Genomic DNA, 55,545 nt, shown 5'->3' on the forward strand with positions numbered 1-55,545 from the left:
ACGCCATGAAGGCCGGGCCGAAGCGTCCCATCGGCAGCAGCACGGAGGCCGCGAGGTTGTCGTTCGGCAGCGGCCGGCCGTCGGGATAGGTCACGCCGAGCTGAGCCCATTTCGAGCGCGGCTCTCGCACCGTGAGGTCGGTCTGATCCCACGGCAGGTTCTGCGGCACCTTGATCTCCTCCAGCCAGGGCTCACCGCGCCGCCACTTCAGCCCGTTGGCGATGTAGTTCGCGGTCGAGCCGATCACGTCGTCCTCGCTGCGGAGGAGATCGCGTCGTCCGTCGCCGTCATAGTCGACGGCATAGTTGACGTAATGCACCGGCAGGAACTGGGTCTGTCCGAGCTCGCCGGCCCAGGAGCCGACCATCTCGTCAGGATGCAAATCGCCGCGGTCGATGATCTTCAGCGCGGCGATGGTCTCGTTCACGAACATCTCCGAGCGGCGGCAATCATAGGCCAGCGACACCAGCGATTTCAGCGTCGGCAGATTGCCCATGTTGACGCCGAAATCGCTCTCCAGTCCCCAGAACGCGGCGATCACCGCGGGCGGCACGCCGTATTCCTTTTCCGCGCGCGCGAACGCGGCCGCATGTTGCTTGATGTGCTGCTGGCCGTTCTGCATGCGATAGGGCGCGGCCATGCGGCCGGCAAATTCGGTGAAGAGCTGGCCGAACACGCGCTGGCCGCGGTCGCGATTGACGATGCCCTGGTCGTAGACGAGGTAAGGCGAGGCCGCCGCGATCGTCCGCTGCGACACGCCGGCGGCAACGGCCTGCTGTTTCACGTCGGCCAGGAAGCGATCGAAGTTCGCTCCGTTGTGACACGACGCCGCGCGCGGGGAGGGCGCGCTGGCCCTGGGGGCCGCCGGCTTTGCGGGTGGCGGAGCGAACTGGGCAGAAGCGGGAAGGGCGAGCGTGAGCAGGGCGGCGGCCGCGATCGCAAATCGGGTCTGGACCATGAGGTTTCCGCAAGGGGAGGAGACGCTTGGATTCTTGGCCAAGCTTAATGGAACGATTGACTTCAAACCAGTGCCGCGGCTCCGCGACGCACCCGGAAACCTTGCGGGCGGGCCGGGGTCATCCCTACCTCATGCTTGCCGGCCCGCAATCCCTCAAGCGGCCACGGCCGGCCTCGGGAGACGGCCATGAACTATCTTCGTACCGCAATGCTGCTTGCAGGCCTCACCGCCCTGTTCATGGGCGTCGGCTATCTGATCGGCGGTGCCGGCGGCGCCATGATTGCGCTCGTTATTGCCGCGGCGACCAATCTCTTCACCTACTGGAACTCCGACCGGATGGTGCTGTCCATGTATGGCGCCCATGAGGTCGACCGCAGCAGCGCGCCGGAGCTGGTCGGGCTCGTCGCCGAGCTTGCGGGCCGCGCCGGCTTGCCGATGCCGCGTGTGTTCCTGATGGACGAGCCGCAGCCCAACGCATTTGCCACCGGGCGCAATCCCGAAAATGCCGCGGTTGCGGTCACCACCGGGCTGATGCGCCAGCTCAGCCGCGAGGAGCTCGCCGGCGTGATCGCGCACGAGCTTGCCCATATCAAGCACCACGATACGCTGCTGATGACTGTGACCGCGACCATTGCGGGTGCGATCTCGATGCTGGCGCAGTTCGGCATGTTCTTCGGAGGCAACCGCGACAACAACGGTCCGGGCATCGTCGGTTCGATCCTGATGATGATCCTTGCCCCGATCGGCGCCATGCTGGTGCAGATGGCCATCAGTCGTACGCGTGAATACGCCGCGGACAATCTCGGCGCACGCATCGCCGGTCAGCCGATGTGGCTGGCATCGGCGCTGGTGAAGATCGAAGGTGCTGCGCATCAGGTCCCGAATGTCGAGGCGGAGCGAAATCCTGCCACTGCGCACATGTTCATCATCAATCCGCTGTCGGGCCACGGCGTAGACAATCTGTTCGCCACCCATCCTTCGACGCAGAATCGCATCGCGGCGCTTCAGCAGCTCGCAGCCGAGCTCGGTGCGCAGGCGTCTCCGTCGGTCGGCGCGAATGAGAACTATCCGCCCCGGAGCCCGTGGGGCCGCTCTTCTTCACGCGGGCCTTGGGGCTGACGCGGACGCGGCCCGAATTTGCTCGCTTTGTGACCTGTCGCACACAGAACGGTCCCGGCCGGTGTTAACACCCTGCCGTGACAGTTCCTGCGAAAGGGGATGCGTGGCCGGCCCTCTGCCTGCCACCGTCGAAGATGACCAAAGCTGCAGTACCATTGTTGATCGCCCTCGGCGTGCTGATCGGCCTGTCCACGCACACCGTCGTCAATTGCGGGGACGAGGACGAGCCCGACATCTGCTCGGCGGTGATCGGCTTCTCGCCGCTGCGCGGCTCGCTGATCGCTTTCGCCTATGAGGGGCGCGGACGGATCGCGCTGCGCCACGGCGACTGGCAGCGGGCGATCGCGGATTTCGACGAGGCCATCCACCTCAATCCCAACCGCGCCTCGCTCTATCGCGATCGGGCGCTGGCGCGCCGGCAGAACGGCGATCTCGAACTTGCGATCGAGGATTACGACGAGGCGATCGCGCACGATCCCAGGCACGCCGCGCCCTATCACCAGCGCGGTCTCGCGCTCGCGGCCGCCGGCGATCTCGATCGCGCGATCCTGAGCTACAACACCGCGATCCGCCTCGACCCCTCGGATGCGCAGCCTCGGCTCGACCGCGGCCTCGCTTTCCTGGCCCGTGGCCAGGCGAATGAAGCGCGCGCCGATTTCGAGGCCGCGCTGGCGCTGCCCGCCGGCAAGGATGCCCACACCCGCGATGCAGCGCGCGCAAAACTCGCCGAACTCGCGAGCGCCGAGCCGACCCGGCTCGCCGCGCCAGGAAGATAGAGATATCTAGAGCTGCGTGCGCCGCTGTAACCCTCTCCCCTTGTGGGAGAGGGTGGCTCGCCGCGAAGCGGCGAGACGGGTGAGGGGTATCTCTCCGCGCGTGAGCCTGCTGCAGTTGAATTCGCGGAAACAACCCCTCATCCGGCGGTTCGCGCCACCTTCTCCCACAAGGGGAGAAGGAAGAAGGTGAGCGCCTACTTCGCCTTCTTGGCTTTGGCTTTCTTGGCCTTCTTCACCGGCTTGTCCTTGGGCGCTTTCTTCTCCACCTTCACCGCGACCGGCGTGCTGGCGGCGATTCGCATCGACCGCGCGTAGCTGTCGGCGACGTTGTCGGCGGACATCTGCAGGCGCTTGGCGGCCGCAATGGCCTGCTCCATGGTGGCCTTGGCCATCATCTTGAAGCGGTCGCCGGTCTCCTTGCCCTTGGCCTTGGCCGCAAGGCCGTTGAATCGATCCCGCCGCTCCTTGGCGCGGGACATCAGGCCCGTATGCAGCTGTCTGGCCAGTTGCCGGATCACGACATCCAGGTCGGCGTCCGCCATGTTGTTCTATCCTCTTCGAAAACAATATCGATGCGGGCGGGACTATGCAGATCAGGCCCCACCTTGGCAATTCCCGGCCACGCGTCATCCGCAGCTTCCGGTGAGCAAAACAAAAGAGCCGCGCTGCGCGCGCGGCTCTCGGGCTTGGTTTGGCGCTTTCTGACTTACTTCAGCGAGGCGACCGGGCCGCTCGAGGCTGCCGGATCGGGGTCGAAGCCGAACACGCCGACCAGATATTTGTAATAGTCCGGCAACTTCTCCTTGAGCGCCTCGCGCGACTTCGGGTCGTGGAATTCGCTCTTCCCGGCCAGGAAGATGCTGGCGGTCACCGCGAAGAACTCCATGTGATTCTTCAGCGCATAGGATTCCTTGGGCAGGAGATCCTTGGACTTGGCGTAGGCGTAATAGCCGATCACGCCCTTGTTGGCGTAGCCGTCCGGCAACAGCCGCGCGTGGTAAGCGTGCAGCAGCTCGTGCAGCAGCACGGCTTCCTTTTCGTACCGCATCATGTCCGGCCGCAGCATGATCACGCCAAGGCCGGAATCGACCGCGAGGTCGACGGCGTTCGGATTGCTCCAGCGCTGCTTGTTGGGGTCCCAGACCGTCAGCGTGCGGGGAGCGGTGCGCTGGATGTCAGGCGTGACCCGGCCGTAGCAGGCGGTCGCGGCGCCTTCGTCGAGGCAGGCGAGCTCGCTGGCGATGATCGGGACCGTGCGGAAGAAGCGCAGCACGCGCGGCGAGAGGCCGGCAGCCTCGACCACGTCGATCTGGCTCTTCACATTCTCGGTGAGCTTGTCGACATCCTTGCGGTCGGAATTCTCCGACAGGTCGAACATGTAGCCGCGGTAGCTCTGGAAGCCCGGCGGTAACGCCTGCGCTGCGCCGGCGGACGCATCAAGCGGTCCGGCATGGGACGAATTGGCAAAGAGCGCGCCGACAATGGTCGCGGTCAGCAGCAACGCAATGCGCATGATGAACCCCCTGATGTCACTTCACGCGGCAGAATAAGCCGCCGTTGTTTGCGAAAAGTGAGTGGGGCGAGACTAAGGCAGCGATGTTGAGGCGTGCTTAATCGATCGTTGCGGATCGCGGAACTGAATTAGCGCCGGGTTAACCAAGCGTGGATTGCCCACGCGCTTCGGCGTAGCATGCGGTCCGGGCATCAGGCCCTCAAACCAGATAGCCGGAAGGGAGGATGCCATGTATGCCGCCATCCGTCAGGCCAAGGCGAAAAGCGGGAGCGCCGAAGAGTTGGCGCGCCGTATCAAGGAAGGCGCCGTTCCGATCATCAGCGACGTCGACGGCTTCCGCGCCTATTACGTCGTCTATGCCGGCGACGACACGGTCACGGCGATTTCGATCTTCGACAAGTTCGAGCAGGCGGAGGAGGCGAACAGGCGTGCGATCGCCTGGATCGAGAAGGATCTGGGCGCGCTGCTTGCAGGCGACGCCCGCGCCGCCGCGGGGCCGGTGATCGTGCATACGCTGGCGTAGGGATTGGGCGGATTGCTGCTTCCCCGATGTCGTCCTGGCGAAAGCCAGGACCCATTACCCCAGCGAGTCGTTGTGGCACGAGATCGTGGTTACGAATCTTCGCCAAACTCGCTTCCGGGGTAATGGGTCCTGGATCTGCGCTTCGCTTGTCCAGGACGACAGCGGAGTGAATGGCGTGCGCTTGCCACTCAGCGCGCAGCCGTCCCCTTACAACTCCCGTGCATTCGAGAACGCGAACGAGCTCACCCGCCGCGTCGTCTCGTCCAAAATCAGCGTGCGCGTGATCGGCGGCTCGGCGCGCTGGGCGCAGTTTTCCCGTTCGCAGAGACGGCAGTTGACGCCGATCGGCGTCCCCTCCGTTTTCTCCAGATCGATGCCGGCGGCGTAGACGAGGCGCGCGGCGTGACGGATCTCGCAGCCGAGGCCGATGGCGAAGCGCGGCTGCGGCAGCGGGTGCGGCGCGACGGGGCGGCGCACCATCTGCGCGATCGAGAAATAGCGCGTGCCGTCGGACAGCTCGATCACCTGCTTCAGCAGGCGATCAGGCGTGTCGAAGGTCGAGTGCACGTTCCACAACGGACATGTGCCGCCAAATTTCGAGAACGGGAACGTGCCCGATGAAAATCGCTTCGAGACGTTGCCGGCATTGTCGACACGAAGCAGGAAGAACGGGATGCCGCGCGCATTCGGCCGCTGCAGGGTGGTGAGCCGATGGCAGACCTGCTCGAAGCCGGAATTGAAGCGCTGCGCCAGCAGATGGATGTCGTAGTTCAATGCTTCCGCCGCAGCCAGGAAAGCCGGGTAGGGCATCATCACGGCGGCCGCAAAGTAATTGCCGAGCGTGATGCGGAACAGGCGGCGCGGTGTATCGTCCAGCGGGCCGGCGCGGGCGATGATGGTCTCCAGGGCTTGCGCACATTCCACCAGGCCGAGCTGAAAGGCGAGCTGGAACGCGCGGCCGGGCGGATCGACCAGCTCGGAGATCAGGAGCTGGCGGCGGTGGCGGTCGAACCGCCTCAGCGTCTCCCGCATCACGTCCACCGGCATGATGCGGGTCTGGATCGAATGCTTCTCACGCAGCCGCGCCGCGAGCGCCGCATAAAGCTCTTCGGCCGGCACGTTCAGCTCGTCTCGCAGAGTCTCCGTGGCCTGCTCGAGTTCCGGAAAGTAGTTGCGGTTGGCCTCGATCAGCTCGCGGACGCGCTCGACCGGATTGGCCTCATAGCGGGTGCCGACGTCGCGGTCGGCCATTTGTGCCGCGGCCAGCGTCTCGCCCTGCCGGGCCTCGGTATAGGCGGCATAGAGCCGTTGCAGCGCATGGGTGACGCCGGGGCAGAGCTCGGCGAGATCGCGCAGTTCCTGCTTGGGAACGTCGATCTGGCGGAACAGCGGGTCGGAGAAGATCTCGTTGAGCTCGGCGAAGAAGCGGTCCTCGTCGGCGGTCGCGAGGTCGCGCAGGTCGAGGTCGTAGGTTTCGGCCAGCCGCAGCAGGATCTGGGCGGTCACCGGACGCTGGTTGCGCTCGATCAGATTGACATAGCTCGGCGAGATCCCGAGCCCCTCGGCGATCTGGGTCTGCGACAGCCCCAATTGCTGCCGGATCCGCCGGAAGCGCGGGCCGACGAAGAGCTTCTTGCTGGAACCGGCGGGCATTCTCAGGTCTCCGGAGGCGGTATCAAGGGCAGGCTTGCTGACCAATTTAATTTACAATATTTACAAAGTGACATCTATTACAAGTACCGATGTTACATGACATCACCATTCAAATACAAGCCCACTATACGAGCTGAGCTTTCTCGCGTTTAGCTTCTGACACGCATCTCGCAATGCATTGTCAAGAATGTCGATGGCTGGTGGCCATCGTCGGCGAAAAGGATCAGGCACATGAACTACCAACCCCGCGGCATCAGCACCCTCCAGGCCCCCGCCTCGTATCAGAGTGAAGTCGAGGCAGCCCGCTCGCTACTGGAGACCCAGCCGACCTGGAACGGGGTGTCGGCCGAGGCCGTCGCCCGCATGCGCCTGCAGAATCGCTTCAAGACCGGCCTCGACGTCGCCCGCTACACCGCGGCGCTGATGCGGGCGGACATGGCCGCCTATGACGGCGATCCCACCAAATACACGCAGTCGCTGGGCTGCTGGCACGGCTTCATCGCCCAGCAGAAGCTGATCTCGGTCAAGAAGCACTTTGGCAAGACCGATCGCACCTATTTGTACCTGTCCGGCTGGATGATTGCGGCGCTGCGCTCCGAGTTCGGCCCGCTGCCCGACCAGTCGATGCACGAGAAGACCTCGGTCCCGGCGCTGATCGAAGAGCTCTACACTTTCCTCCGTCAGGCCGACTCGCGCGAGCTGAACGATATCTTCCGCAACCTCGATAAGGCCCGCAAGGAAGGCGACAAGACCCGGGAGAAGGAGTTGATCGAGAAGATCGACAACTTCCAGACCCATGTCGTCCCCGTGATCGCCGACATCGACGCCGGCTTCGGCAATGCGGAGGCGACCTATCTGCTCGCCAAGAAGATGATCGAGGCGGGTGCCTGCGCGCTCCAGATCGAGAACCAGGTCTCGGACGAGAAGCAGTGCGGCCACCAGGACGGCAAGGTCACCGTGCCGCACGAGGTGTTCCTGGCCAAGATCCGGGCCTGCCGCCACGCCTTCCTCGAACTCGGCGTCGAAGACGGCATCGTCGTCACCCGCACCGACTCGCTCGGTGCCGGCCTGACCCAGCAGATCGCGGTCAGCCACAAGCCCGGTGACCTCGGCGACCAGTACAACAGCTTCCTGGATTGCGAGGAAGTGACGGCGGAGAACGCCCGCAACGGCGACGTCATCATCAACCGCAACGGCAAGATGATGCGTCCGAAGCGGCTGCCCTCCAACCTCTATCAGTTCCGCCCGGGCACCGGCGAAGACCGTTGCGTGCTCGACAGCATCACCTCGCTGCAGAACGGTGCGGACCTGCTCTGGATCGAGACCGAGAAGCCGCATATCGAGCAGATCGCCAAGATGGTCGACCGGATCCGCAAGGTGGTTCCGAACGCGAAGCTCGCCTACAATAATTCGCCCTCGTTCAACTGGACGCTCAACTTCCGCTGGCAGGTCTACGACGCGATGAAGGAAGCGGGCCAGGACGTCAGCAGGTACAATCGTGCCGAGCTGATGAAGGTGGAATACGACGACACGCCGCTGGCGAAGGAAGCCGACGAGCGCATCCGTACCTTCCAGGCGGATTCCGCCAAGCGAGCCGGCATCTTCCACCACCTGATCACGTTGCCGACCTACCACACGGCGGCGCTCTCGACCGACAATCTGGCGAAGGAATATTTCGGCGACCAGGGCATGCTCGGCTATGTCAAGAACGTCCAGCGCGCCGAGATCCGTCAGGGTATCGCCTGCGCCAAGCATCAGAACATGGCGGGCTCCGACATCGGCGACGACCACAAGGAATACTTCGCCGGCGAGGCTGCCCTGAAGGCGGGCGGCGCCCACAACACGATGAACCAGTTCGGCTAACGCATCACGCTAATCGACAGGAGACTGACAATGACCAACAGCAATTTCTGGGTGATCGGTGGCGAGTTCGGTTCGATGAACTTCCACAAGCTGGTGGAAGGCTCGGCCCAGGTCCAGGGTCCGTTTAAGACCCGCAAGGAGGCCGAGGACGCCTGGCGTTCGGTCTCGGAAGAGAACCGCCACAAGGCCGGCGTCCGCTTCTCGATCGTGGAAGAGCCGTCGCGGGTCTCGGCGTGACAATCTGAACTAACATGACAATCTGAATAAGAAGACGTCCAAGGACGGAGGGTCCCATCCGGCGCAAGCCGGGTGGGACCGTCTGTTTTTGGCACAGGTGAAAGATTTGTGGGCGCCGTAAGTCACTGGAATTGTAGGCCCTTTGCGGACACTTTGGTTGCTGATAGGTTAATCCCGCCAAGTGAGGACGAGGCCGCCAATGTCAGAGCCCGAGACCAGCGGGATCCATCCCAGCCAGCCGCGCCCGGTGCGGCTGCGCGATGCGCTGTTGCGGGCGCGGATCGAGGCCGCCGACCGGACCGGCGTCGTCGTCGATTTGCGCGATGCCGAGGTGGCGCGGCTCGAGATCCTCAACGATTCGCTCGATCCCCTGTTCGCGCAGGTGCCGGACAAGATCGACCTGTTCGACCGCGGCATCAGCCAGGGCGATACGCCCAGGCTCTGGATCGACGTCGTCGCGCACATCTTGATGGGGCGCGACAAGCGGATGTACCGCTTCGTGCAGGACACCCGCTTCGGCCGCATCGTGCTCGCCGAATCGCACGACACCGCTGTCATCGTCGAGGCCGTGACCGACTACGTCGCGCGCCGCATGATCGAGCGCGAGCATGCGATGGTGGTCCCGCCCGAGCCGAAGCCCGAGGTGGCGCAGCCACCGCGCCGCTCGCGCGTCTGGCCATTTGTGTTCGGATTTGTGCTCGGCGCCGCCGCGCTGTTCGGGGTTGCCGTGCTCGCGGCCCTACGGAGCTGGTGAACTTTCCTCCACCGTCATTCCGGGGCGCGCGAAGCGCGAGCCCGGAATCCATTCATCAGCACGTATTGCGGCCCGATGGATTCCGGGTTCATGCTTCGCATGCCCCGGAATGACAGTGGTCTAAATCAACTTCACATGCTTGATCTGCCCGATCTGAAATCCGACCCCCACGCTCCGCACCGTCTGCTCGCAACGCCAGCCGGTGTTATCCTTCTCGATCGTGAACAGATTGTAGGCCGCAGCCGGGGTGTGCCCGTGCGCGAGCGCGGAGGCCGACGGCACGCCGATCGAGGGGATGTTGCCGTTGGGGCCTTCGAACCACATCGTCGAATGAATGTGGTCGTGCCCGTGCAGGATCAGCTCGACGCCGTGGCGTTGCAAAAGCGTCAGCAATCCGGCGGAGTCAGTCATCCGCTTGTGGCGCGCGCCGGACTTCAGCGGATGATGCACCAGCAGCACGCGAAACACGTCCTCGGCTGCGAGCCGCTCGAGCACCTGTTCGAGGGACGCGAGCTGATCCCGTCCAAGCGTGCCTGTCGCCATCAAAGGCAAGGTCGGTACCGCCGTGGACAGGCTGATCAGCGCGAGCGGCCCGCGCCGGCGCAGGCTCGGAAAGCCGATACGGCCGTCGTCCCCCGCAAGATAGGGCGCGAAGGTTTCCCCGAAGCGATGAAAGGTGGCGCGGACATAGGCGTCGTGATTGCCGGGAATCGTGGTGACGCGATCGGGCGGACCGACGCCGTCGAGCCAGGCGCGCGCCGGCGCGAATTCCGCCTCCAGCGCCAGATTGACGAGATCGCCGGTGACCGCGATGTGGTCGGGACCTTGCGCCTTCACGTCGGCGACGAGTGCGTCGAGCACCTCGCGGCGCTGGTACTTGTGACGGTTGCGCGTCCAGTTGACATAGCCGAACGCGCGCTTGCCGGCGAGCTCGATCAACCGCGGCTTCGGCAGCGGCGGCAGATGCGGGTCGGACAGATGGGCGAGCGTGAAGGGGGCCATTGGGGGCGATTGCCTCGCTATTCGCCCGATGTAATGGCAAGGTCGCAGGCCAGGTGCAAGCGGGGCATCAAGGGAGCCCGATGGGAGAACGTCTGAACAGCGTCCGACGGAGATTCGAGCCGCTGCTGCGGCGAATCTTCCACGCCTATTTCCTGCTGGTCCGCGGCATGACCCTCGGCGTCCGCGCCGTGGTGCTGGATGCCGACACCAGAGTGTTCCTGGTCCGGCACAGCTACGTCACAGGCTGGTACCTGCCCGGCGGCGGCGTCGATCTCGGCGAGACCATGGAGCAGGCGTTGCGGCGCGAGCTCAAGGAGGAGGGGGATATCGATCTCACCGGCGACGCCGTGCTGCACGGCGTCTTCCTCAACAGCCACGTCTCCCGCCGCGACCATGTCGCGGTCTACGTCATCAGGCAGTTCAGGCAGGATCGCCTGCCCGCGCCCAACCGCGAGATCGCCGAGTGCGGGTTCTTCGCGGTTACCGCGCTGCCCGAGGGGACCACGCCCGGCACGCGGCTGCGGATCGCGGAAGTCCTTCACGACAGGCCGCGGATTGCGACGTGGCGATGATGGCGGCCTGTGCTAGTAAATCGCCGCGCCTGCGGTGTCGGCGCATGGACGAGGGATGAAGATTGTCTGAATCGACGAGGTCATGGCCATTTCGGGTCGCCGTGCTGGTGCCCTGCTACAATGAGGAAGCCGCCGTCGCGACGGTCGTCGCCGATTTCCGCAAGGCACTGCCTGCGGCCGAGGTCTACGTCTACGACAACAACTCGACCGATCGTACCGCGGCGGTCGCGCGCGAGGCCGGAGCGATCGTGCGCAGCGAACGGCGCCAGGGCAAAGGTCACGTCGTGCGCCGCATGTTCGCGGACATCGAGGCCGACATCTACGTGCTCGTCGATGGCGATGCGACCTACGACGCGCCGAGCGCCTCGCGCATGATCGACCAGCTCCTCGATGAGCATCTGGATATGGTTGTCGGTCTGCGTGTCGATCAATCGCAAGCGGCCTACCGGCGCGGTCATCGCATCGGCAATCGGCTCTTCACCGGCTTCCTGGCATCGACCTTCGGCCACGCCTTCAAGGACATCCTGTCCGGTTACCGCGTGTTCTCGCGCCGCTTCGTCAAATCCTTCCCGGTCCTGTCCGGCGGTTTCGAGATCGAAACCGAGTTTGCGGTCTATGCGCTGGAATTGTCGCTGCCGGTCGTCGAGGTCGAGACGCCCTATTACGCGCGTCCGGAAGGCTCCTTCTCCAAGCTCAATACTTGGCAGGACGGGTTGCGCATCTTCAACACGATGCTGAAGCTTAACCGGTCGGAGCGTCCGCTGCGCTTCTTTTCGGCGATCGGCATCGTCTTCGCGCTGCTGTCGATCGCTTTCGGGCTGCCCGTCGTGATCACCTTCCTCGAGACCGGCCTCGTACCGCGCCTGCCGACTGCCGTGCTCTCCATGGGCCTGATGATCATGGCGCTGCTTTCGGCTTCGTCGGGGCTCGTGCTCGACACCGTGACGCGCGGGCGGCGGGAAATGAAGATGCTCGCCTACCTGTCCCAACCGCCGCTCGGCCGGACCTGAAATTGCCTCCGGAGCCGGGCGCAATCGTATGGACCGCTGCCCTCCAAGGTGATATCCCGCCGACGCGATGAACGATCTCTCCCTCACCATCCGGTCGGAAGCCGCCGGCGATGCTCAGGCCATCGAGCGGCTGCACGAACGCACCTTCGGACCCGGCCGCTTCGTGCTCAGCGCGTACCGCATCCGCGAGCATGTGGATCATGTGCTCGATCTCTCCTTCACCGCCCGCGTCGGTACGTTGCTGATCGGATCCGTCCGACAATTGCCGATCTGCGTCGGCGACACGCCGGCACTGCTGCTGGGACCCCTGACGGTCGAGCCTCCGTTCCGCAGCCGCGGCGTCGGCCGGCTGTTGCTCGAGCGCGCGCTGAAGGATGCCAAGGCGCAGGGCCATCGCCTGGTGCTGCTGGTCGGCGATGAGCCCTATTACAGCCGCGTCGGCTTCAAGCAGGTCGCCAAGGGACGCGTCACCATGCCGGGCCCGGTCGATTACAGCCGGCTCCTCGTCATTGAACTCGTCGAAGGCGCGTTCGAAGGTGTGTCGGGGCCGGTCGGTCCCGACTGGAGCAAGACGCGCACCTGACGCGCCATCGCTTCGAAGCTCACATGAAGGTAGGGCAGTGCCGGTCGATCAGCAATACTACCGGGAAGTGGCGTCCGGGAGCACGGCGGAAAAGCTGCTGATCGCGGCGCGCGACCGCATCTTCCAGGATTTCATCGCCCAGATGCAGCCGTCCGCGGCGGACGAGATCCTGGATGTCGGCGTGTCCGACGTGATCAACGACGGCGCCAACGTGCTGGAACGAAGCTACCCGCATCAGCACAAGATCACGGCCTGCGGGCTCGGCGAAGGAATAGGATTCAAGGCGGCTTTTCCGCGTTGCCGTTACGTGCAGATCGAACCGAATACGCGGCTGCCGTTTGATGACAATGCGTTCGACCTCGCGACGTCCAATGCCGTGCTCGAACATGCCGGCAGCCACGGAAACCAGGTGCTCCTGGTCGAGGAGCTTTGCCGCGTCGCGCGGCGGGTGTTCATCACTGTGCCCAACAGGTTCTTTCCGGTCGAGCACCACACGGCCATTCCGCTGGCGCATTATCTCGACGGCACCTTCAGGATCGCCTGCAGGGTCGCCGGCAAGTCGGAATGGACCGACGAGCAGAACCTGATCCTGATGACGCGAAAACGACTGCTGGGGCTCGCCGCCAAGTCCTGCACCCCCAAGTCCGCGGCCGTGGGCTACACCGGTTTGTCGCTCGGCCCGCTATCGTCCAATCTCTATCTCGCATTCCGCTAAAGCAGCGCCGTCTCCCCGCAGCATGATCCCGATGAATAAAATCAACACCAGCAAAGCCGTCTTCGCCGTGTTGTTTCTCGCGGTGCTGGTCGGCCATTTCTGGACCATGATGCGATGGAGCGAGGCGCGCGGCGTCTATGACGACATCTGCTACCTCAGACAGGCGCATCTGTTCCAGAGGTTCGGGCTGGTGGAGGGCTTCGACACCAGCCTCAGCCGCGACGACGATGGCTACCAGAAAGCAAAGCTGAAGGAGATCGGCTACCCCGACTGGAACGATACGACCGCTGCGCCCTGTCACAATCTGATGCCGGCCACGGGGAAGGTCGTCATTCAATACCCGCCGGGTGTCGGCCTCGTGTTGGCGTTGTTTCCGCCGGGTCACCAGGTCGTGCCCATGTACATGCTGGCGACCATTGTCGTCCTCGGCCTTGCGCTGTTTGCGCTTTCTCTCGCGCGCAGCATGAGGTCGGTCCTGATGGCCGGGGCGTTCGGCTGTCTTGCGATCTACCTGATGGTCAATCCGGTCAAGGCGAGCTATTCGATGGCCCCGACCGTCGTCGTGTGCGCGCTCGCCGGATGTCTCACGGCGCGATGGCTGGCGACCCCGCGATCTCAACCGGGGATCTGGCTGCTGGCGCCCATCGGTTTCCTGCTCGGATTGACCGTCGATTTCCGGTTGGCCAATCTCTTCCTGGCGTCCGGTTATGGCGTGTTTCTCCTCGTCGCGTTCCTTGCAGAGCGGAAATTGTCCCGGTTCTTGCAGGGGGCCGTGTTCGGCGTCGCGTTGCTGGCCGGCGTGATCCCGACCATCGTCTTTCACGTCGTCAACGCCGGCAGTCCGTTCGCATCGACCTACGGCAACAACCCCGATGTCAGGCCGCTGGATTTCTCGTTCGCAGTGGTCCGGGATTACCTCGCCGACCCGCTCCAGACCTTGCTGATCGTCACCGGAATTGCAGGCTCGATCTGGCTGTTGCGGCAGGCGAACGGCATTCGCCGCGTTGCGCTGCTCACGTTGGCCAATCTGGTGCTCAACCTCGCCTTCTTCTTCACCTATCCGATCGCGACCCCATACTACACGATCCCGATTTCTCTCCTGACATTGTGGACCCTGCTGTTTGCCGTGCTGTTTCAGGAGGCGGCGGAGGACGCCCCTGAAGCAGCCGCTTTGGCCAACGCGCAATGAAGTCCGGCTAGCTATCGCGCTTTCAGAACTTGAAGTTCGCAAACGCCCGCACGCCGATGCCGGGCATCAACACCTCGTCCTTGGTGTAGGACACCGAGTTGCGGATGTTCTCGTTGAGGAGATTGTTGCCGACGATACCCGTCGTCATCTCGCGCGCGCCGAATGCATTCGGGTTGAGCTTGGTCTTATAGCTGACCTCGGCCTTCAGCAAATTGTAGCCTGCCGTCGGCGTCTCCGCGATCACCGCGACGTCGTTATGAGCGAAGGCGTGCAACAGATTGACCCGCATCAACCAGTTGTCGTCGCGCCAGAACACGCCGCCGCCCAGTCTCACCGGCGGAATGCGCGGCACGTTGGTGCCGTCGGTGAAGGTGGCGCGGACCACGTCGAACTGGTTCTCGATGCCCCAGATGCCGCCCTGCAACGCACCGACGTCGAGCTGCGACTGGAATTCGCCGCCGCGGAAGTTCGCGTCCCGCTGCGAATAGACCGCCTGGTTCACCTCGGCGCCCGGCGTGCCGCACGAGGCAAAATCTTCGTCGCACATCACGCCGGTGAGACGGCGATAGATGAAGTTGTTGAAGTGCGTGTAATAGACGGTCGCCTCGAACCGGAACGGTCCCGTCGCCTTGCGCAGGCCGACCTCGACGGATTTTGCGGTCTCGATGCCGAGGTTGGGATTGCCGATGTCGAAGGTCGCGGTCGCATCATGTGCGCCGCGCGAGAACAGCTCCGCCGCCTTCGGCGCGCGCTCGACATATTGCGCGGTGATGCTGCCGACCAGGCCGCCCGGCAGGTCCTGCAACAGGCCGATGCTGCCGCTCTTCGGCGTGAAGGACGGATTGCGGCCGATGCCCGCCTGCGGCGTGCCGTCGGGCAGGAAGTCCGCGGGAAAATCCGGCGTCGTGCCGTGCAGCTCGACATGCTCGATACGGCCGGCGATCTGCGCCCGCGTCGCGTCCGTGAACTTGAACTCGTTGAAGGCGTAACCGGCAACGCGCGTGCTGTTGTTGGGGTCCCACAGGCCGTTGAACAGCGTGCCCGGATTGTCCGGGCTCGGCGCGCTCAATTCCTGATGGCCGACCTGGAAGCCCAGCGCCGTCGTCACCTCGGCGAAGCGCGCGTTGAACGGCATCAGCTGCACCTCGGTGCGGATCTCCTGCTCCTTGTTGGTGAAAGTCTGTCGCACCCCGTCGGTATTGGGATCGGCGGGATCGGCAAGCCCGATCTCGTTGTGCCGATAGTCGGTCGCACCGGCCCAGAAGCGAACGACATCGATCGCGGTAGCGTCGGGATGGTACTCGCCCTTGACGTTGATCTTGGTCTGATGGCCGTCGATCCGTGTGTTGTGGTCGGCGCCGTCGATGCCGGGGATGTGGTAGAGCGCGTCGTTCTGCGTGATCGCCGCGCCAATATAGCCGCCTTGGAAAAAGTAGGAGCCGCCGATCGAGGCGCCGTCCGAGCGCGTCGCCGAGTTGGGCTGGCGTCCGTTGGCGACGGACCGGGTCTGGTCGGTGAGGTACGGGTAGCTCGGGATGCTATAGTCGGTGGTGTTGCGGCCGTAGACGTCGGCATGGAAGGCAAAATTGCCGCCGCCGGTGTCGAGCAGCACGCCGCTCTCGATGCCACGGTCGACCGAACTGAACGCGCTGCGCGTCTCGGCGCTGACGCAAGGCGAAGTCGCGGCGCTCGCGAGCGGCGCCTTGGCCGGCAGGCCGAAGCTCTGGAACGGCTGGGCACCGCAGTTCGGCAGCGCATCCGGAATCCGGTTGTTGGTGGCGCTGACGACGCCGCCGATCGAGGTCGAGCCGTAGCGCAGCGCGGCGGGTCCGCGCACCACCTCGACCTGGTTGGTCGCGAGCGGATCGATCGGGACGAAGTGATCCTCGCCGAGGTCGGAGGCGCCGCCGGAATTGGTGCCGTTCTCGACGATGCCGACGCGGTTGACGTCGAGCCCCCGGATGATTGGCCGGCTGGAGGCGCCGGGCGCGAAGCTCGAGCCGGTGATGCCGGGTTTCGAGAACAGGAGATCGCCGAGCTGGCCGCCGCCCTCGCGGCGGATCTCCTCGTTCGGCACCACCGTGACCGTCGCGAACTGGTTAGTCACGATCGGCAGCACGCCCTGCTGAGGGGCGGCCGGCGTGGAGGTTGCCGGCGTGGCGTCCGCCGTGCGTTCGTGGCTGCGTGCCCGCGCGGTTCGCGTGGGGCGGCCCGGGTTGCGGGTCGGCACCGCCGCCCTGCGGACGATGGGGCTCGGAGCCGTCACGGTGACGGCGGGGATCTCGGTCGATGATTTATCCTCGGCCAGCGCCGAGGTGGCGACGCCGAGCAGGAGCAGGCTTGCTCCACCAAGACGCTGTGCGCGCCGCAATTCAAATGACATGGTCCTGATTCCAGTCAGGCGCCGTCCGCATGTTGGTCTGCTGATGGGAGGCGGCCTGCCGTCGCTGCGCGACGGAATTCGACTTCAACTGCTCCCGGGCACGCGCCTGAAAGCGGCGAGCCCGGGCGTGATCAAGCTGGAGTCAGGACGCGGGAGGGGCGCGCGGCTGGAATGCCGTGCCGGCCGATTTCAAATGGACGAATTCGGCGTCGGTGGTGCGGTAGAGCAGCTCGATTGCCTGCGGCAGCAACAACACAGGCGGCGTCGCGAACATGACGGTGCCGGCCATCGCGACCAATGCGCAGATCGCGCAATTGTCCTCGCCCGGGTGCTCCCTGTCGGGAGCCAACGGCGATTGCCTCTCGACCGCGGCGCGGTCGATCGAAGCGGGAGCTTGGGCGCCGTCGGTCTGCTGCAGCGAGGGCTGGGCGAGGGGAGCGGCCTGGGCAAACCAATGGCTGTGGCCGAACGTCAACGCGAACTGCACCAGCATCGCGAAGATCGCGAGCCGGGCGCCGTGCCTGATATTCGACCGGAACCACTTCATCTGGAAACGCCACCCCACATCGCGAGGTATCATCCCCTGATCCCGCGATGTTATAATGTAACATCGCGCGATCCGTCAGCGAATGTCAACCGCAGCCACAATGATCCGTTCGGGCGATTGCCGGATGTGTCGTTCGCGCAACAGAGCGATCAGCGCCCCTCGCGAACCCACGTCGCAGCAAACGCGCCGAGCAGCAGCAGCAACCCGATCAAGCCGGCGAAGATCGGCAGCACGCCGACGCCCTTCACCACGCTGGCGTCGCGCATCCGCACGCCCATCCAGCCGTCACCATGGAAGACGCTCGCCGAGCGGACCGGCAGGATGCGCGGCAGCTCGACGCTGGCGCCGTCGACCACGCGCACGGCGTCACCGCCGGTCGCCTGGGTCAGCGGCTTCAACGTCTCGGTGGTGGAGGTGACTTCCGAAAACTCCTTCGGATTGGTCGGGCCGACATTGATCAGCGCCTTCAGCGTGCCGTCGGTGGCATGCCACAGGCCGAGCTCGCTCGCCGGCAGGCTGGCGCGCCATTCGCCGGGATCGCCGGCTGCAAGCGTCAGGTCGCGCGACACGCCGGACGGCGAGGTCACACTCACCGGCTGAACGCTGTCGGCCATGGTCTGGCGCACCACCACGAGATTCTTGCCCTGCACCTGCAGGCGCAACGCTTCCTCGTCCAGATCCGGCTGCTTCATCAGCCAGTGCGACATCCGCCGCAACAGATCGAGATGCGGACCACCGCCTTCATAGCCGCGCGCCCACAGCCAGATGTGGTCGGAGAGCAGAAGTGCGACGCGGCCCTCCCCGAAGCGCGACAGGAACAGCAGCGGCTTGCCATCGACGCCCGTCATGACCGGCGGGTTGACCGCATTGCGGGTATCGACGGTGCGGAAGAACCTGCTCCAGCGCGGCGGCTCGGAGGCCGAGCCCTCGAGGCCACGCGTGACGGGATGGCGTTTGCCGACGTCGGACAGATGCGCGTAGAACGGCTTTTCCGTCACGCCGACGGGCTCTGCCGGCAGCACCGAATCCAGCGGCGTGCGCCAGATGCTGGTGTTGGACGCGTAGTCGGGGCCGGCCGAGACCAGCACCGCGCCGCCGGAACGAACGTAGCGTGCGATGTTGTCGAAATAAGCGATCGGCAGCACGCCCTGGCGGGCATAGCGGTCGAAGATGATCAGCTGGAATTCGTTGATCTTCTGCTGGAACAGCTCGCGGGTCGGAAACGCGATCAGCGACAATTCGTTGATCGGCGTGCCGTCCTGCTTCTCCGGCGGCCGCAGAATGGTGAAGTGGACGAGATCGACGCTGGCATCGGACTTGAGCAGGTTGCGCCAGGTGCGCTCGCCGGAATGCGGCTCGCCGGAGACCAGCAGCACGCGCAGCTTGTCGCGCACACCATCGATGGCGACGACGGCGCGGTTGTTCACCGGCGTCAATTCCCGCTCGAGCGGCGAGGCTTCGATCTCGACGATGTTCGGCCCGGAATGCTTGATGTCGACCTCGACGCTTGCGGCCTGGCCGCTCGAAAGCGTGCGCTCGTTGATGACCTCGCCGTCCCTGCGGACCGTGACCTTGGCGCGCTCGCCGCTGACGCCCTGGTCGTCGAGGCGGTAGGTGATAGTCTGGGGCTGCCCGACGATGCCGAAGCGCGGCGCTGCGATGACCGCGATACGGCGGTCGCGCTCGTCTTTTTGCCCGGTGATCAGCGCGTGCACCGGCGCCTGGAAGCCGAGCCCGGCGGCGTTGGCCGGAATGTCGTGGACGCGGCCGTCGGTGATCAGGAAGGCGCCGGCGACGCGGTCGACAGGCACGTCCGACAAGGCCGAGGCCAACGCGCCGAACAGCTTGGTGCCGTCGGTCTCGCCGTCGGCCTGTCCGGCATCGACGACGCGGACCTCGAGCCCCTTGATCTTCTTCAGGCTGTCGACCAGCGCTTCCTGCGCCTGAGCGGCCTCCCGATTGCGATTGCCGAAATTCTGGCTCGGGCTCTTGTCGACGACGATCGCGGCGACAGAGGTGAGGGGATCGCGGTCCTCGCGGGTGAAGGAGGGATTGGCGAGCGCCAGCAGGAACAGCGCCAACGCGGCCACGCGCACGGCAGCGCCGCGCGCACGTGCCAGCAGCAGCACGAGCGCGATGACGACGATCGCGGCCAGCGCGAGCCACAGGACGATCGTGGGAACGAGCGGCGTGAATGCGATGCCGTAATTCATATCGATCCTACTGCCCCAGCCGTTCGATCAGGGCCGGCGCGTGCACCTGATCGGCCTTGTAGTTGCCGGTCAGCGTGTACATCACAATGTTGGCGCCGGCGCGGTAGGCGAATTCGCGCTGGCGGGGGTCGCCGCCGGTCACCGGCAGCATGGACTGACCGTCGGGCCGCACGGCCCATGCGCCGGCCAGGTCGTTCGAGGTGATGATGATCGGCGAGACGCCGTCGCCGCCGCGTGCCGGCCGCTGCGCGCTGTCCTCGTCGTCTTCGCGCGGCAAGGTCTCGACCCAGGTCTGGCCGGTTGTGAAGCGGCCGGGGAAGTCGCGCAGGAGAAAGAAGGTCTTGGTCAGCACGTGCTCGCGCGGCACCGGCTCCAGCTCAGGCACGTCGAGCGAGGACAGGATCTCGCGGAGCGTCTGCATGGCGGGGGTCTGTGCGGCGCCGTTTGCGCCAGGCGGCGCTTCGACCGCGTCGCGGGTGTCGAACAGCACGGTGCCGCCCTGCTTCATGTAGGCGTCGATCTTGTTGATGGCGTCCCGCGACGGCTTCGGCGCGCCCGGCACGATCGGCCAGTAGATCAGCGGGAAAAAGGCGAGTTCGTCACGCGCCGGATCGATGCCGACGGGATCGCCGGCCTCGAGCGCGGTGCGCTGCGCCAGGAACAGCGTCAGTCCTGACAGCCCGGCCCTGACGATGGAATCCACGTCGGCATTGCCGGTCACGACATAGGCGAGGCGGGTCTGCGACACCGCCTTCATCGCGAACTCGTCGGACGCGCTGTCCGCGTGCGACGGCGTCGGCACGAACGAGGCGAGGCCCGCGAGAGCCAACACGACGATCATCGCGGGCGCGGCGCGGCGGCGCAGCAGCGCGGCGAGGCCGCCACCGAGCACCGCGACAATGATGGCGTCGATCAGGAACAGCGCGAGCGCCGTCGACAGCAGCCAGCCGCGCAAATCCTGCGGCTCGGCGTTGGTGTAGGTGGCATGCCGGGCGCGCAGGCTCGCGGTGTTCAGGGCTGCGATACGGTCGGCGCTGGCAAGCGTGTTCACGGCGAGCGGTCCTTCTGCCGGACCATAAAAGCCCGGCGGATGATCGGGTGTGGCGCGGTCGCGATAATCCGCGGGCAGCGGCTTGGCGGCGGCCGGCGGCGGACCAAAAGCGCCAAAGCCGTCGAGGATGTGCAACGGCGCCACCGTCTCGGCGGTCCCCTCGGTGGCAACGCCTGCGCCTGGCTTGGCGGTATAGCCGGACATGTCGACGACGCGCCGCAGGATTTCGACGAAGGTGCCCGACATCGGCAGATCCGACCAGCGCATGTCGGCGCTGACGTGGAACAGGCTGACGACGCCCTTGCCGCGATGCTCGCCTGTTACCAGCGGCGTGCCGTCTTCCAGCGACGCCCAGCTCTTGGTGGCGAGCACGGCATCGGGCTCGGCCAGCACCTGGCGGCTTATCGTGACGTCCTTGGGGACCACGACGCCGGCAAACGGACCATCGGCGGCAAAGGAGGCCAGATGTTGCGGCTTTTCCCAGGTCAGGCTGCCGCCGAGCGTGCGGCCGCCCTTGCGCAGCTTGACCGGAACGAGATCGTCCTCGGCCTGCGCCAGCCGCGGACCGGCGAACCGCACCAGCACGCCGCCCTGGTCGATCCAGGCATTGAGACGCTCGCGGATTTCAGGGGCGATGGTGCCGACATCGGCGAGGATGATCATCGGCAGCTTCTGGTCGAGGAACTGCGTGATGCCCTGCTGCGGCGAGCCCTTGTCGGCGAGCCGCACGTCGGCGAACGGCGCCAGCGCGCGGGTGAGATAGAAGGTCGGCGCCAGCAGCGGCTGCGCGGTCTCGCTGGTGGAGCCCGAGACGATGCCGATGGCGCGGCGGCGCCAGCGCTTGTCGAGCAGCTGCACCGCGCCTGCGGAGCGCTCACCGGCAATTTCCAGCCGCGTGATGTCGTTGCGCAGCTCGACCGGCAGATCGAACGATGCTTCGGTTTCCTTGTCCTGCGGGCCGAACGAATAACGCGCTTCACCGATCGGCGAGGCCTTCTGGTCCAGTGCGCGCACGGTGCCGATGGCGATTCCGCCGTCGGTGCGCAGCACCTTCACCGTCATTTTGGCGGCGGCGTTCTCGGCCGCGACCAGGGCCAGGGCCGGGGAGGTGCCGCCTTCGAACACGGTCAGGCTGCGATCGCCGATGGTCTTGCCGAGGCCTGTCACGAATTCTTCGCCGCGACCGGTGTCGACGCTGTCGGAGAGCCAAGCGATCTCGCAGTCGCCGGTCGCTTTCAGGAAGCGATCGATTGCGGTCAGGGTCTCGACGCGCTCGATCGAATACGGCTTTGGCGTCAGCTGCCGCAGCGCGACGCGCGCGGCGCCCGCCGGCATCAGGGTGATATCGCGGTTCGGCTCGGACAGCGGCACCAGCGCAATCGCGCGGCGATCGTTCTCGGCACTGGCGATCAATTCGTCGGCGGCCCTGATCCGGATGTCCCAGTTCGAGGCCGCGCTCCAGCCGTCGTCGAACATGATCATCAGTGGCGCCTTGCTCGCGGCCGCGCCTGTTTGCGGATTCCAGATCGGGCCGGCGGCGGCGAAAATGACCAGCGCGGCAGCCAGTAGCCGCAATGCGGTCAGCCACCACGGCGTCCGCGACGGCGTCTCTTCGCGCGGTGCGATGTCGAACAGCAGGCGCGTCGGCGGAAACTCGATGCGGCGCGGCCGCGGCGGCATCACGCGCAACAGCCACCACAGCACCGGCAGGCTGACGAGGCCGATCAGGAGCAGCGGTTCGGTGAAGGCGAGCGGCAGTCCCATCATGCTGCCGGCCCCGCCTTGATCGTGGTGGTGCGGGCGCCCGATTTGCTCACCTGCATGCCGGCATGCAGGAACAGCAAGAGCTCGGCGGCCGAGCGGTCGGTCGCATGCGTCGTGAACAGCCAGTCGAGCTTGTTGGTCTCGGCGCGGATCTGGTCGCGGTGCAGCGCGAGCCGCGCGGTGTAATCCTGCGCCCAGCTCTCGGCGCGGCCGGCGGTGATCACGCCGAACCCTTCGGGCTCGACGAACTCGACGCGGCCGGAATACGGGAATGATTCCTCGGCGGGATCGACGATTTGCACCAGCGTGCCATGCGCACCGGAGCCGGACAGGCCGGCGAGCGTGGTCCTGATCTCGGAGATCGGCGACCAGAAGTCCGACAGCACGATCGTCTCGGCCAGCGCCGCGGGCACGAAGGATGGCGGCAGGCTCAAGCGGTCGGCATCGTCATGCAGCATCGCCTGTGCCATCTTGTCGATGACGCTGCGGCTCGCGGTCGGTGCCATCAGCCCGGGAATGCCGACGCGTTCGCCGCCGGAGACGAGCAGCTCGGCCAACGCGAAGGCGACGATCAGCGTCCGCTCGAGCTTGGATTCGCGCGCCTGCTTTGAAGCGAAGGCCATCGAAGGCGAGCGGTCGGGCCAGATCCAGACCGTGTGCGAGGCTTCCCATTCGAGCTCGCGGACATAGAGAAGATCGTCGCGCGCCGAGCGCCGCCAGTCGACGTTCTGCGACGGCTCGCCGGAGACGAAGCGGCGGTATTGCCAGAAGTTTTCGCCGGAGCCGGCGCGACGGCGGCCGTGCAAACCGTGAATGACGTTGGCGGCGATACGGCGGGCCTCGAGCACCAGGCGCGGCAGCGAAGCGGCGAGCGTGCGGCTTTCGCCATCGGCACGTCGGATCGCGATGATCTCCTTTGCTGCGTGCCCGTTCTCCGCCGCCATCAACCGATCCGTGTCTTGAGCTGCTTGATCACGTCCGGAATCGTGCGGCCTTCGGCGCGCGCCTGGAACGTCAACGCCATGCGGTGCTTCAGCACGGGCTCGGCGAGGTCGAGCACGTCGTCGATCGAGGGCGCGAGACGGCCGTCGATCAGCGCGCGTGCGCGCACCGCGAGCATCAGCGATTGGCTGGCGCGCGGGCCCGGGCCCCAGGCGATGAACTTGCTGGTGTCGCCGCCGTCCGGACCGGGACGGGCCGAGCGCACCAGCGACAGGATCGCCTCGACCACGGAATCGCCGACCGGCAGGCGCCGGATCAGTCGCTGCGCGGTGATGAGCGCGTCAGGGGTCATCGCGCCCTTCGCCAGCGTCTCGTCGGCGCCGGTGGTCTCGAACAGGATGCGGCGCTCAGCGTCGCGGTCGGGATAGTCGACGTCGATCTCCATCAGGAAACGGTCGAGCTGGGCCTCAGGCAGCGGATAGGTGCCTTCCTGCTCCAGCGGGTTTTGCGTGGCGAGCACGTGGAACGGCTTCGGCAGATCGTGACGCGCGCCGGCAACGGTGATGTGCTGCTCCTGCATCGCCTGCAGCAGCGCCGACTGCGTGCGCGGGCTGGCGCGGTTGATCTCGTCGGCCATCAGCAGTTGCGCGAACACGGGGCCGGAGATGAAGCGGAAGGCACGCTTGCCGCTAGTGCTCTCGTCGAGCACTTCGGCGCCGAGAATATCGGACGGCATCAGATCGGGCGTGAACTGGATGCGCTTGGCATCGAGGCCGAGGGTGATGCCGAGCGTCTCGACCAGCTTGGTCTTGGCGAGACCGGGGACGCCGATCAACAGCGCATGGCCGCCGGAGAGGATGGTGACCAGCGTGTTCTCGATCACGCGATCCTGACCGAAGATGACGGATGCGATCGCATCCTTTGCCGCGCGAATCTGGCTCGACACCTGCTCGGCCGAACGGACGACACCGTCTTCGAGCTTCTCGACACTCTCCGCCATCCGTTAGCTCCTTCAGCCTGCCATGCGGCTCGCTTGCGTCGTCATGTCATCACGTCCTCAACTCGAGACGTGGGCCCTATGCTAGACTTGCAGGAAGGCCATGTATTCGTTGAATTAACCTATCCCCACCTTATCGGCTTAGGGATATGTAGGGCATCACGAAGTGGCGACCTCCACACCGGACGAATGCGGGGTGGAACCGAGCACCCGGATACAACGTAAACCTGCACCAATCGTGCCAAATAACCGATCGTGCCAAGTGACAGAGTCAGGGCAAACCATGGCGAACCAAGGGCAGAGCGCCGATCGCGGTCTCGAGGGGCTGACTGCCGCTGCCAAAACTGCTGCCGATGCCGAAGGTGCCAAAAAGGGCCTGCCTCCGGTGCATTTGTGGAATCCGCCGTTCTGCGGCGATCTCGACATGCGAATCGCGTCGGATGGTACTTGGTTCTACTTGGGGACGCCAATCGGCCGTCATGCCTTGGTTCGCCTGTTCTCGACCATCCTCAAGCGTGAAGGCGACAAGCATTTCCTCGTCACGCCCGTGGAAAAGGTCGGCATTCGCGTCGACGACGCGCCGTTCATGGCGGTCGAGATGCAGAAGGACGGTGAGGACAACCACCGCGTGCTCCGCTTCCGCACCAATGTCGACGACTGGGTCACCTGCGATGCGGCGCACCGGCTGCGCTTCGTGCAGGCCAGAGACGGTGGGCTGACGCCCTATCTGCATGTCCGCGCCGAGCTCTGGGCCAAGGTCACCCGCGCGCTCTATTACGATCTGGTTGACATGGGTGAGGAGCGGATGGTCGATGGCCAGCCGATGTTCGGTGTCGAATCGGCCGGCGAATTCTTCGCCATGGCCGATGCGGAGCAGGTGAGGGCCGCGCTTTGAACAAGCCTATCTCCAGGAACGATCCCGCCGTGATCGGTGCGGCCGACTTCTTCGCCCGCTCTGCCGCGCGTCTCGGCTTCGACGTTCCGCCCGGACTCTACGATCCCAACATCATTCCGGCCTCGGGCGATCCCGGCACCGACAAGATGCTCGAGATCATCGCGCGCGAGCAGCCGGTGCGGCCGGCGGCGGTCCTGATCGCGGTGGTCGATCATCCCGAGCCGACCATCCTCCTGACGCAGCGCTCGGCGCATCTGAACGACCATGCCGGCCAGATCGCCTTTCCCGGCGGCAAGATCGACGCGACTGACCGCTCGCCGCTCGATGCGGCGCTGCGCGAGGCCGAGGAGGAGGTCGGGCTGTCCAGAGACTTCGTCGAGCCGATCGGATATCTCGATCTCTACGGCACCGGCTTCGGCTTCCGCATCCTGCCGACGGTTGCCAGGGTGCGCCCGGGTTTTGAGCTGACGATCAACCATTCCGAGGTTGATGACGCGTTCGAAGTGCCGCTATCCTTCCTGATGAACCCGGCCAACCACCAGGTGCACAGCAAGGAATTCCGCGGCATGGAGCGGTCCTACTACGCGATGCCGTTTGCCGAACGCTACATCTGGGGCGCGACGGCCGGCATGCTGCGCGTGCTCTATGAGCGGATCTATTCATCATGATCAGACCGATCCTGACCGAGATCGGAATCTTCCTCGTTCCCTTTGCCGTCTATGCGCTGTTCCTCGCCGCCACGCGCTCCGGCCTGTTCGTGCAATCGTCCTGGCCGATCACCATCGTCGCGCGTCTCATGCTGGCGGCGCTCGTGCTGATGATCGCGGGGCTGATCGGGTTTGCGCATTTCTCCGGCGCGGCGCCGGATTCGACCTATGTCCCCGCCCACGTCGAGAACGGCAAGCTCGTGCCGGGCGTGGAAAGATAGGGCCGGCCGATGAGCGCGGTGCCCATGCTCGCCGATGCGCCCTGGCTGATTTCGGGCGGGACCGCGCGCGTCCTGCAATTGCTCAACGCGGATGGCGAGGAGGCACGGGTCGTCGGCGGCGCCGTGCGCAACGCGCTGCTCGGCCTCGTGCCCGGTGACATCGACATCGCGACCACGGCGCTCCCGCACGAGGTGATGCGGCGGGCCAAGAGCGCCGGCATCAAGGCCGTGCCGACCGGCATCGACCACGGCACCGTCACCCTCGTCATCGACAGCCAACCGTACGAAGTCACGACGCTGCGCGAGGATACCGAGACCTTCGGCCGCAAGGCCAAGGTCGCGTTCGGCCGCGACTGGGTGAAGGACGCCGAGCGCCGCGACTTCACGATGAACGGGCTCTCGGTCGACGCTGACGGTGTCGTCCACGATTACGTCGGAGGCATCGCGGATGCGGCGGCGCGGCGCGTGCGCTTCATCGGTGATCCCGACCAGCGCATCGCCGAGGATTTCCTGCGCATCCTGCGCTTCTTCCGCATCCACGCCGCCTTTGGTGCCGGCGATCCCGACCGCGACGGCTATCTCGCCTGCATCCGCGGCCGCGCCGGACTTGCCAGCCTCTCGGCCGAGCGGCTGCGCATGGAGATGCTGAAGCTGCTGGTCGCTCAGGGCGCCTCTGCCGCCGCGCTCGCCATGGCGGAAGGCGGATTGCTGCAGGCGCTGACCGGCGGCGTGGTCTACACCGGGCCGCTCTCGGCGATGATCGCGATCGAGCGCGAGCTCGGCCTTACCGCAAGCAGCACGCGCCGGCTCGCCGCGCTGACGGTCGCTGTTACCGAAGACGCCAAGCGCGTCGCCACGCGCTTGAGGCTCTCCAATGCGGAAACCAAGGCGCTGGATTCGATGGGGCACCGCTGGTGGCGCCTCGCCACGAAGGGCGAAGCCGATGCGCGGCGGCTGCTCTACCGGCTCGGCGCGGAGCGCTATCACGATCGCGTGTTGCTGGGTTGGGCGCGAGCCGGCGGTGACGTCGGCTCGTCGCGATGGCGTGCGCTCGCCGAGCTGCCGCAGCGCTGGACCGCGCCGAAATTTCCGCTTCGCGCCGCCGACTTCATCGCGCGCGGCATGGCGGAAGGACCCGCGCTCGGACATGTCTTGACGCTCGCCGAGGACGCTTGGCTTGCGGCGGATTTTCCCCTAGAGGAAGCCGCCCTCGCTTCCATCGCCGATCAAGCTGCGGCACGCATCAGCCGCGATGAGAGAACGTGACCATCGTCTCATGTGGCGCCGTGGTTCGGTCCCATCCGATATTGCGTCGGTGAGCAGCCGAAGCGATCGCGGAAGCGGCGATTGAAGTAAGTCACTTCATTGAAGCCGCAGGCAAAGGCGATGTCACTCACCTTGGTGTCGTCGTAGCGAACGTCCGACAGCATGGCCCGCGCCTTCTGCAGGCGCAGTTCAAGGACTCGCTCGGAGAATGTCGCGCCGCTTTCGAGCAGCAGATCGCTCGCATAGCGGCGCGACAGCTTAAGGGCATCCGCGATCGCCGTGGTCGACAGAGACGGCTCGGCGAAGCGTTTCTCGATCATTGCGATCAGCTCGCGCTGCCGCGCGGCGCGCAAGCCACGTTCCGCCGCAATCTCCGCGACTTCGCCGCGCGCGCCGAGCGCCAACACGATCAAGTCTCCCAGCATGGCCTTGGCGCGCCGCATCAGCTCCGGGTCTTCGTAGACTTCATCGGCTTCGAGGAGAAAATTGATGGTGCGCTCGAGATGCCGTACCGCCGGATTGGCCGGGTCGAGCAACATGGCCGCGCGATGATCGGCATGCGGAACAAGCTTCAGAATTTGCGCACGAGGTATCGATGCCAAATTCCACGCCGTGAGGCCGTCCGTGAAGCTCGAGACCGGTTGGGCGATGTTGAAGGCGACGACGCTTCCCGATTTCAGCTCGAAGCCCTGGTTTCCCACTGTCCATAATTGCGGCTGGGGGCTGCGATAAAAGCCGACCAGGATGTCATCGCGATCGTTGGCCACGTGCTTGCGCGTGCGCACGTAGTGCCCCGTCGTGGTGGTAAACCGGCCGACGCTCAATTCGCCGAGAAGGACATTCTTCGATGCGGTGTAGAAGGGCTTGTCCTCGGCGTGCTTCATCTCCGCCTTGCCGAGTTGCTCCATCCATATCTCGTGCCACAGCCGGAAACGGACCTTGTCATTCAGGTAGGATGGAAGCTGGTCCGATGAAAATTCTACCTTCGGCATGTCCGTCGATGATCCTCGCGTGCCGGTTCCATTGGTACCATGAGGCGGCGTGAAAGGCATCGGGGTACCTGTCCATCGATGTGATGCAAAAGCGGACCGCTGTGCATTCCAGGTCAAGTTCAGTGCCGGATAGGTCAAGTTTTCGGCTGCCGAGCGTTGCGCCGAAAACACATTCGCCAGCGATCCCACTGCCGTACCGTTTCGATCAAGCCCAGCACCTTCGCGGACAAGACGGCCCAGGCGCGGCCCGGTAGTCATTCCGAGCGACGGACTTATTGGGAATTCATAAACATGAGAAAATCGATCGCGGCCGCTGTTGTTTCAGGCATGATGCTGTCGTCGGCATCGGCAGCCGACCTGCCAGTGAAGGCAAACCCGGTCCCTGTCTATGGCTGGACCGGATGGTACGGTGGCGTGAATGCCGGCTACGGTTGGCAAGACAAGAGCGCGGCTTACACCGGCGATTACTTTGCCGATCCGGTGACGAATCTCGGCGGCGGCGCGGGCACTGTGTTCAGCGATGAGCTGGTGACGAGTTCGTCGCACGGGGACGAAGACGCGGCCGATAATCATCCCGCCTACCGGCAACCTCTTCGCGCGTCCGGCTTCACCGGTGGCGGACAGATCGGCTACAATTGGCAGATCGAGCGCAACTGGGTCACGGGTTTCGAAGCTGACCTGCAATACGCCAACATCAAGGGCAATAGCTTGTTCAGAGCGCCCGATGAGGGCGGTGTCACGCTCTCGGCCGCGTCTTCCCATCAACTCGACTGGTACGGCACCCTGCGCGGCCGGATCGGCTATTTGTTGAGCGATCGCCTCCTCGCTTTCGGCACAGGCGGCCTCGCCTATGGTGGAACGAAGGCACAGGCTGCCATCGCGATCATTGGTCCGCTGGGCTGGAGCGTCGGCGCCGGATTCGCCACGCAGATTTTCTGTCCCGGCTTCACGACCTGCCTCGCGGGCTCCTCGTCACAGACGTCGGTCGGCTGGACAGCCGGTGGCGGCCTTGAATATGCGGTGCTCCCGAACGTCACGATCAAGGCCGAATATCTGCACATGGACCTCGGCCACCAGAACGTGAAGCTGACGGTGCAGAGCCCGGCGACCGGCAATGGCTTCGTCAATGTCAGGTTCAGCAACGCGTACGACATCGTGCGCATGGGAGTGAACTTCCGGTTCTGACGCACTCGCGCCAGCCAAAGCGGCGCTCCATCCGGCGGCCGACTGCTTGTTGACACGCGCCGAAGACGCTTGGCTTGCGGCGGATTTTCCACTAGAGGAAGCCGCGCCCGCTTCCACGCATCAACCGCGAACGGAAACATTGACCATCATCTCGGGCTTCGCCGACATCTCGATCTTCCAGCTCCTGCTGGTCGCGTTGATGGCGTTGTTTGCGTCCGTGATCGGTGGTCTCGCCGGCTATGGCACCGGCGCCTTGATGCCGCTGGTGCTCGTGCCTCTCGTTGGCGCCGAGCCCGTGGTGCCGATCATCGCGATCTCCGCGATCTTCACCAATTCCAGCCGCGCGCTTGCCTATCTCCGTTATGCCGATCGCCGCCGCGCGCTGATCGTGCTGGCCTGTGCGGCACTGACGACAGCGCTTGGTGCCTACGGCTATACCCGCCTCACCAATGCCGGCGCGGCGCTGGTGATCGGCTCCATGCTGATCCTGAGCGTGCCGCTGCGCCGTGTGCTCCGCCGCCGCCAGGTCAGGATCGGCGACACCGGTCTCGCGGCCGGCTCGGTCGGCTATGGCGTGCTGGTCGGCGGCACCTCCGGCTCCGGCGTGATCCTGCTGTCGCTGCTGATGGCCGCCGGCCTCGAAGGCGCCGCCGTGATCGCGACCGATGCCATGATCTCGCTCGGCACCGGCCTCATCAAGATCTCGGTGTTCGGCCTCGCCGGTGCCGTCACCGCGCAGGTGCTCGCCTTTGCATTGTTGATCGGCGCGATTGCCATTCCCGGCGCGTTCCTGGCCAAGGCCTTCGTCGAGCGGATGCCGGTGCACATCCACACCGCGATCCTCGACATCGCGGTGATCACCGGCGGGCTGGTGATGATCTCGGCTGCGGCGAGGCAGCTCATCTAATCAAGTCGGATGTGGCACGGGTCCCGCTGCGGGGTTTGGATAACGCCTCAGGCCTGGTGTGAGGGACTGCAGTCCAGTTCCTTGATCCTGCCGGCGGCGTCAAACGCCAAAAGTGCACTCATGACGCCGGCACTGGTGAGGTAAGAGATAATGGTACCGTCGTTGCGCCAGGGATTGAGATCATCCAACGTGCCTGCCGGATATTTTCGGAGGTGATCGACCCAATAGGCACGCAGTGCCTCGCGCCCGGTGATGGTTTGGCGGCCGGCACAGCCGCAGTGGACCACGGCGTCCTCCGCATGAAGTTCCAAAATCGCTTCGATATCGCCCGCGCGATAGGCATCAAGCCAGTCGACTGCAACGGCCATGGGGTCAAAGGACATATTTTTCACTCACATGCGTCCAAATCTGGTTCAGGCTGGGGAACCACCAAGCCTTCTAAGATTTTAGTATCCCACCCGGCCACGGCCATATGCCGAAGGACATAGAGGACCGGGCCGAGGGCAAGATCGATGTTGGACGCGTCCGCCAGGCAGGGGATACTCAAGCCCATCCGGCTTTTGCTCGTTGATCCACAGCCGATTGTTTTGCAGGGACTGAGGTCGGTCCTCGGGACGCAACCGGACTTCGACGTTGTCGCAACGTCCAGCGATCGGACGAGCTGCCTCCAAGCAATCCGGAAGCTGACACCTGACGTCGCGCTTCTTGCCGACAAGGTGCCGGATCTGACGGTCGCCGAGATCCTCGCGATCGTGAAGGCTGAGAAGCTCTCCACGCGCCTGGTGTTCTTTACCGAGTCCGACACCGACCACGATCTGACTTCCGCCATCGCAGCCGGCGCCTGCAGCGCAATTTCGAAATATGCCTCTCCCGCCACGATGCTGCGATCGCTGCGGCTGATGACGAAGAGCGGTGTGGCACTGGCGAAGTCCGATCTCTCGGCAGCCGGCAAGGAAGCGGACGGCGACGGCAAAGTCGAAAAGATGCTGGAGCTGTTGACGCAACGGGAACGTCAAATCGCACGACTCGTGGCGGAAGGACTGTCGAACAAGGAGATCGCGCGCCAGCTCAACGTGTCCGACGGGACGGTCAAAGTCCACCTCTACAATATTTTCCAGAAGCTTGAGATCACCAACAGGACTGTGCTCGCGACCATTGCGTTGCTGCAACGCCCCTCCGGCCTGGCCGCGCTCTCGCTGGCCTTTCTGGCGTTCGCTATTGCGGACGAACTCAAGGCGTCGGAAGCGAACGACATCTTTTCGGATCGGAACGGCAACGGCCACGCGGACGAGCACGCCGCGTACGAGCCCTGGAAAAAAGGAATTCTCCGGCACCTCGTGGTCTGGGAATCCGGCGAGACGCCGACGCAAGCCCAGAGAGATCTGTTCGCCAAGGCCGCCCAAATCACGAACCCGGCGGCGGCAATGGAAGCGCTGCGCACGGCCGAGCAATCCGGAGGCGCGACACCGTGGACGCACCACGCTCCTGCTGGATCGAGCGCGCCCGATCTTCCTGCGCGCTTACTGCGAGAAGCGATCGACATACAGACCGGTGACGACCCGGCCCCGGAACATCAATTCCCGCGGCTTCTTTCCAATGCGATGTCGATGCACGGAGGATCTGGCAACTTTGCTATCCTCACCGGCGCGTTGATCTACGCGCTGCAGGACCCTCATCTCGCCCCGCACGCGCATGACCTCCGTGAAGCCTCGATCGACAGCATCCTGGCTGTCACCGAAGAGAGTGCGACCACAAAACTGGCTGCGATCACTCATGCTGCCGCCAATCCTGACGACCATTCAGCCCCAAGTTTCCTTTCGCACGATGTCCACCTGTCTTCCGCCGGTGCGACCACTGGCCACGACAACGCCGCTCAAGAAGGCGCTCCGGGCCAAAGGGGCGCGGGCGATGCGGGTGACAATCTTCACAAACCTGTTGGCGCGGACCTTGGTCACGATGCCAGTATCGGCGTAGGCGGCAACGTTGAAAACGTAGTTTTTCGTTCCCCGATCGACTCCAAGTCGACAGCTTCCGACACCGTGTTCGACTTCGCATCTGGGCCGGGCAGGATCAATCTTGCGGCTTTCGGAGCGCTTGCCTGGCTGCATGTGACGGCGGCAGCCAAGTCTATACCGCCACATACACTCGCCTGGGTCTACGACTCCGCAAGCAACGAAACGATCGTCTACGTGAATGCGACCGATCGTGTGCTTGATGTCGGCGATCGCGGCCTGCTGGAAATCCATCTGGAGGGGATTGTATCCATTGCGGAGGCGGATGCCGCCTCCGCGCCGGATAGCGCGGCTGTCGTGGCTACCCTGGAGCAGCTCGAAGCAGTGCTGATATCGGCGACCGAAACCGATGAGACTGTTTCGAGCAAGGACCATGTCCAAACCACTATCGAGGGGAGCGAGAGCTCGCTCGGGACGGCTGGAGCCTGGGCCCTTCTGGCCAACAACGGCTCGGGTTTCCAGTTCGGGCAGGCCCGGACCGGCTTGGGAACGTCAACGAGGTTCGGAAGCTCCACAGACGCGTCGGCGGATGCAACGGAAGGGAGCGATGGTGCGTCCGCCGCGTCGGCTCACGCATCATCCATCGAGCTTGCGCATAGCGCGCCGGCCCCGACAATCGCAAATGTGACATCGAACAATGGGCCGATCAACACAGGCGCCGGGGCTTCATCGACTGCACCGAACGAGATCGGCCAACCCAGCGTCGTCACCGCCGACAGCGCGGGGCACGGCAATTCGCAGCACGCTTCGGACCCATCGACTGAAGCTGGCTCCAAACCGGGCAACGGCGTCGGCAATGGCGCCGAGCATCACGATAAGGGCCCGGAGGCTCCGGGAGGGTCAGCGAAGAAGGCAGAACCAGACGGCGCGGAACACGGCAAAGCCGGGCACTCAAACGCTGCAAAAGCACCGGACGCAGCTGAGACCGATCCGGACGTCGCAACGGCCGCCAACGCGGGTCATGGCAACTCAAAGCATGCTTCGGAGCCGGGGTCTGCAAAGGCGGCAGCCGACGAATCGACTGAAGCTGGCTCCAAACCGGGCAAGGGCGTCGGCAATGCCGCCGAGCATCACGATAAGGCCTCGGAGGCTGCGGGAGGGGCAGCGAAGAAGGAAGACCCAGCGGGGGCGGAACACGGCAAATCCGGGCACTCAACGGCGCCGGACGCAACCGATATCGATCCGGGCGCCGCAGCGGCTGCTAGCGCAGGCCACGGCAACTCGCAGCACACTTCGCAGCCGGGGTCTGCAAAGGCGGCGGCCAGCGAATCGACTGAAGCTGGCTCCGAACCGGGCAACGCCTATGGCGCCGATCATCATAACGCTTCGGCCTCTGACGCTGCGCACGGACCAGCGAAGACGGCAGAACCAGGTGCCGCGGAACACGGCAAGTCCGGGCACTCATCCGCTGCAAACGCATCGGACGCAGCTGAGACCGATCCGGACGTCGCGATAGCCGCGAGCGGAGGTCACGGCAACTCGCAGCACGCTTCAGAGCCAGGCTCTGCAAAGGTGGCATCCACCGAATCGACTGAAGCTGGGTCCAAACCGGGCAACGGCACGGGCGATAGCGGCGAGCATCACGCTTCGGCTTCGCACGCTGCGGGGGCAGTGAAGACGACAGAACCAACCACCGTGGACCACGGCAACTCGGAGGACGAGTTACACTCAACCTCTGCCAACGCATCGCAAGCAGCCGATATCGGAGAGCCGAGCGTCGCAGCCGGCGGTAACGCTGGACGCGGCAACTCGCAACACGTTGCGCAATCTGCTGCAAGTGCATCAGAAGACGCACACCCCGCCAAAGCTGCGGTGGAGACCGGCGACCTCGAGCAAGGAGCGGTGTTCCGCTTCGATAGCGGACCAACTCCTTCTACTCTCGTCGCGGTCGTTGAGCTGAAACAGCTCAATAATACGCTCGATCCGCACGTTCCGCATGGTCAAGCGGAGGACCTCGCCAAGCCCGTCCCTCATGCACTGAACGGACACGCGGACGATCACCGCAACAACGGCGCGCATCAAGCGATTGTACCTGCGCATCATGATTTGCTGATTTGAACTGTGATCGCGATGGCGGCGATGGTCTCGCTCGCCCTGCCATATACCTCGGCAACGATCATCGCTGGACCGCTTGATGGAACTAGCCGTCAAAGGCGCGTTGGCAGATGTGCTAGGAACGATCGAAGGAAAGCCGGATTGGGCCCTAAACTTTTTGAAAGGGCCTCTCATGCGTGCAATCGCGTTCAGCTCCTGCGTAGCAGTCGTGCTATCCATTTCGTCCGCGGTTCATGCGCAATCCGCAACGGCTGATATCAAGTCCAAGGCCCAGCGCCTTGTCGCGCCTCTTGTCGAAAGTCGCGACAGCCGGCTGCAATCGGTCGCAACATTCGAGCATCAGGTGACCGGCGTCACCGTCGCCCCGGACGGCCGCATCTTCGTGAACTTCCCGCGCTGGACGGAGGATACGCCGGTTTCGGTGGCCGAACTCATGCCGGACGGCTCGACCAAGCCATATCCCAATGAGGAATGGAACGGCTGGCGCAACGCGCGAATGTCAGAAGTATCGCCCAATGATCACTTCGTCTGCGTTCAAAGCGTCGTAGCGGACCGGCGCGGATCGCTTTGGGTCGTCGATCCCGCGGCTCCCAATGCCGAGAAGACTGTGAAGGGTGGACCCAAGATCGTCGAGGTCGATCTGAAGTCGAACGCTGTGAAGCGGATCTTTCCGATCGCGGCGGATGTCGCTGGTCCGGCCAGCTATCTCAACGACATCCGTATCGCCCCCGACGGAAAATTCGCCTATTTGACCGATTCCGGTTCGCCCGGCGGCCTGGTTGTTCTCAACATCGAGTCCGGGCAGGCTTGGCGGGTGCTGAGCGAGGATCCTTCTACCCAATTCGATCCGAGCGTCACCGTGATGACAGATGGCCAGCCGTTGCGGCGGCCGGACGGACGGCAGCCCTTGTTCAATGCCGACAGTCTGGCGCTGTCGAAGGACGGCAACACCCTCTATTGGCAGGCCCTGACCGGAAAGACGCTCTACCGGATCGCCACGTCCAGCATCCAGAGTGCGGACGCGGCGGCTCACGCTCGCCCGGAAACAGTGGCAACGACGGAGCCCGTCGATGGGCTCTGGACCGGCGAACATGACGAAATCTATCTAAGCTCGATCGCCGACAATGCCGTCAAGGTCCTCAACCCCAGTGACGGGACCGTGCGACAGCTGTTGACGGATTCGCGCCTGCGCTGGCCGGACACCTTCTCGCAAGGTCCTGACGGCGCAATCTATGTCACCGCGTCGCATATCCAGGATTCACCCTGGTTCCACATGGCCTGGACGGACAAGAACTTCACGCTTTTCAAGTTCATGCCAAGCGACGCGAACACCGTCGGGTCAAGTCGCGAGCCGAACCGGCAGTAAGCGCGCGGCTCGGGAGGCGGCTTAGGACGAGGAGGACAGATGGCCCATTGGGTTGAGCCTGTGGCCGGCACGCTGCTGATGGCACTTGTCCTTGCCGACGTATTCCTCACGGTTCTCTACGCACGCGCCGGCACCGGAATTATCAGCGACCGCCTGGCCAGACTGGTTTGGCTTGCACTGCGCCGGTTTTCCTCGCTCTGCAATGGCAGCCATTTGCTTTCATTCTGCGGCCCGTTGATCCTGGTCGCCTTGCTGCTCACCTGGTCGATTCTGCTCGCGCTCGGGGCTGCACTGATTGTGCACCCTCAGCTCGGGACCAGCATTACAAGCAGCCACCAGGAGACTCCAACCGACTTCGTGACTGCGCTTTACGTGGCGGGAAGCAGCCTCTCGATCGTAGGCGGCAGCAACTTTGGTCCGCAAAGTGCCGGAGCGAAACTCCTGTTTCTCCTGAATTCGGTGATCGGGACGTCGGTCATTTCGCTCACCATCACTTACCTGATGCAGATCTATGGCGCGCTCAGGAGCAGGAACTCGCTTTGCCTCAACATTCACGCGCTTTGCGGTGAGACCGGCGATGCAGCGGACCTGCTCGCGCATCTGTTCGCAAATAACCAGCTGAGCGCGGGCTACAACAATCTGTCCGAGTTGGCCGCGGAGGTCACCGATACCAAAGAAGCTCACCACTTCTATCCCGTCCTGTTCTACTTCCGCTTTCCTGAACCGTTCTACTCCGTCGCCCGGTCGTCACTCATCGTGCTCGATGCCGTCTCGCTGATCCGAAGTGCATTGCCGAAGGACGCCGATTGGCTCAAGCAATCCGGCGCGGTCACCCAACTATGGTCCTCCGCGCTGCTACTCCTTTCCACCCTCAACAACGTTTTCCTGCACGAGAAAGCATCGGCTGAAGCCGACGACCGAGATCGGCAGCTCTGGCGGATCCGGTTCGACAATGCACGACGGCGGCTGCGGCAAGCAGGTATCAGTGTCACCGACGATCTTCCGCATTCGTGCGAATCCTACATGGAACAGCGAAGAAGGTGGGACTCTCTGGTTTGCGTGCTTGGCAATTCCATGGCTTACAGGCCCTCGGACATCGATCCGGCGATACTAAGGGCGTAAACCCCTGCCGTACTTCTCGCCGAGCGCGCCTGGCCTGGTCTCGCGTCTCAGCGACGCGACGCCTTCGGCGGATCAGCCTCATGAGGCGAATTGTTTCAGGGTTGGAGCCGTGAGAGCAGACGTTGTCGATCCTGATCGCGATCTCGCTGCTCCATCCGCATTCGTTCGAGTTCGCCTTCAGCTTTGGCTGTGTCCTGATTCTGGCGCTTCATTTCAATGATCAGCGCCTCCTGCTCGGCGAGCCGCCGTTCTCCTTCGACGACGTCGCGCTCGATCTGGCTCAGCTCATCGTATATCGCCGTCGTGTACATCGCGATCCTCGCGCGGCCGTGCTGCAGAAGGCACGCCGGAGAGTAGTTTTCGCCTTTTCCAGGAGCTTGATCGGGCCGCTTGGTGCGGCCTTGACCAAAGCGCAAGGCGCATGACTTTCAACTCAATCAGCTTCTCGAACGTTCCGGCTGTTTCCATTTTTTCCCGGGCTTTGATCGGTCGAACGAGCGGCCGTGTTGTAATCATTTTGGCGGAAGCGGCTCACCTAACACGCGACTGCCTGGAACGGACCTCGTCGCGGCGATAGTGCACTCGGCTCACGGCTGCGCTTCAGTCAAGTTGCAAACAAGCGGTCGGCACAATATCGTCGATCGTCCGCCCGCATCTCTTCCGCCCACTATGTCTTCCGCTCCCACGTCTTCCGCCCCCATGTCTGACGTCCAATCTCCCCAGGAGCCAACACGATGAATGTGGTCTCAGTGCCCGGCGGGATCCATCGCCCTCCAGGGAAGGTCGATATCCCATCCGCATGGCAGGGCGGTGAGATGAAAGCCAATCCCGATCGATGGTTGATATCGCTTGCGGCCGGCGAGATCGCCGAGCTTGAGGGCGCGGCTGAAACATTTCTTGGCAGAAACAAAAAAATCGCCGAGATCACGAAGGAAAGCTTTCCGCTTCCCCGCTTCGGCGCGCATCTGGAAGAGGTTAAGACAACGCTCCTGGCTGGCCTTGGCTTCGAAGTCATCCGCGGCCTCCCGGTGGCAAAATATAGCCAGGAGTTCGCCGCTACGATCTTTTGCGGAGTAGGCGCGCATCTTGGATCGGCGCGGTCCCAGAATGCAGCGGGTCACATTCTCGGTCACGTCCGTGACACCGGCGCCGATGCGAAGGATCCGAACACCCGAATTTATCAAACTTCGGAACGGCAGACATTCCACACGGATTCGTCCGACGTGGTTGGATTGTTATGCATTCGCGAGGCGATGGAGGGAGGGGATTCCCTCCTGGTCAGTACGACGACGATCTACAACGAGATGTTTGACAGACGTCCCGACCTTGCCGCTCTCTTGTTTCATCCGATCGCGACAGACCGGCGAGGCGAGGTGCCGGAGAACGAAAAGCCATATCTTGAAATCCCGGTGCTGAATTGGCATGCGGGGTTCCTGACCGGGTTCTATCAGCGCCAGTATATCGATAGTGCGCAACGCTTTCCCGATGCGCCGAGACTGACGCCGGCTCACGTCGAGGCGCTCGATCTCTTCGACGCGCTCGCAAATGATCCCGCGCTGCATTTCGGCATGCGGCTTCAGCCGGGTGACATGCAGTTCGTTTACAATCATGCCTTGCTGCATGACCGGACCGGATTCCGCGATTGGCCCGATGCAGGCCAAAAGCGTCATCTGTTGCGCCTTTGGCTCAGCATGGAAGGCGACCGGCCGCTGCCCGATTGTTTCAAGCAGCGCTATGGTTCGATTGAGATTGGCAACCGTGGCGGCATCATCACCAAAGGTACCAGTTTGAACGTCCCGTTGGATTGACGTTCCGAATGGGTTGAACCGGAAGCCCGGACCCACCTAGCCTCGCAAGCTCAAGCCGCATGATCAGCCCGGACCATCCCTTCGACAGCGCCAGGCTGAAACTCTCAGGTGCCTCGACGCGACCAGGGCGAGTACCCACAAATGCCGCTTGTTGGCGTAAAGCGGACATACGCATCACCCGAGCTACTTGAATGATGCGGTCTCGGCCGGGGCGGGTGTACTTGGCCGCACGAATACAATGGTGGAGTTCACTGGAATTTCCGCGTTCTCGCGGGTGCTCTGGCCGATGAGAATGAGGCCTGCTCCACCATTGGCTACCGTCAGGATGACCGGTTCACCCGCCCATGTCCTGATCGGCTCCATCCCGATGATGAGAAACTCACCGATTGGCTGGTCCAAGTACTGAAGTCTCAGCTGCGGAGCGATTTCTGCGGGCGCAAGTCCGAAGCCCAGCCGTTGCGCGCGCGCATGGATTTCGGTCAGCGACGCTGTCTCGCCCTCGAAGCCGAGCTCAGCGGGCGAGAGAGGGACGAGCTCTACGTCCGTTTTCTTGTCACTCAGAGTAAAAGCCGGCCGCGCAAGGACTTCAGCAGCTGCGCTTCCGACGTCGCAGCCCATTGCACTCATCGCCTTGCGAAGGGCGCGCATGTCCCTGAACGTCCCTGTCGCAATCGTCTTCCAGGGCCGAACATCGGCGGCCGAACTGACGGGAGTCCGCGATCTCGGCACCGGAGCAGCGGTCTTGAGGTCCAGGTGATTCCGCAGAACGTCCTGCGCGGTGCATTGAGCTTTGGCCTCGCTTGCGAAAGCGAGGATAAGGGCGCTACAGAGCAGCAGGGCAATAACGCCGCTGTCCCGTTCTGTCGAACGACTCGGCCTCGCGATGTTTCGGTGCGAGGCGATGTAGTCGATCTCGCCGCGCGTCGTGCCGATGTCCATGAGCTCCCTGTCGCTGAGGCCGCACAGGGTCGCTTGTACGCTCCGGCGTCTGCGGCGCTCCCGCCATGCGCTCAAGAATTGCCGGACGAGGCTGACAACGCGCTGCGTTGATCCGAAGGGCCGTCGCATCCACGCGGCGCCATAGATCGCGCTCATCGCAATCTCCTTTGGCTTGCTTCTCACCGAGGGCTAAGGTGCCAATGCTCGGTCCGGTACGCTTGACGAGGGGCTTACATTTCTCTTACCGGCGGCTTATTCTTTGCGTTCCAGCCGGTGCGGGGCGTTTCCGTGCGGCTGACGTCCGCCGATCCCGCGACACTGGGGCAAGGCACACTTGATATTCGGCTTACATTTTCCGTTTCGAAGGCCTATCTTCTCTGGACAATCGCTGCGGCGCTCTCGGAAGTAGAGGGCACGCCTGGGGAATGGTGCCATGCGCTATTTCTTCGAGGACTGTGTGCTGGATACCGACCGGCGCGAGTTGTGGCGCGGGCCCGATGCCGTTCCTACGACGCCACAGGTACTTGATCTGCTCGGCTATTTGATCCGCAGCAGGGATCGCGTCGTCAGCAAGGATGATCTCATAAACGCAATTTGGAATGGTCGGATCGTTTCTGATGCGGCGCTGACCACCCGATTGAACGCGGTCCGACGCGCGATCGGCGACTCCGGCGCGCAACAACGTCTTATCAAGACATTTCCACGAAAGGGCTTTCGTTTCGTGGGCGCTGTCCACGATGACGAGCGATGTCCCGAAACTGCGGTGATATCAGGCGCCCTCGCAGAATCGTCGAATTTTGCGTGCGCAACCGCCGAGGCAGCGGTTTTGGTCCCGGAGTTCTCCGAAAAAGTAGCTTGCAAACGGCGGCCCAAGAACTGGGTGCGTCACATCAGAGGCCCTCTGAAGTTCGTTGGCGGGACGCTGGCGTCGGTTGCGGCGATCGGTGCAATTGCCGGCGGCCTTCTTGGTTATTGGAATGTTTGGAAGACGCTCCGTACTGACCCACTTCGGGAAGCTCGAGAGCTTCAAGGACAACCGATAGTCAGGCCCGAGATCGCGCATCGTCTCTCTCTCATCGTGTTGCCCTTCATCAACCTCAACAACGATCCAGAGCAGGATCACCTTGCCGATGCCATCACGACAGATTTGACGACCGATCTTGCGCGAGCGCCCGCCACTTTCGTCATCGGACGCGAGGCCGCCCTTGCCTACAAGATTAAGTCGATCGATCTGAAGCAGCTTGGAACGGATCTCGGCGCCCGCTGGGCCGTGCGCGGCGCGGTGAGGGGCAACGGAGATCAGGTGCGGATCAGCGTATCCCTGACCGATCTTCAGACTGCGCGCGACATATGGTCCGACCGGTTCGACGGCGATCGGACAGATCTGGCCATTTTGCAGAAGAACATCACGGTGCGGCTCCTCTGTGTTGCGCACCTGCAGCTCCGTCAATACGAAGAAGCGATCGAACCGTGTAGCCGATCGTTAAACATCGGCGCGGGCCTTCAAGCCTACACAAGCTGATCTCGGCTTACGGCCGACGCGACAAATGGGAAATCATCATGACGGTGCTGGCTGCACCCCTTACGCGAGACACGATGATCCTGAAAGTATCCGCCGAGGAATCCCTTCAGCAAGGTGACGGATGCTGACAAGAGGATGAATTTGGACGACGTCCCGTCGGCCGTTCTGCGCCATGCAGCGATGTCCGCTATCGCGCCATAGTTGGCGACGAAGCGGACATCACACGCGCCGGAAGCTGTGCGCTCCGATCAAACTAGGATGCGGGTCAGCCGCGCCTACTCCTCGTCTTCGTCATCCTCGTCTTCGTCGTCGAGCTCTTCCAATCGATCGAGCACCGCGAACGGCAGCGTCTCGCGAAACAGATCGCCTTCCGCGCCCATCCAGAGACAGATCACGTCGTCGCCCTTCACGTCAGCGACGGTGAGCGGCTGGCCGCCGGATTTCAGCATGACGATGTCGCCGGCTTTTAGTTCCATGGATGGTCCTTTCGGTTTGAATGACGGGAGAAGCTAGCAAAACGGCATGACATGCCGATCACGGGCTACTCGGTCAGTGGATGTGTTGCGGTAGCGCGCATGCGCCGGCCGGGCTGCTGAAATCGATCAGAGAGCTTTAGGCCGGAGCGATCCCATCACGAGAGGCAATGGCGCCTGTTCGATGGATGGCGCAAGGGCTCTTCCGTCCCGTGCGTCGCGACCATGACACCATGCGCCTGTTTTGCCCGACGGAGCAACCGATTTTGTCAGATCCGCAGTTTGCGTTTTCCGCAAGTCCTTGATTCTGCTGCGGCCGTCTACTGTGCATGGGGTTGTTTTCGATGTTTTTGCTTGCGCACCCCGATTGCAGTCAGCCCGGCACCAGTTCTGTCAGCGAGCGGATGATGCGGTCGGGCTTGACGATCGAGCCTTCGGGCAGGCCGTCGCCATGCACGTCGATCCAGATCGAGTAGATGCCGAGACGCTGCGGCGTCACCACTTCCCATTCCAGATTGTCGCCGATCATCCAGGTATCCTCAGCGGTGACGCCGAGCGCCTCCATCGCGTGCAGATAGGCGCGCTCCTCGGGCTTGCCGAAACCGTGCTCGCCCTCGATCTGGATGTGGTGAAAGCGATGCGCCAGCTCGAAGCGCTCCACCTTGGCGCGCTGGGTGTCGGCGGCGCCGTTGGTCACCAGCGCGAGCTTGATGCCGAGCGCCTTGAGCCTGTCGATGGCGTCGTGCGCGCCGGGGAAGACGAACATCTCCTCCTCGCGATAGGCCGTGAAGCGGTCGGCGAGGCGAACGGCGAGGTCGTCGGGCAGGGCGCGATGACCGGCGGCCGCGAGCGCGGCAAAACCGCCCTTGACCGTGAGATGGCGGGCTTCGGCGAGCTTCATCCGCCACGAAGCGTCCGCATTGGCCCAGAAGTTTTTCGCGAAGGCCAGGACGGTGCTTGCGACCAGTTGCGGCGGCAGCGGCGCGAGCTCCTCGGCGAACTCCGCTGTGATCGTGTTCCAGGCGATCTCGGGCCGCGCATAGGCCGACAGGATGGTGTCGTCCATGTCGATCAGCATGGCGCGCGGCAGCGGCTTCATTGCGGGCTTCATCGTCGTCATGGCCACTTCACCTCCGGTGGCAGCGACGACAGGATCGAATCCACATTGCCGCCGGTCTTGAGACCGAAGATGGTGCCGCGGTCGTAGAGCAGGTTGAACTCGACATAGCGCCCGCGCCGGATCAATTGCTCCTCGCGATCCTCCGCGGTCCAGCTGGTCGCGAAATTGCGCCGCACGATGTCGGGATAGATCTTCAGGAAGGCGCGGCCGACATCGCGGGTGAAGGCGAGATCGGCGTCCCAGTCGCCGCTGTCGTGCCAATCGTAGAAGATGCCGCCGATGCCGCGCGCCTCCTTGCGGTGCGGCAGGTGGAAATACTCGTCGCACCACTTCTTGTACTTGTCGTAATCGGCGACGCCGTTCGGCTGCGTGCAGGCCTGTTTCATTGCGGCGTGGAAGGCGATGCTGTCGGCATCGTCCTGCGTGCGCCGGCGGTCGAGCACCGGCGTGAGATCGGCACCGCCGCCGAACCAGGCCTTTGTGGTGACGACGAAGCGTGTGTTCATGTGCACTGCGGGCACGTGCGGATTGCGCAGATGCGCGATCAGCGAGATGCCGGAGGCCCAGAACTTCGGGTCGTCCGCCGCACCGGGAATTTGCGCGCGAAACTCGGGCGCGAATTCGCCGTGCACGGTGGAGCAATGCACGCCGACCTTCTCGAACAGGCGGCCTGACATTATCGACATCACGCCGCCGCCGCCTGCCGCGCCGGTATGATCGGTGCGCTGCCACGGTGTGCGTTTGAAGCGGCCCGGCTCGCCCGAATAAAGGCTTTGCGGGGCATCGTCCTCCAGCCGCTCGAAGCTCGTGCAGATGTCGTCGCGCAAGGATTCGAACCAGGCGCGTGCGCGCGTCTTGCGGTCTTCGATCAAGCTCGGGTCCATCGTGGATGTCATTCTCTCAACCCTGCGGACCGTAGTAGGTGCAGCTCTCGTTGCAACTGTCGCGGTGGATGCTGACGCGGGTGAGCTTGCCGATAGGCGCCAGCCGCTCCCAGACGAAGCGCGAGAGGTTTTCCAGCGTCGGTGTGCCCAGTGCCTCGATCTTGTTGAGATACTTGTGGTCCAGAATCATGCGCACGTCTTCGATGGCGCGCTGGACCAGGCCGAGATCGACCACCATGCCGGTTTTGGGATCGGGCGTGCCGCGCAGCGTCACCTCGGCGCGGAAGGAGTGGCCGTGGATCTCTTCGCTGGCCGCGCCGAACGTCGTTCCCGACAGTGAGTGCGCCGCCTCGAAGCGAAACGATTTCGTCAATTCCCACATCTGTTCGAAAACCAATCCTATCTGATACCGAGCGATTTATGCGTCTGCACGCTGAGCCGCCATTGCGGATGATTGAGGCAATAGTCGATGGCGCCCGCAGTGTTTTGGACGACCTCGGGCCCGTCCATCGGCTGCAGCGAGAAGCGCTCGAAGGCGAGATCCGCGAAGGCTTCCGGCATCGCGAGCGGCTGCGGATAGACCAGCTTCAGCTCGTGGCCGCGCCGGATCACCAGATCGCTGCCGCCCTTCGGGCTGACGCAGATCCAGTCGAGCCCCTCGGGCGGGGCGATCGTGCCGTTGGTCTCGACCCCGATCTCGAAGCCGCGGGCATGGAGCGCGTCGACCAGCGCCGCATCGACCTGGAGCAGCGGCTCGCCGCCGGTGAGCACCGCATAGCGGTTGTCGGTGGAGGCCGTCCATTGCGCCGCGATGGTGCCGGCGAGTTCCGCGGCCGAGGCGTAGCGCCCGCCGAGCGTGCCGTCGGTACCGACGAAGTCGGTGTCGCAGAATTTGCAGGTCGCCGCGCTGCGGTCCGCCTCGCGCCCGCTCCAGAGATTGCAGCCGGCAAAACGGCAAAATACGGACGCGCGCCCGGCATGGGCGCCTTCGCCTTGCAGGGTCAGGAAGATTTCCTTGACCGCGTAACTCAACCGTCTCTCCTCAACATGTCAAACTTGCGGGTTCCGGAGCTGCCGCAGCGCTTCGCCTGCGGCCATCGCCGCGGTCATGGCGACATTGAGCGACCGCAGCCCCGGAGCGATCGGGATCACCAGCCGCGCGTCCGCCGCCTCGACCACCGCCTCGGTGACGCCGGCGCTCTCGCGCCCGAATAGCAGGATGTCCGCCGTCTGGTAACGGAAATCGCGGTAGTCGGTCGCGCCTTTGGTGGTGAACAGCAGCAGGCGGGCGCCCTGCGCCGCCCGCCATTGCTCGAATTTCGACCAGGAGTCGTGCCTGACGATGCTGACCTGATCGAGGTAGTCCATTCCCGCCCGGCGGAAATGCCGGTCCGAGACGGGGAAGCCCGCCGGTTCGATGATATGGGCGGCCACGTCCAGACAGGCGCAGAGCCTGAGAATCGTGCCGGTGTTCTGGGGAATGTCGGGTTGGAAAAGCGCTATCTGCATGGGCTGTGCATGGGCTGTGCCGGGTTCGGTGCGGGCCGGAAATGTCTCAATAAAACATCGCTGGCCGCGGAATTCGTGCATTGCACGCTCCCGCGCCGATAGCGGGCTTGCGCTCGCCCGGCAAGGGTGCCAATAGAACGATTCTGGACTGCTGTTTTCGCCTTGTTTTGGTGGGGGCACGTGAAGTTCTGCCGCCGCGGGGGGCCGCGGGCGCCGGCAGGCTGTTCTGGGGACCTTGGGGGCTCCTGGAGCGGTTCCGCCGGCCGCATAAGAAGAAAGGGTTGGAATCGTGACGACAGCGTCTTCGGCGGACCATCCGACACGCCGTGATTTCTTATTCGTTGCAACGGGGGCAGCTGCAGCAGTAGGGGGCGCAGCTGCGCTCTGGCCCTTTATCTCCCAAATGAATCCTGATGCGTCGACCATCGCCGCCGGTGCGCCGATCGAGGTCGATCTCAGCCCGGTCGCCGAGGGGCAGGACATCAAGGTGTTCTGGCGCGGTAAGCCGATCTATATCAGCCACCGCACCAAGAAGCAGATCGACGAGGCGCGCGCCGTCAACGTGGCGAGCCTGCCCGATCCGCAGTCCGACGAGGCCCGGGTCAAGTCCGGCCATGACCAGTGGCTGGTCGTGATCGGCATCTGCACCCATCTCGGCTGCATCCCGATCGCCCACGAAGGCAATTACGACGGGTTCTTCTGCCCCTGCCATGGTTCGCAGTACGATTCGTCCGGCCGCATCCGCCAGGGGCCCGCGCCCGCGAACCTGCCGGTGCCGCCGTACCAGTTCGTTTCCGACACCAAAATCCAGATCGGCTGAGCTTCGGGCCCTCGTCCGAAGCTTCGCGCCGTCTCGTCGTACTATTTCCTCAGGATCGCATCATGAGCGGACCATCCGACTACCAGCCGAGCAATCCGGCCCTGCAATGGATCGAGCGACGTCTGCCGATCCTCGGCCTCATGCACTCCTCGTTCGTGGTCTATCCCACCCCGCGCAACCTGAACTATTGGTGGACCTTCGGCGCCATCCTCTCGTTCATGCTGGGGATCCAGATCCTGACCGGGGTGATCCTGGCGATGCACTACACGCCGCATGCCGACCTCGCCTTCAAGTCGGTCGAGCTGCTCGTCCGTGACGTCAATTACGGCTGGCTGCTGCGCAATATGCATGCCGTCGGCGCCTCGATGTTCTTCGTCGCCGTCTACGTCCACATGCTGCGCGGCCTCTATTACGGCTCCTACAAGGAGCCGCGCGAAGTGCTCTGGATCCTCGGCGTCATCATCTACCTGCTGATGATGGCGACCGGCTTCATGGGCTACGTGCTGCCGTGGGGCCAGATGAGCTTCTGGGGCGCCACCGTCATTACCAATCTGTTCTCCGCCATTCCCTATGTCGGCGAGAGCATCGTGACGCTCTTGTGGGGCGGCTATTCGGTCGGCAACCCGACGCTGAACCGCTTCTTCTCGCTGCACTATCTGCTGCCGTTCCTGATCGCGGGCGTCGTCGTGCTCCACGTCTGGGCGCTGCATGTCTCCGGCCAGAACAACCCTGACGGCGTCGAGCCCAAGACGGAAAAGGACACGGTTCCGTTCACGCCGCATGCGACCATCAAGGATATGTTCGGCGTCTCCTGCTTCATGCTGCTCTACGCCTGGTTCATCTTCTACATGCCGAACTATCTCGGCGACGCCGACAATTACATTCCGGCGAACCCGGGCGTGACGCCGCCGCACATCGTGCCGGAATGGTATTATCTGCCTTTCTACGCGATCCTGCGTTCGATCCCGAACAAGCTCGCGGGCGTGATCGGGATGTTCTCGGCGATCATCATCCTGTGCTTCCTGCCCTGGCTCGATGCCGCCAGGACGAAGTCGTCGAAGTACCGTCCGCTGGCCAAGCAGTTCTTCTGGATCTTCGTCGCGGTCTGCATCCTGCTCGGTTATCTCGGCGCGCAGCCGCCGGAAGGCATCTATGTGATCGCCGGCCGGGTCCTGACGTTCTGCTACTTCGCCTACTTCCTGATCGTGCTGCCGCTGCTCTCGCGCATCGAGAAGCCGCGGCCGGTGCCGAACTCGATCTCGGACGCCGTCCTGGCCAAGACCGGGAGCAGGTCGACGCCGATGGTGTCGAGCGCGATCGTGCTTGCGCTGGCGGGCGCGTTGTTTGCGGGCTCAGCCGACAGCGCGCGTGCCTCCGAAGGCAGCGACAAGCCGCCGGGCAACAAATGGTCGTTCGCCGGTCCGTTCGGCAAGTACGACCGCGGTGCGCTCCAGCGCGGCCTGAAGGTTTACAAGGAAGTCTGCGCCAACTGCCACGGCCTGTCCTACGTCGCCTTCCGCAACCTCGCTGAAGCCGGCGGTCCCGGCTATTCGGTCGCGCAGGCTGCAGCCTTCGCCTCCGACTACAAGGTCAAGGACGGCCCGAACGACGCGGGTGACATGTTCGAGCGCGCGGGCCGGCCGGCGGATTATTTCCCCTCGCCATTCCCGAACGAGCAGGCCGCGCGTGCGGCGAACGGCGGCGCGGCGCCGCCGGATCTGTCGCTGATCACCAAGGCGCGCTCCTACGGCCGCGGCTTCCCGATGTTCATCGTCGACTTCTTCACCCAGTATCAGGAGCAGGGCCCGGACTACGTTTCGGCGCTGCTCCAGGGGTTTGAGGACAAGGCGCCCGAAGGCGTTACCATCCCCGAGGGGTCCTACTACAACAAGTACTTCCCGGGCCACGCCATCAAGATGCCGAAGCCGCTCAGCGACGGCCAGGTGACCTATGACGACGGCTCGCCGACCACGGTCGCGCAATACGCCAAGGACGTCACCACGTTCCTGATGTGGACCGCCGAACCGCACATGGAAGCGCGCAAGCGCCTCGGCTTCCAGGTGTTCATCTTCCTGATCATCTTCGCCGGCCTGATGTACTTCACCAAGAAGAAGGTCTGGGCCGACTCGCACTGAGCGGCCCGAGCCGAGAATGAAGAGGCCCCCGCAAGGGGGCTTTTTTGCTGGGCACGAGAGTGTGTTGTCAGGCGCGATTGCCTATCGCGCGCTCAAACGCCAAAATGCCGCGAATCCAAAAACTCGTCGGAGGACACCATGGGAACCGCCATCACCTTCAAGCGCCCGGACGGCAAGGACGCATCGGGCTATCTCGCCAATGCCGCGCGCGGCAACGCGCCGGGCGTGGTGGTCATCCAGGAATGGTGGGGTCTGTCGGACCAGATCAAGGGCCTGTGCGACCGCTTCGCGCTGGCCGGGTTCGATGCGCTGGCGCCCGATCTCTACAAGGGCAAGGTGGTGCCGTATCACGACACCGACGCCGCCGGCAAAGAGATGAACTCGCTCGACTTCATGGACGCCACCACCCAGACGGTGCGCGGCGCCACGCAATATCTGTCGCGCAACGGCGCCAAGGTCGGGCTAACAGGCTTCTGTCTCGGCGGTGCCGTGACCATCATCGGCGCGGTGCATGTCCCGGAGCTCACGGCGGGCGTTGTGTTCTACGGCATTCCGCCCGAGCAGGCCGCCAAGCCCGCCGACGTCAAGATTCCGCTCCAGGCCCATTTCGCCAACAAGGACGATTGGTGCACGCCGGAGCTGGTCAACGGCTTCGAAAAAGCCATGAAGGCCGCGGGCAAGTCGCTGGAGCTGTTCCGCTATGACGCCGAGCACGCTTTCGTCAACGAGCAGCGCCAGGCCGTCCACGACCGCGAAGCCGCCGAGCTCGCCTGGGGCAGGGCGACGGAGTTTTTTAGGAAGCATCTGGGGTAGGGGCAGGTCGTATTTGGCCCGCAGCTGGTATATATTCCATCCATGACCAAGGTCTTGGATGATGTGATCGAGAAAGTGCGAAGGTTGCCGGAAGATCGGCAAGTCTATGTCGCCGAGGTGCTTGAGCAGATTGTCGCCAACGACAGCGATCTGTTCGTTGTGCCGGACGACCATCGCGCGGCCGTGCTTGAGGGGCTTGGGCAGGCCGAGCGAGGCGAGTTCGCGACCGACGAGGAAATGGCCGCGCTCTGGACGAAGTGCGGGCTGTGAAACTCCGGTACGCTCGGCGTGCCCGGACTGACATCGATGGAATTCACGAATATATCGGTCAGCACGACAGGCGTGCTGCAAGCGCCGTTGTGCGGCGTATCCGGTCGGTCAGCCAATTGCTTGCGAAGTATCCGGGGCTCGGGCGTCCGACCGATATGGCCGGCGTTCGGGTCTTTCCGATCGTCCCGTTTCCGTACCTGATCTACTACCGCGTCGTAGATGATGCGCTGGAGGTCATCCACGTGCGTCATGGAAGGCGTGATATCCCCAAGCCGGATGAATTGGTCTGATCCTAAACTCGATCTCGCTGTCAGCCGGCCGTTTGTATGGGCAGCTAGGGGCTCCAGCCACCCTTGACGCCGTCCCCGCGCCATGGTGAGTATCCGGCCATGAGCACCGCCGTCCGCCCATCCCGTCTTTGGTGGCGCACCTCCTGAGAGGTGGCCGGTGCGATTTATTCTCCCAAAATCGTCTGAGGTCGCCCACGCAGTGCGGCGGCCTGATCGTTTGTCCTGTGTGGCGTTCCCTCGACAAGTTTCGTAAGAGGACCCCATGAACAGGACCGTCTTTGCCCTTCCGGCTCGAAGCGACTATGTGACCCGCGCGGGGCTTGCGGTCACGCGCGTGGCGGAGCAGTTTTCCGGCGGCGCCAACCGGCTCGACGATCTCGTCAACCTGCTCGACCGTCGCCGCGGCGTGGTGTTGTCGTCGGGTACGACCGTGCCCGGCCGTTACGAGAGTTTTGACCTCGGCTTCTCCGATCCGCCGCTCAAGCTCGAGACCACCGGCGTCAATTTCAAGCTGGAAGCGCTGAACGCGCGTGGGGAGGTGCTGATCGCCTTTCTCGCCGGCGTCTTGCGCGAACCCTGTGCCGTGATCTCCGAGAAGACGCCGACGCGCCTTGCCGGCCATATCATTCGCGGCGAAGCCCCGATCGACGAAGACCAGCGCACGCGGCGCGCCAGCGTGATGTCGCTGGTGCGCGATCTCGTCGCCGCTTTCTCCGCCAATGACGATGGGGTGCTCGGCCTGTTCGGCGCCTTCGCCTACGACCTCGTGTTCCAGATCGAGGACCTCGTGCAGAAGCGCGCGCGCGAGAGCGACCAGCGCGACATCGTGCTCTACGTCCCCGACCGCCTGCTCGCCTATGACCGCGCCACCGGCCGCGGCGTCGTGCTCACTTACGATTTCGCGTGGAAGGGCAAGTCCACCGCGGGCTTGCCCCATGAGACCGCCGAGAGCCCCTACCTCAAGACACCGCGCCAGGGTTTTGCCGATCACGCGCCCGGCGAATATCAGGCTACGGTCGAGACCGCGCGCGCCGCCTTTGCGCGTGGCGATCTGTTCGAGGCGGTGCCGGGGCAGCTCTTCGCCGAGCCCTGCGACCGCTCGCCGGCGGAAGTGTTCCAGCGGCTCTGCGTCATCAACCCGTCGCCGTACGGCGCCCTGATGAATCTCGGCGAGGGCGAATTTCTCGTCTCGGCCTCACCGGAAATGTTCGTGCGCTCGGACGGACGCCGGGTCGAGACCTGCCCGATCTCGGGCACCATCGCGCGCGGTACCGATGCGATCGGCGATGCCGAGCAGATCCGCCAGCTCCTGAACTCCGAGAAGGACGAGTTCGAGCTCAACATGTGCACCGACGTGGACCGCAACGACAAGGCGCGCGTTTGCGTTCCCGGCACGATCAAGGTGCTGGCGCGGCGGCAGATCGAGACCTATTCAAAGCTCTTCCACACCGTCGACCATGTCGAAGGCATGCTGCGTCCCGGCTTCGATGCGCTCGATGCGTTCCTCACGCATGCCTGGGCCGTCACCGTCACCGGCGCACCAAAACTCTGGGCGATGCAGTTCGTCGAGGATCACGAGCGCTCGCCGCGTCGCTGGTATGCCGGCGCGATCGGGGCGGTGAATTTCGACGGCAGCATCAACACCGGCCTCACCATCCGCACCATCCGGATGAAGGAAGGCCTCGCGGAAGTGCGCGTGGGGGCCACCTGTTTGTTCGACTCCGATCCCGCCGCCGAGGACCGCGAATGCCAGGTCAAGGCCGCGGCCCTGTTCCAGGCGCTGCGCGGCGATCCGCCGAAGCCGCTGTCGGCCTTTGCGCCCGATGCGACCGGAAGCGGCAAGCGGGTACTGCTGATCGACCATGACGACAGCTTTGTGCATATGCTGGCCGATTACTTCCGCCAGGTCGGCGCCGACGTCACCGTGGTCCGCCATGTGCATGCGCTCGACATGCTCGAGCAGAAGCGCTGGGATTTGCTGGTGCTGTCGCCGGGCCCCGGCAGGCCTGAGGATTTCGGCATCAAGAAGACCATCGATGCGGCACTGGAGAACAAGCTGCCGGTGTTCGGCGTCTGCCTCGGCGTCCAGGCGATCGGCGAGTATTTCGGCGGCGAGCTCGGGCAGCTCACGCATCCCGCCCACGGCCGGCCCTCGCGGGTTCAGGTGCGCGGCGGGCGGCTGATGCGCAATCTGCCGAACGAGATCGTGATCGGCCGCTATCACTCGCTCTATGTCGAGCGCGACAGCATGCCGGAGGTGCTATCCGTCACCGCCAGCACCGAGGACGGTGTCGCCATGGCGCTCGAGCACAAGACCCTGCCGGTCGCCGGCGTGCAATTCCATCCGGAATCGCTGATGTCGCTCAGCGGCGAGGTGGGCTTACGAATTGTCGAGAACGCGTTCCGCCTGGATGCGCGCGCTGATTGAGAGGCACCATGACTTTTGACCACGATCTGAAGGCGAGCGTCCGCACCATCCCGGACTACCCGAAACCCGGGATCTTGTTCCGCGACATCACCACGCTGCTTGCGGATGCACGTGCGTTCCGCCGCGCGGTCGACGAACTCGTCAATCCCTGGGCCGGCAACAAGATCGACAAGGTCGCCGGCATGGAAGCGCGCGGTTTCATTATCGGCGGCGCGGTGGCGCACCAGGTTTCGGCCGGCTTCGTGCCGATCCGCAAGAAAGGCAAGCTGCCGCACACCACCGTGCGGATCGCTTACTCTCTCGAATACGGCATCGACGAGATGGAGATGCATGTCGACGCCATCCAGCCCGGCGAGCGAGTGATCCTGGTCGACGACCTCATCGCCACCGGCGGCACCGCGGAAGGCGCGGTGAAATTGCTGCGCCAGATCGGCGCCAATGTGGTCGCCGCCTGCTTCATCATCGACCTGCCGGATCTTGGCGGCGCCGCCAAGCTGCGCGCGATGGACGTGCCGGTGCGCACGCTGATGACGTTCGAGGGGCACTGAGCCAGGACGCAGACGAGTATCGGCCGGGTAAATTCTCGCCTAGGACCGTTGCAGGATCAGGCTGAGCTCCAGCTCGCGGAACGCGAGATAGTTCCGCCGGGTCCACTGGTGCAGCTCGGTCGAGGCATCCTTCTCCTGGCGCAGATAACCGGTGAAGGAGAAATTCAGCCGGCCGATATAGGTCTTCAGGAATCCGGGCAGCGCGGGCAGTCGGAATACCCGTCCGGTAGCCATCGCGGCCGGTAGTTCGCCGCGCACGATGTGCTCGTTGTCCACCGTGATCAGGTTGATCCGCGGGATCTGGTCGCGCAGCATCTCGTGGGCGCGGGCCGAGACGCGATCGGTGTCGGCGACGAACAGGATCATGGGCGCGACGTGGCGGCGCGCCGCCTCTTTCAACAGGCCGATCTCCTCGGTCATCTTGAAGAACTCGTCGAAGGCGTGGAAGCCGAGGTCGATCACCTTGGCAACCCCATCATCGACGATGACGCGATCCATCAGCTGCATCTTGCCATAGGTGTCGATCACGTCGGCGGTCTCGGTGATCTTTGGCAGATAGTCGAGCAGCGACGGCTCCTTCAGGTTGACGTCGAAGGCCACGACGTTGCCGTTCTTGAGCAGCAAAAATTCGCTCAAAAGCCGCGCCAGCAGGGTCTTGCCGACCTGCGGGCGGGGCGAGCAAATGATGTAGAGGGGCGTCGCGGGCATCGATTGTTACATCAGTCGAACTTGGCGACCAATCCAGCCGTATCCGCCCGGCTTGCGCAACTATTTTTCGCTGTTGCGGGCCCCGGATTTCGTCGAGCCGACGATATCGGTCAGCCGGATCCGGTCGAACTCACTCCAGACGTTCGCAAGCCAGTGTCGGACATAACCGCGCAGCACGAACGAGTAGTTCGCGGCCTCGTCGTTGATGCCCTTGTTGGCGACGAATTTCAGGAATGGGACGGAGGACACCTCGACCTGCTCATAGGCCATTTCGTTGAGCTTGGGGATGGTCAGCTCGGTCGCGTCCTTGATGCGGTTGAAATACGATTGGTAGGTCGCCTGATCCCACTGGAAGAACTGGGTATCGTTGATGAAGTTCTTCACCAGGAAGTATTTGGCGCCCCCCATGAAGCCCGCGGTCTCGGCGATTTCGTCCAGAGAGGCGATCGAGGGTCCGAGGATGTGGAATACGGCAAAGGTGATCTGGCCGGCCTTGGCGGCGTCGAGGAAACCGATGTCGCGCAAGGAGGCGAGTGCCGGCGAGAGCAGGCCGGCGCGGACGTCGATCACGGTGACCGACGGGCTCGTCGCGTTGAGCGTATCGAAGATCTTCATCTGATCCGACGTCGTCGTCATGTCGACGATCTCGGTGATGTCAGGGTGGAAGCGCTTCAGGGTTCCGCGCGGCGATTCGGTGTCGAAGGCACGCGTCGGCACGTTGTTGGCGGAAAAATAATCGAGCAAGGTGCGCGACACGGTGGTCTTGCCGACCCCGCCCTTGTCCGCGCCCACCACAACCACTGCCGGCTTTGCCATTGCTGTCCCCTAACGCGCCCCCCGATCGCGAAGTCGCAATCGGCCGGGCCCCAAATCGATGTCGCGAAGATGTCCCAAGTCTGCTGTTGGGCGCGAACATGGCAGAAACAAGGGAGAATTCAATTCCGCAGGCCCCAGTTACGGCAATTCCCGAGGTTTTTCCCAATCGCGACGAAACCCGCCGCGCATGGCGTCAAATCACGGTCAATGGCGGCCCCAAGGACCCATAGGATTTCCTGTGGGATTGCCCAAGGAATTACCTATCGGGTTGCTGCTGGCGGTTCCGGCGGAGCTGGGTGCGGGCACGGGCGGCGGGTTGGCTGCGCCGCCTGCGTCGTTCCAAGGACCTTGCCTGGGACCCTGGCGCAGCGGCGGTGGGGTGTTCTGCCGGTCGGCTTGCGTGTCCGGCTCCTCGGCCTCGTCGGCGGGAGGCGGCAGCGGGCCAGGATCATGGCCGCCGCCGAACTTGACCAGTGCGTCGACCCGCGACTGCACCGAGGGGTGGGTCGCGAACAAATCGGCAAAACCCTCGCGCGGATTGTCGACGCAGAGCTCCATCACCGCCGAGGTTGCGCCCAGCAGTTCGCCGCGGTTCTCGATCTTGCGCAGCGCCGAGATCATGGCGTCCGGGTTTTTCGTCAGCTCGACGGAGCCCGCGTCCGCGAGGTATTCGCGCGAGCGCGACAGCGCGAGCTTCACCACCTGCGACAACAGCCAGGCCACCACGATCAGCACGACCGCGATGATGATGACGATCACCGCGCCGCCCCCCGAACTCTTGCTGTCGCTCGACGACGAGGACGATCGTGACGACGAGGAGGAGCCCGACGACCACGAGCCGCCGGAACCCCAGCTGAAATTCGTGAACAGGCGGAAGAACAGTTCGCCGAAGAACCCGACCACACCCGCAATGATGACGGCGACCACCATGAGCTGCACGTCGCCGTTCTTGATGTGGGTCAGCTCGTGGCCGAGCACCGCCTCGATCTCCTTGTCATCCAGCGCATTGAGGAGACCTGTGGTGACGGTGACCGAATATTGCCGTGGATTGAGGCCGGTCGCGAACGCGTTCAACGCCGGACTCTCCATGATCTTCAGCTTCGGCATCGTGATGCCGCGCGAGATGCAGAGATTTTCGAGCAGATTATAGAGCCGCGGCTCCTCTTGCCGGGTGACGTCGTGGCCGCCGGTCACCGCATCGATCATCGACTGGTGAAAAAAATAGGCGATCACGATCCAGGCCGCTGCCACGACGGTCGCAACCGGTGCGGCGACTTTCAGATCATAGAAGGCGCGTCTCAGATAATGGGCGACGGTCTCGTCGCCATTGATGACGACTTCGGCGATCAGCGCGCCGGCATAGACCAGCA

The 55,545-nt window shown here is 64.0% G+C and carries 52 protein-coding genes and 1 pseudogene (2 of these 53 running past the window's edge); 29 read left to right on the forward strand and 24 right to left on the reverse strand.

Features of this window, described 5'->3' with window-relative positions:
- Positions 1-958: the 5' portion of a lytic murein transglycosylase gene (locus AC0L21_RS16105; protein WP_473262808.1), read on the reverse strand. 344 nt of this gene lie to the left of the window's left edge; only the first 958 of its 1,302 coding nucleotides appear in the window; its start codon is at positions 956-958; its stop codon lies off the left edge, out of view.
- A gap of 186 nt (positions 959-1,144) precedes the next feature.
- Here AC0L21_RS16105 and htpX point away from each other — a divergent pair, with 186 nt between their 5' ends.
- Both htpX and AC0L21_RS16115 read left to right on the forward strand, forming a co-directional pair.
- Positions 1,145-2,077 (forward strand): zinc metalloprotease HtpX, encoded by a 933-nt coding sequence (gene htpX, locus AC0L21_RS16110; RefSeq protein WP_354057314.1) that lies wholly within the window; start codon positions 1,145-1,147, stop codon positions 2,075-2,077.
- 134 nt (positions 2,078-2,211) lie between these two features.
- Positions 2,212-2,853: a tetratricopeptide repeat protein gene (locus tag AC0L21_RS16115; protein WP_473262809.1), complete on the forward strand. Its 642-nt coding sequence runs from the start codon at positions 2,212-2,214 to the stop codon at positions 2,851-2,853.
- A 194-nt stretch (positions 2,854-3,047) separates the two neighbouring features.
- Here the strand turns inward: AC0L21_RS16115 and AC0L21_RS16120 are convergent, their stop codons facing one another.
- Positions 3,048-3,395 carry a hypothetical protein gene (locus AC0L21_RS16120; protein WP_473262810.1) on the reverse strand — a complete coding sequence of 116 codons (348 nt, stop codon included), beginning with the start codon at positions 3,393-3,395 and terminating at the stop codon, positions 3,048-3,050.
- 164 nt (positions 3,396-3,559) lie between these two features.
- Positions 3,560-4,366 (reverse strand): hypothetical protein, encoded by an 807-nt coding sequence (locus AC0L21_RS16125; RefSeq protein ID WP_473262811.1) that lies wholly within the window; start codon positions 4,364-4,366, stop codon positions 3,560-3,562.
- Between the two features lie 229 nt (positions 4,367-4,595).
- On the opposite strand from AC0L21_RS16125, the gene AC0L21_RS16130 reads away from it, so the two are divergent.
- Positions 4,596-4,889 (forward strand): antibiotic biosynthesis monooxygenase, encoded by a 294-nt coding sequence (locus AC0L21_RS16130; protein WP_007607017.1) that lies wholly within the window; start codon positions 4,596-4,598, stop codon positions 4,887-4,889.
- A 207-nt stretch (positions 4,890-5,096) separates the two neighbouring features.
- Here AC0L21_RS16130 and AC0L21_RS16135 read toward each other — a convergent pair whose 3' ends face one another.
- Entirely contained in the window at positions 5,097-6,542 is a 1,446-nt protein-coding gene (locus AC0L21_RS16135) for a helix-turn-helix domain-containing protein (RefSeq protein ID WP_473262812.1), read from the reverse strand.
- A gap of 231 nt (positions 6,543-6,773) precedes the next feature.
- On the opposite strand from AC0L21_RS16135, the gene AC0L21_RS16140 reads away from it, so the two are divergent.
- The 3 genes from AC0L21_RS16140 to AC0L21_RS16150 all read left to right on the forward strand — a co-directional run bounded on the left by AC0L21_RS16140 (position 6,774) and on the right by AC0L21_RS16150 (position 9,396).
- A complete protein-coding gene (locus AC0L21_RS16140) occupies positions 6,774-8,405 on the forward strand; it encodes an isocitrate lyase (RefSeq protein ID WP_473262813.1) in 1,632 nt (543 codons plus the stop codon).
- A gap of 30 nt (positions 8,406-8,435) precedes the next feature.
- Positions 8,436-8,642, forward strand: a complete 207-nt coding sequence (locus AC0L21_RS16145; RefSeq protein WP_007595122.1) for a DUF4170 domain-containing protein — start codon at positions 8,436-8,438, stop codon at positions 8,640-8,642.
- A 199-nt stretch (positions 8,643-8,841) separates the two neighbouring features.
- Positions 8,842-9,396: a hypothetical protein gene (locus AC0L21_RS16150; RefSeq protein ID WP_473262814.1), complete on the forward strand. Its 555-nt coding sequence runs from the start codon at positions 8,842-8,844 to the stop codon at positions 9,394-9,396.
- A 120-nt stretch (positions 9,397-9,516) separates the two neighbouring features.
- Here AC0L21_RS16150 and AC0L21_RS16155 read toward each other — a convergent pair whose 3' ends face one another.
- On the reverse strand, positions 9,517-10,398 hold the full coding sequence (locus AC0L21_RS16155; RefSeq protein WP_473262815.1) for a metallophosphoesterase family protein: 882 nt from the start codon (positions 10,396-10,398) through the stop codon (positions 9,517-9,519).
- 80 nt (positions 10,399-10,478) lie between these two features.
- Here AC0L21_RS16155 and AC0L21_RS16160 point away from each other — a divergent pair, with 80 nt between their 5' ends.
- From AC0L21_RS16160 to AC0L21_RS16180, 5 genes are all read left to right on the forward strand, one after another.
- Positions 10,479-10,970 (forward strand): NUDIX domain-containing protein, encoded by a 492-nt coding sequence (locus AC0L21_RS16160; protein WP_473262816.1) that lies wholly within the window; start codon positions 10,479-10,481, stop codon positions 10,968-10,970.
- A gap of 62 nt (positions 10,971-11,032) precedes the next feature.
- The gene (locus tag AC0L21_RS16165; protein WP_473262817.1) at positions 11,033-11,980 is read left to right on the forward strand and encodes a glycosyltransferase family 2 protein; all 948 of its coding nucleotides are present in this window, start codon (positions 11,033-11,035) and stop codon (positions 11,978-11,980) included.
- Between the two features lie 67 nt (positions 11,981-12,047).
- Positions 12,048-12,563, forward strand: a complete 516-nt coding sequence (locus AC0L21_RS16170) for a GNAT family N-acetyltransferase (protein WP_247291302.1) — start codon at positions 12,048-12,050, stop codon at positions 12,561-12,563.
- 37 nt (positions 12,564-12,600) lie between these two features.
- On the forward strand, positions 12,601-13,278 hold the full coding sequence (locus AC0L21_RS16175) for a methyltransferase domain-containing protein (RefSeq protein WP_473262818.1): 678 nt from the start codon (positions 12,601-12,603) through the stop codon (positions 13,276-13,278).
- A gap of 31 nt (positions 13,279-13,309) precedes the next feature.
- Positions 13,310-14,467 (forward strand): hypothetical protein, encoded by a 1,158-nt coding sequence (locus tag AC0L21_RS16180; RefSeq protein ID WP_473262819.1) that lies wholly within the window; start codon positions 13,310-13,312, stop codon positions 14,465-14,467.
- Positions 14,468-14,489: 22 nt separating this feature from the next.
- Here AC0L21_RS16180 and AC0L21_RS16185 read toward each other — a convergent pair whose 3' ends face one another.
- The 6 genes from AC0L21_RS16185 to AC0L21_RS16210 form a co-directional block, all read right to left on the reverse strand.
- Positions 14,490-16,850, reverse strand: coding sequence for a TonB-dependent receptor (locus AC0L21_RS16185; RefSeq protein WP_473262820.1), 2,361 nt, complete (start codon positions 16,848-16,850; stop codon positions 14,490-14,492).
- A gap of 142 nt (positions 16,851-16,992) precedes the next feature.
- Positions 16,993-17,397, reverse strand: a complete 405-nt coding sequence (locus AC0L21_RS16190; protein WP_473262821.1) for a DUF2946 family protein — start codon at positions 17,395-17,397, stop codon at positions 16,993-16,995.
- A gap of 149 nt (positions 17,398-17,546) precedes the next feature.
- Entirely contained in the window at positions 17,547-19,610 is a 2,064-nt protein-coding gene (locus AC0L21_RS16195; protein WP_473262822.1) for a hypothetical protein, read from the reverse strand.
- Between the two features lie 7 nt (positions 19,611-19,617).
- Positions 19,618-22,428, reverse strand: a complete 2,811-nt coding sequence (locus AC0L21_RS16200) for a DUF4159 domain-containing protein (protein WP_473262823.1) — start codon at positions 22,426-22,428, stop codon at positions 19,618-19,620.
- Positions 22,425-23,369: a DUF58 domain-containing protein gene (locus tag AC0L21_RS16205; RefSeq protein WP_473262824.1), complete on the reverse strand. Its 945-nt coding sequence runs from the start codon at positions 23,367-23,369 to the stop codon at positions 22,425-22,427. Before AC0L21_RS16205 ends, AC0L21_RS16200 begins: the two co-directional genes overlap by 4 nt.
- The gene (locus AC0L21_RS16210; RefSeq protein ID WP_473262825.1) at positions 23,369-24,367 is read right to left on the reverse strand and encodes an AAA family ATPase; all 999 of its coding nucleotides are present in this window, start codon (positions 24,365-24,367) and stop codon (positions 23,369-23,371) included. Before AC0L21_RS16210 ends, AC0L21_RS16205 begins: the two co-directional genes overlap by 1 nt.
- A 280-nt stretch (positions 24,368-24,647) precedes the next feature.
- Between AC0L21_RS16210 and AC0L21_RS16215 the strand changes: the two genes are divergently transcribed.
- From AC0L21_RS16215 to AC0L21_RS16230, 4 genes are read left to right on the forward strand one after another with little or no spacing between them, the layout of a single operon-like run.
- Entirely contained in the window at positions 24,648-25,259 is a 612-nt protein-coding gene (locus AC0L21_RS16215; RefSeq protein ID WP_473262826.1) for a DUF1285 domain-containing protein, read from the forward strand.
- Positions 25,256-25,927, forward strand: coding sequence for a CoA pyrophosphatase (locus AC0L21_RS16220; RefSeq protein ID WP_027568565.1), 672 nt, complete (start codon positions 25,256-25,258; stop codon positions 25,925-25,927). The genes AC0L21_RS16215 and AC0L21_RS16220 overlap by 4 nt, the downstream gene beginning before the upstream one ends.
- A complete protein-coding gene (locus AC0L21_RS16225) occupies positions 25,924-26,187 on the forward strand; it encodes a DUF6111 family protein (RefSeq protein WP_473262827.1) in 264 nt (87 codons plus the stop codon). Before AC0L21_RS16220 ends, AC0L21_RS16225 begins: the two co-directional genes overlap by 4 nt.
- A 9-nt stretch (positions 26,188-26,196) precedes the next feature.
- Positions 26,197-27,453, forward strand: a complete 1,257-nt coding sequence (locus AC0L21_RS16230) for a CCA tRNA nucleotidyltransferase (RefSeq protein ID WP_473262828.1) — start codon at positions 26,197-26,199, stop codon at positions 27,451-27,453.
- A gap of 8 nt (positions 27,454-27,461) precedes the next feature.
- Here AC0L21_RS16230 and AC0L21_RS16235 read toward each other — a convergent pair whose 3' ends face one another.
- A complete protein-coding gene (locus AC0L21_RS16235) occupies positions 27,462-28,703 on the reverse strand; it encodes an AraC family transcriptional regulator (protein ID WP_473262829.1) in 1,242 nt (413 codons plus the stop codon).
- A gap of 33 nt (positions 28,704-28,736) precedes the next feature.
- Between AC0L21_RS16235 and AC0L21_RS16240 the strand changes: the two genes are divergently transcribed.
- Both AC0L21_RS16240 and AC0L21_RS16245 read left to right on the forward strand, forming a co-directional pair.
- Positions 28,737-29,630 (forward strand): outer membrane protein, encoded by an 894-nt coding sequence (locus AC0L21_RS16240; RefSeq protein WP_473262830.1) that lies wholly within the window; start codon positions 28,737-28,739, stop codon positions 29,628-29,630.
- Between the two features lie 139 nt (positions 29,631-29,769).
- Entirely contained in the window at positions 29,770-30,537 is a 768-nt protein-coding gene (locus tag AC0L21_RS16245; protein ID WP_473262831.1) for a sulfite exporter TauE/SafE family protein, read from the forward strand.
- A 47-nt stretch (positions 30,538-30,584) separates the two neighbouring features.
- On the opposite strand, the gene AC0L21_RS16250 is transcribed toward AC0L21_RS16245, so the two are convergent.
- A complete protein-coding gene (locus AC0L21_RS16250; RefSeq protein ID WP_473262883.1) occupies positions 30,585-30,920 on the reverse strand; it encodes a nuclear transport factor 2 family protein in 336 nt (111 codons plus the stop codon).
- A 129-nt stretch (positions 30,921-31,049) separates the two neighbouring features.
- Between AC0L21_RS16250 and AC0L21_RS16255 the strand changes: the two genes are divergently transcribed.
- The 3 genes from AC0L21_RS16255 to AC0L21_RS16265 all read left to right on the forward strand — a co-directional run bounded on the left by AC0L21_RS16255 (position 31,050) and on the right by AC0L21_RS16265 (position 37,092).
- The gene (locus AC0L21_RS16255; RefSeq protein WP_473262832.1) at positions 31,050-34,607 is read left to right on the forward strand and encodes a LuxR C-terminal-related transcriptional regulator; all 3,558 of its coding nucleotides are present in this window, start codon (positions 31,050-31,052) and stop codon (positions 34,605-34,607) included.
- Positions 34,608-34,776: 169 nt separating this feature from the next.
- The gene (locus tag AC0L21_RS16260) at positions 34,777-35,970 is read left to right on the forward strand and encodes an L-dopachrome tautomerase-related protein (RefSeq protein ID WP_473262833.1); all 1,194 of its coding nucleotides are present in this window, start codon (positions 34,777-34,779) and stop codon (positions 35,968-35,970) included.
- A 39-nt stretch (positions 35,971-36,009) separates the two neighbouring features.
- Positions 36,010-37,092: a two pore domain potassium channel family protein gene (locus tag AC0L21_RS16265; RefSeq protein ID WP_473262834.1), complete on the forward strand. Its 1,083-nt coding sequence runs from the start codon at positions 36,010-36,012 to the stop codon at positions 37,090-37,092.
- Positions 37,093-37,187: 95 nt separating this feature from the next.
- Here the strand turns inward: AC0L21_RS16265 and AC0L21_RS16270 are convergent, their stop codons facing one another.
- Positions 37,188-37,403: a hypothetical protein gene (locus tag AC0L21_RS16270; protein WP_473262835.1), complete on the reverse strand. Its 216-nt coding sequence runs from the start codon at positions 37,401-37,403 to the stop codon at positions 37,188-37,190.
- A gap of 423 nt (positions 37,404-37,826) precedes the next feature.
- Between AC0L21_RS16270 and AC0L21_RS16275 the strand changes: the two genes are divergently transcribed.
- Complete coding sequence (locus tag AC0L21_RS16275; RefSeq protein WP_473262836.1) at positions 37,827-38,900, forward strand: TauD/TfdA family dioxygenase; 1,074 nt, start codon at positions 37,827-37,829, stop codon at positions 38,898-38,900.
- 183 nt (positions 38,901-39,083) lie between these two features.
- Here the strand turns inward: AC0L21_RS16275 and AC0L21_RS16280 are convergent, their stop codons facing one another.
- A complete protein-coding gene (locus tag AC0L21_RS16280) occupies positions 39,084-39,995 on the reverse strand; it encodes a DUF1127 domain-containing protein (protein WP_473262837.1) in 912 nt (303 codons plus the stop codon).
- A 277-nt stretch (positions 39,996-40,272) separates the two neighbouring features.
- Between AC0L21_RS16280 and AC0L21_RS16285 the strand changes: the two are divergent.
- A pseudogene (locus tag AC0L21_RS16285) lies at positions 40,273-40,578 on the forward strand (winged helix-turn-helix domain-containing protein); the annotation flags it as partial.
- 1,058 nt (positions 40,579-41,636) lie between these two features.
- On the opposite strand, the gene AC0L21_RS16290 reads toward AC0L21_RS16285, so the two are convergent.
- The 6 genes from AC0L21_RS16290 to AC0L21_RS16315 all read right to left on the reverse strand — a co-directional run bounded on the left by AC0L21_RS16290 (position 41,637) and on the right by AC0L21_RS16315 (position 45,347).
- Complete coding sequence (locus AC0L21_RS16290; RefSeq protein WP_473262838.1) at positions 41,637-41,837, reverse strand: YodC family protein; 201 nt, start codon at positions 41,835-41,837, stop codon at positions 41,637-41,639.
- A gap of 370 nt (positions 41,838-42,207) precedes the next feature.
- Entirely contained in the window at positions 42,208-42,954 is a 747-nt protein-coding gene (locus AC0L21_RS16295) for an HAD family hydrolase (RefSeq protein WP_473262839.1), read from the reverse strand.
- Positions 42,951-43,838 carry an oxygen-dependent coproporphyrinogen oxidase gene (hemF, locus tag AC0L21_RS16300; RefSeq protein WP_473262884.1) on the reverse strand — a complete coding sequence of 296 codons (888 nt, stop codon included), beginning with the start codon at positions 43,836-43,838 and terminating at the stop codon, positions 42,951-42,953. The genes AC0L21_RS16295 and hemF overlap by 4 nt, the downstream gene beginning before the upstream one ends.
- Positions 43,839-43,854: 16 nt before the next feature.
- Complete coding sequence (locus tag AC0L21_RS16305) at positions 43,855-44,220, reverse strand: 6-pyruvoyl trahydropterin synthase family protein (RefSeq protein ID WP_007607071.1); 366 nt, start codon at positions 44,218-44,220, stop codon at positions 43,855-43,857.
- A 17-nt stretch (positions 44,221-44,237) separates the two neighbouring features.
- A complete protein-coding gene (gene queE, locus AC0L21_RS16310) occupies positions 44,238-44,870 on the reverse strand; it encodes a 7-carboxy-7-deazaguanine synthase (protein WP_473262840.1) in 633 nt (210 codons plus the stop codon).
- A gap of 18 nt (positions 44,871-44,888) precedes the next feature.
- On the reverse strand, positions 44,889-45,347 hold the full coding sequence (locus tag AC0L21_RS16315) for a tRNA (cytidine(34)-2'-O)-methyltransferase (protein WP_473262885.1): 459 nt from the start codon (positions 45,345-45,347) through the stop codon (positions 44,889-44,891).
- Positions 45,348-45,636: 289 nt separating this feature from the next.
- Here AC0L21_RS16315 and petA point away from each other — a divergent pair, with 289 nt between their 5' ends.
- The 7 genes from petA to AC0L21_RS16350 all read left to right on the forward strand — a co-directional run bounded on the left by petA (position 45,637) and on the right by AC0L21_RS16350 (position 52,651).
- Positions 45,637-46,167: a ubiquinol-cytochrome c reductase iron-sulfur subunit gene (petA, locus tag AC0L21_RS16320; protein ID WP_007595042.1), complete on the forward strand. Its 531-nt coding sequence runs from the start codon at positions 45,637-45,639 to the stop codon at positions 46,165-46,167.
- A 62-nt stretch (positions 46,168-46,229) separates the two neighbouring features.
- Positions 46,230-48,302, forward strand: coding sequence for a cytochrome b/c1 (gene fbcH, locus AC0L21_RS16325; RefSeq protein WP_473262841.1), 2,073 nt, complete (start codon positions 46,230-46,232; stop codon positions 48,300-48,302).
- 138 nt (positions 48,303-48,440) lie between these two features.
- A complete protein-coding gene (locus AC0L21_RS16330; protein WP_473262842.1) occupies positions 48,441-49,115 on the forward strand; it encodes a dienelactone hydrolase family protein in 675 nt (224 codons plus the stop codon).
- 54 nt (positions 49,116-49,169) lie between these two features.
- The gene (locus tag AC0L21_RS16335) at positions 49,170-49,385 is read left to right on the forward strand and encodes a hypothetical protein (protein WP_473262843.1); all 216 of its coding nucleotides are present in this window, start codon (positions 49,170-49,172) and stop codon (positions 49,383-49,385) included.
- Entirely contained in the window at positions 49,382-49,675 is a 294-nt protein-coding gene (locus tag AC0L21_RS16340) for a type II toxin-antitoxin system RelE/ParE family toxin (RefSeq protein ID WP_473262844.1), read from the forward strand. The genes AC0L21_RS16335 and AC0L21_RS16340 overlap by 4 nt, the downstream gene beginning before the upstream one ends.
- A 262-nt stretch (positions 49,676-49,937) precedes the next feature.
- A complete protein-coding gene (locus AC0L21_RS16345) occupies positions 49,938-52,103 on the forward strand; it encodes an anthranilate synthase component I (RefSeq protein ID WP_473262845.1) in 2,166 nt (721 codons plus the stop codon).
- Positions 52,104-52,111: 8 nt separating this feature from the next.
- Positions 52,112-52,651 (forward strand): adenine phosphoribosyltransferase, encoded by a 540-nt coding sequence (locus AC0L21_RS16350; RefSeq protein WP_007595035.1) that lies wholly within the window; start codon positions 52,112-52,114, stop codon positions 52,649-52,651.
- A gap of 39 nt (positions 52,652-52,690) precedes the next feature.
- Here AC0L21_RS16350 and AC0L21_RS16355 read toward each other — a convergent pair whose 3' ends face one another.
- From AC0L21_RS16355 to AC0L21_RS16365, 3 genes are all read right to left on the reverse strand, one after another.
- Positions 52,691-53,359, reverse strand: coding sequence for a hypothetical protein (locus tag AC0L21_RS16355; protein WP_473262846.1), 669 nt, complete (start codon positions 53,357-53,359; stop codon positions 52,691-52,693).
- Between the two features lie 60 nt (positions 53,360-53,419).
- Complete coding sequence (locus tag AC0L21_RS16360) at positions 53,420-54,175, reverse strand: P-loop NTPase family protein (protein ID WP_007607084.1); 756 nt, start codon at positions 54,173-54,175, stop codon at positions 53,420-53,422.
- Between the two features lie 204 nt (positions 54,176-54,379).
- A protein-coding gene (locus tag AC0L21_RS16365) for a M48 family metallopeptidase (protein ID WP_473262847.1) crosses the window boundary here: on the reverse strand, positions 54,380-55,545 show its 3' portion. It continues 88 nt past the right edge of the window; the window shows 1,166 of its 1,254 coding nt (coding positions 89-1,254); its start codon lies beyond the right edge, outside the window; it ends in the stop codon at positions 54,380-54,382.

The organism is Bradyrhizobium sp. WSM4873, assembly GCF_055811355.1.

What these genes read in the sequence shown, in the direction of transcription:
- AC0L21_RS16235 (WP_473262829.1), bottom strand. Translation starts at nt 28,703, where the DNA reads ATGACTACCGGGCCGCGCCTGGGCCGTCTTGTCCGCGAAGGTGCTGGG.
- AC0L21_RS16145 (WP_007595122.1), top strand. Translation starts at nt 8,436, where the DNA reads ATGACCAACAGCAATTTCTGGGTGATCGGTGGCGAGTTCGGTTCGATG.
- AC0L21_RS16210 (WP_473262825.1), bottom strand. Translation starts at nt 24,367, where the DNA reads ATGGCGGAGAGTGTCGAGAAGCTCGAAGACGGTGTCGTCCGTTCGGCC.
- AC0L21_RS16200 (WP_473262823.1), bottom strand. Translation starts at nt 22,428, where the DNA reads ATGATGGGACTGCCGCTCGCCTTCACCGAACCGCTGCTCCTGATCGGC.
- AC0L21_RS16215 (WP_473262826.1), top strand. Translation starts at nt 24,648, where the DNA reads ATGGCGAACCAAGGGCAGAGCGCCGATCGCGGTCTCGAGGGGCTGACT.
- AC0L21_RS16130 (WP_007607017.1), top strand. Translation starts at nt 4,596, where the DNA reads ATGTATGCCGCCATCCGTCAGGCCAAGGCGAAAAGCGGGAGCGCCGAA.
- hemF (WP_473262884.1), bottom strand. Translation starts at nt 43,838, where the DNA reads ATGGACCCGAGCTTGATCGAAGACCGCAAGACGCGCGCACGCGCCTGG.
- AC0L21_RS16250 (WP_473262883.1), bottom strand. Translation starts at nt 30,920, where the DNA reads ATGTCCTTTGACCCCATGGCCGTTGCAGTCGACTGGCTTGATGCCTAT.
- AC0L21_RS16305 (WP_007607071.1), bottom strand. Translation starts at nt 44,220, where the DNA reads ATGTGGGAATTGACGAAATCGTTTCGCTTCGAGGCGGCGCACTCACTG.
- AC0L21_RS16185 (WP_473262820.1), bottom strand. Translation starts at nt 16,850, where the DNA reads ATGTCATTTGAATTGCGGCGCGCACAGCGTCTTGGTGGAGCAAGCCTG.
- AC0L21_RS16190 (WP_473262821.1), bottom strand. Translation starts at nt 17,397, where the DNA reads ATGAAGTGGTTCCGGTCGAATATCAGGCACGGCGCCCGGCTCGCGATC.
- AC0L21_RS16155 (WP_473262815.1), bottom strand. Translation starts at nt 10,398, where the DNA reads ATGGCCCCCTTCACGCTCGCCCATCTGTCCGACCCGCATCTGCCGCCG.
- AC0L21_RS16205 (WP_473262824.1), bottom strand. Translation starts at nt 23,369, where the DNA reads ATGGCGGCGGAGAACGGGCACGCAGCAAAGGAGATCATCGCGATCCGA.
- AC0L21_RS16265 (WP_473262834.1), top strand. Translation starts at nt 36,010, where the DNA reads ATGGCCCATTGGGTTGAGCCTGTGGCCGGCACGCTGCTGATGGCACTT.
- AC0L21_RS16170 (WP_247291302.1), top strand. Translation starts at nt 12,048, where the DNA reads ATGAACGATCTCTCCCTCACCATCCGGTCGGAAGCCGCCGGCGATGCT.
- AC0L21_RS16270 (WP_473262835.1), bottom strand. Translation starts at nt 37,403, where the DNA reads ATGTACACGACGGCGATATACGATGAGCTGAGCCAGATCGAGCGCGAC.
- AC0L21_RS16315 (WP_473262885.1), bottom strand. Translation starts at nt 45,347, where the DNA reads ATGCAGATAGCGCTTTTCCAACCCGACATTCCCCAGAACACCGGCACG.
- AC0L21_RS16290 (WP_473262838.1), bottom strand. Translation starts at nt 41,837, where the DNA reads ATGGAACTAAAAGCCGGCGACATCGTCATGCTGAAATCCGGCGGCCAG.
- AC0L21_RS16115 (WP_473262809.1), top strand. Translation starts at nt 2,212, where the DNA reads ATGACCAAAGCTGCAGTACCATTGTTGATCGCCCTCGGCGTGCTGATC.
- AC0L21_RS16180 (WP_473262819.1), top strand. Translation starts at nt 13,310, where the DNA reads ATGAATAAAATCAACACCAGCAAAGCCGTCTTCGCCGTGTTGTTTCTC.
- AC0L21_RS16240 (WP_473262830.1), top strand. Translation starts at nt 28,737, where the DNA reads ATGAGAAAATCGATCGCGGCCGCTGTTGTTTCAGGCATGATGCTGTCG.
- AC0L21_RS16225 (WP_473262827.1), top strand. Translation starts at nt 25,924, where the DNA reads ATGATCAGACCGATCCTGACCGAGATCGGAATCTTCCTCGTTCCCTTT.
- AC0L21_RS16255 (WP_473262832.1), top strand. Translation starts at nt 31,050, where the DNA reads ATGTTGGACGCGTCCGCCAGGCAGGGGATACTCAAGCCCATCCGGCTT.
- AC0L21_RS16280 (WP_473262837.1), bottom strand. Translation starts at nt 39,995, where the DNA reads ATGAGCGCGATCTATGGCGCCGCGTGGATGCGACGGCCCTTCGGATCA.
- AC0L21_RS16140 (WP_473262813.1), top strand. Translation starts at nt 6,774, where the DNA reads ATGAACTACCAACCCCGCGGCATCAGCACCCTCCAGGCCCCCGCCTCG.
- AC0L21_RS16135 (WP_473262812.1), bottom strand. Translation starts at nt 6,542, where the DNA reads ATGCCCGCCGGTTCCAGCAAGAAGCTCTTCGTCGGCCCGCGCTTCCGG.
- AC0L21_RS16350 (WP_007595035.1), top strand. Translation starts at nt 52,112, where the DNA reads ATGACTTTTGACCACGATCTGAAGGCGAGCGTCCGCACCATCCCGGAC.
- AC0L21_RS16360 (WP_007607084.1), bottom strand. Translation starts at nt 54,175, where the DNA reads ATGGCAAAGCCGGCAGTGGTTGTGGTGGGCGCGGACAAGGGCGGGGTC.
- AC0L21_RS16260 (WP_473262833.1), top strand. Translation starts at nt 34,777, where the DNA reads ATGCGTGCAATCGCGTTCAGCTCCTGCGTAGCAGTCGTGCTATCCATT.
- AC0L21_RS16355 (WP_473262846.1), bottom strand. Translation starts at nt 53,359, where the DNA reads ATGCCCGCGACGCCCCTCTACATCATTTGCTCGCCCCGCCCGCAGGTC.
- AC0L21_RS16330 (WP_473262842.1), top strand. Translation starts at nt 48,441, where the DNA reads ATGGGAACCGCCATCACCTTCAAGCGCCCGGACGGCAAGGACGCATCG.
- AC0L21_RS16120 (WP_473262810.1), bottom strand. Translation starts at nt 3,395, where the DNA reads ATGGCGGACGCCGACCTGGATGTCGTGATCCGGCAACTGGCCAGACAG.
- fbcH (WP_473262841.1), top strand. Translation starts at nt 46,230, where the DNA reads ATGAGCGGACCATCCGACTACCAGCCGAGCAATCCGGCCCTGCAATGG.
- AC0L21_RS16125 (WP_473262811.1), bottom strand. Translation starts at nt 4,366, where the DNA reads ATGCGCATTGCGTTGCTGCTGACCGCGACCATTGTCGGCGCGCTCTTT.
- AC0L21_RS16160 (WP_473262816.1), top strand. Translation starts at nt 10,479, where the DNA reads ATGGGAGAACGTCTGAACAGCGTCCGACGGAGATTCGAGCCGCTGCTG.
- AC0L21_RS16150 (WP_473262814.1), top strand. Translation starts at nt 8,842, where the DNA reads ATGTCAGAGCCCGAGACCAGCGGGATCCATCCCAGCCAGCCGCGCCCG.
- AC0L21_RS16345 (WP_473262845.1), top strand. Translation starts at nt 49,938, where the DNA reads ATGAACAGGACCGTCTTTGCCCTTCCGGCTCGAAGCGACTATGTGACC.
- AC0L21_RS16295 (WP_473262839.1), bottom strand. Translation starts at nt 42,954, where the DNA reads ATGACGACGATGAAGCCCGCAATGAAGCCGCTGCCGCGCGCCATGCTG.
- AC0L21_RS16195 (WP_473262822.1), bottom strand. Translation starts at nt 19,610, where the DNA reads ATGAATTACGGCATCGCATTCACGCCGCTCGTTCCCACGATCGTCCTG.
- AC0L21_RS16230 (WP_473262828.1), top strand. Translation starts at nt 26,197, where the DNA reads ATGAGCGCGGTGCCCATGCTCGCCGATGCGCCCTGGCTGATTTCGGGC.
- AC0L21_RS16275 (WP_473262836.1), top strand. Translation starts at nt 37,827, where the DNA reads ATGAATGTGGTCTCAGTGCCCGGCGGGATCCATCGCCCTCCAGGGAAG.
- htpX (WP_354057314.1), top strand. Translation starts at nt 1,145, where the DNA reads ATGAACTATCTTCGTACCGCAATGCTGCTTGCAGGCCTCACCGCCCTG.